Below are 57,671 nucleotides of genomic sequence, written 5' to 3'. Positions count from 1 at the left end.
ATGGGATCGCCGCCAATGCCAATAGCAGTGCTTATGCCAAGGCCTGCCTTTACCACCTGGTCTGCCGCCTCATACGTTAAGGTACCTGATTTTGATACGATGCCAATGCGGCCTTTCTTAAAAATAAAACCGGGCATAATACCCACCTTAGCCTCATCTGCCGTAATTACGCCCGGACAGTTAGGGCCTATCAGCCTCGACGATTTTCCCTGCAGGTAATTTTTTACTTTAACCATATCCTGCACAGGAATGCCTTCTGTTATGCAAACGATCAGTTCAATGCCGGCGTCTGCACTTTCCATAACAGCATCGGCAGCAAAAGCAGGCGGCACGAATATAATGCTCACATTGGCGCCGGTAGCTTTTACAGCATCGGCAACGGTATTAAAAACGGGCCTGTCCAAATGCGTGCTGCCGCCCTTGCCCGGCGTAACACCGCCCACAACCTGCGTTCCATATTCAATCATCTGGCTGGCATGAAAGCTGCCTTCCGTACCTGTGAATCCCTGTACAATTACTTTTGAATTTTTGTTCAGCAATACGCTCATGGTTAATTTATTAAAGTCCGCAAATGTAATAGTTAGTTTTTATTAGTCCATAGTCCACTGTCCATAGTCAACAGAAATAATTAAAATTTGAAGTGTGTCTGGTAATAAAAAGCTGCTGTTGACTGTGGTCTGTCATCTGTGGTCTGTTTTACTCGTCCAGCTTATCCATTTGCAGCTTGCCATTAAAAATACTTTCCATTTCTTTTGCCTGGTAAATATTCTTATTTTCCTTATTGCCTAAAACAATTATGGTAGCGGTATCCTGCACTAATCTTACAAATGAAGTATTGGTGCCATGCCATTTACCGTTGTGATAAATAACCGTGTCTTTATCTTTAATAAATAAACGCCAGGCCAACCCATAGTTATGCATGGAATGCACTTCATTGCTCAATGGCGTAAATGCCATATCCAGCGTTGACTTCTTTAGATAAGTATACTGGTATAAAGCTTTATCCCATGCAAATAAATCCCGCACGGTGCTATATACATTTTTGTCGCCGTACGTGCAATCATACTGATCCATGGGAAAGCCTCTTGATACAGACCAGGTAGGGTTATAATCAGCCGTATCCTTTATAGAAAAGATGTAGGTATCGTGCATGCCCAGTGGCTCAAACAAGGTTTTTTTCATGTAGTCGGGAAACTTTTGCCCCGTTATTTTTTCTACTATTAAAGCCAGCAGTAAAAAATTGGTATTGCAATATTGAAACCTCCTGTCAGGCAAATTCTGAATACGCGGCTTGTGCACAATCATGGCATTCAGCACGTCTTCATTCGTCATTTCCCTGTGCTTGTCCCATATACTGTCCATGAAGTATAGATAGTTGGGCAGGCCGCTGCGATGGCTTAATAAATTTCTTATGGTAATACCTTTATAAGGCAGTTGCGGAAAATATTTCTGCAGGGTATCTTCTAATGAAAGCTTTCCCTCTTCCCACAACTTCAGCACCGCCATGCCCGTAAAGGTTTTTGAAGTGGAAGCGATATGAAAAGGCGTATGCGGTGTTATAGAATCTTTGGTAATAAAATTTCCATAGCCCCGGTATTGCTCAAACAAAACCTGCCCGTTTTTGGCCACGAGTATAGCGCCGTTAAAGCCACTTCTTACCAGCCTTGTTTCATAGAACGCATCAATAGCACTGGTATAAGCAGCAGCTTCTCCAGGGCTTAATGCGGCAAACCCGGCATCGGTTGCAAGGCCAACCGTATCTTTTTTACCGGCATTGCCTTTGGCCGTTCCTGATGAACACCGTATAAAAACAAAACATAAAACAAAAACAAAAAAAAGGGCTAAAATTCGTGTGTGCTGCATGAACCGGCTGCTTTATTGTAATATTTGTTCGCGGTAAATGTAATGCGATAGCGTATTAAAAGTTCAATTCAAATTTTTTTACAACAATATCTTTACACTTATGGTAATTATTTTATTTGATACAAATGCAAAACAAAATTTATACCCGCTTACCCAAGCCAGGGCTGTAGCCGATATACGTTATGGCATTTTTTCCGTAAAAGAACGATGGGAAGTTATAAGCGGTTTGCCGGCGTATATACAGGCGGAAGATTATCTTGCCGGCTTATACGAAGCTGCGCCGGAAGATGAATATTTATATATAGATGCTTCGCTGAAAGATGAAGATGACCTGCGCCCACAAATACTCTCTCTTCAAACCGGTGAAGTTTTAAGGGATGACAACGGCATTATTGCCTGCAGAACAAATACTTTGATTGAAACCGATATACTGAATAAGCCCGGCAAATATTTTACCCGCTTTATTGAAGCGGAAAATGTTGCCAGGCTGCAATATCCCTGGCAATTATTTTTATGGAACGAGGAACAACTGCGTAAAGATTTTTTATTGCTTTTTGCAAGAAGCACGGGGCAGCCTTTGCCGGCAACCATTACAACAAACCAGCCTGAAAATATTATTGTAGAAGAAGGCGCCGTGGTGGAACATTGCATCATCAATGCTTCAACAGGTCCTGTTTATATCGGCAAAAATGCAACAATAATGGAAGGCGCCATGCTGCGTGGCCCCATAGCCCTTTGTGAATGCGCCACCCTAAAAATGGGCGCTAAAATTTATGGTGCTTCTACTATAGGGCCTTACTGCATTGCAGGTGGTGAAATAAAAAACAGCATTTTACAATCCCATAGCAATAAAGCGCATGATGGTTACTTAGGCGATTCGGTTATAGGAAGCTGGTGCAACCTGGGCGCAGGCACCAGCAACAGTAATATTAAAAACACGGCAGGTGCGGTAAATATATTTCATAAAGCCTACGGTATAAACGTAAATGCGGGCAGGAAGTTTGGCGTAATCATGGGCGATTATTCCCGCACCGCCATTCATACTTCCCTTAATACAGGCACCATAATAGGCACCTGCTGCAATGTGTTTGGCGAGGGGCTGATGCCGAGGATTGTTGAAGATTTTACATGGGGCGCACATCAGTCATCCAATTATAAATTTGAGAAAGCCATGGAGCACGTTAATAACTGGAAAGAATTGAAAGGAGAAAAATTATCTTCTGCCGAAATATCTGTGCTAAAGTATATTTTTGACCGCCGGTTGTAAAACTGGCAGGCTGTTCGCACAGCGCGAAGGAGCAAACAGAGGAAGAATACAACTCTGTTAACTCAGAATCTCTGTGCGGAAAAATTTAAACTGCCCTGCGAAGTCTCCGGACCTGAAGTGTTCGAAACCTGCATTAGCGAATCCGCGATCCGTATGATCGCCCATGTGTGTGGAAATAATTGTGCCAGGGGGGATTTTCACACCGTAGGTGTGGTGCGTGTAAACGTTCCGTTCCAAAGGAATTGGTAAAGAAACATTAGGGCAGCATTGTACACACGTTAAGCCTCTGTGAGGCTTTAAGAAAATGGTTTCGAACAGAGCTATGGTCTCCGAACTTTGCAGGGGGTTATGCGTGAAGTCTTCAGACTTTCAAAAATTGATTACAAATAAAATTTAAACCATACAATGAGAAAACAAATTGCAGCCGCCAACTGGAAAATGAACCTGACAGTTGACAAAGCCGAAGCCTTATTAAACGATATTATTGCTGCCAACGTAGAGCTGGGCCAGGACCAATCAGCCGTTTTTGCCGTACCTTTTCCGTACCTGCAACTGGCAAAAAAAGCCATTACCGGAAAAGACAATTATTTTATTGCAGCCGAAAACTGCTACAGTAAAAAATCAGGCGCCTACACCGGCGAGGTTTCTGTTGAAATGCTGCAGTCGCTCGCCATTCAATATGTAGTGCTTGGCCATTCCGAGCGCCGTGAATACTTCCGGGAAAGCAACCAGTTTCTGGCGGAAAAACTAAACATTGCGTTGGAATATAGCATCACGCCCATCTTTTGCTGCGGCGAACCGTTAAGCATTCGCGAAGCAGGCGCACAAAATGGGTTTGTTGCCATGCAGCTTGAAGAATCTTTATTCCACTTTGCTGAAGATGAGATTCAAAAGGTGGTAATTGCTTACGAACCAATATGGGCTATCGGTACCGGCAAAACTGCTACCAGCGAACAGGCACAGGAAATGCATGCACATTTGCGCAAAGTACTGGCCGGCAAATTTGGAAAAGAAGTGGCTGACAACATCAGTATTTTATATGGCGGCAGTGTAAAAGCAAACAATGCAAAAGAAATTTTTTCACAACCAGACGTTGATGGTGGTTTGGTAGGCGGCGCATCACTTATCGCTGATGAATTTATTGCCATCATGAAGAGCCTGAAATAACGTAACCCGATGGGTTTAAAAAAATTACTGGCGCAAGGCATTATCTGGCGCAGCTTTTATTTTTTTTCGGTACTGCTGGTAAATGTTTTTTTATCCCGTTATTTAAGGGCAGGCGCTACGGGCAATCTTTATTTTATCTCCATCATTTTTTCTTTTATGCAGATCGCATTAAGCCTCGGCGGCGAATCGGGCTTAACCTATTTTGCATCGGCCAATATACTCGGGCGCAATAAGCTGCTTACCGTTGCTGCTGCATGGAGCATAGCTGCCGGCGCCATTATGGCGTTGCTGGTGCACCTGTTTTTTTTGATTGCGCATTCTGCAACCGCAGCGGAGGTAAACTGGTATTGCCTGTATGGGTTTGCATTTGTATTTGGCATGTCGCTGGGCAATTATGGCTCGGTTATTTATTACACCAGGGGAAATTATTACCTGCCCAATATCTTATTATCGCTCGTGAATATCCTGTATGTATTTGTCATTCCGGGCAAATCATTTGTTGTACCCGATGAAGGTCAGGTGCAATGGATAACCTTCTTATATTTTGCCACCTTTGCCGTTGGCGGCCTGCTTGTAGTTGTATCATATATCATTCTGTACAGGAAAGAAGATAAACCGGGTTTTCCAAAAGGCGATGCTTTTAGGCAACTACTGAAATATTCATTTACCGCACTTGGCGCCAGCGCTATCTTCTTTTTGGTGTACCGGGTAGATTACCTGTTTGTGCGATACAGCCCTGTTTGCACGCCCGAAGACCTGGGCAATTATATTCAGGTTTCAAAGATCGGGCAGTTAATGCTTACCATTCCGCAGATAATTGCGGTAGTAGTTTTTCCAACAACCGCAAGCGGCGCCAATGATAATAAACTGAACAACGCCCTTATGGTCATGTCAAGGATTTTTTCGCAGTTGTTTTTACTGCTGTTTATTGGCGTTGCCCTATTGGGCAAACCGTTTTTTACAATCGTATTTGGCGAGAGTTTTAATAAGATGCAGTTGCCCATGCTGATTTTGATACCGGGCATTTTTTCGCTGAGCGTGGTAACACTATTATCGGCTTATTTTGCCGGGAAGGGAAAAGTAAAGATCAATCTTTACGCCGCTATTGCCGGGCTGATTATAACCATCATCGGCGATTTTATTTTTGTGCCAAAGTATGGAATCATCGCCGCTGCGCTTGTAAGCACCATCAGTTATATTGCCAATACAGCTTTTGTAATGTGGTTTTATTACCGCGATAATCCTTTGCATTTTTCTGAATTTTTGAAGTGGAGAAGATCGGATTATGACTGGCTGTTTTCTATGCTGAAAGCGGTGAAGCCGGGCCAGCGCATAAAACAATGAATTTTATGCGACGTGCTTTTTGTATAAAAACACTCTTTTAAAGATTTATCTGCGCAATTGCTTTAGTAAGTTGCAGGGATACAAATCAATAATAGCTATCTCGTATTTTGCATTTGCCTCAACAAGAAAACTACTCCATCCAACAACAAATAAATTTTTAGCGAAATGAACAAAATATCAATATTAATTTTAGGGTTGATTGCTTCGTTCTGTTTTGGTTTTGCTTTCAAATCAACAATTATTAAACAAAATAATGCTAACACAACAACCATGAAAAAAGTAACAGGTATTGGCGGCATCTTTTTTAAATGCAAAGACCCCAAAAAAATGAAAGAATGGTATAACACGCATTTAGGCATTAATGCCAATGAATATGGCGCCAGTTTTGAATGGCGCGAAGAGGCTGACCCTTCAAAAAAGGGCACTACACAATGGAGCCCGTTTGCTGAAACAACCAAATATTTTGAGCCTTCAACAAGCGGTTTTATGATAAACTACAGGGTGGAAAATTTAGAAGCGCTTGTGGAGGAACTTAAAAAAGAAAGCGTAACAATCATTGACAAAATTGAGTCTTACGACTACGGCAAATTTGTACATATTCTTGATGCCGAAGGCAACAAGGTTGAACTTTGGGAGCCTGCTGACAGCGAGTAAGTTTTTTCAGAAGCTGTTTAAAATTGATTTCCCTGTTTTTATATTTAAGAAATTTTTGCCCGCAGATTTCGGTGATTTGTGCAGATGCCTGATGAAAAAGGATTTATGATCTACGTTTATCTGCTCAATCTGCGGGAATATATTAATTTCAAAACCCTTGACTGCGTTTAACCTCTTAGGGATTTTTATTGCTGCCATAAAAAACCAACAGCACAAGGGAGTGACACAAGGGACGATGCCACTTGTTCATTTGACGGCAAACAAAAAATTCCTTCCAAACAGCTTATACACACAGCAACCATTTCAAATGAATTAACAAACCCGACATTATCTTTGCCGCTTATGAAGAAGATCAGGAATTTCTGCATTATTGCGCACATTGACCATGGTAAGAGCACGCTGGCAGACCGGTTGCTGGAACATACCAAAACGATCAGTGAAAGGGAAATGATGGCGCAGGTGCTGGACGATATGGACCTGGAACGTGAAAAGGGCATTACGATTAAAAGCCACGCCATTCAAATGCATTATGTTTATAATGGCGAACAATATACTTTCAACCTGATTGATACGCCCGGCCACGTTGACTTTAGTTATGAAGTAAGCCGGGCGCTGGCAGCCTGTGAAGGCGCTTTGCTGCTGGTGGATGCCACGCAGGGCATACAGGCGCAAACCATCAGCAATTTATACCTGGCCATTGAAAACGACCTGGAGATTATACCCATCATCAATAAGATAGATATGGATGGCGCCATGATAGCTGAAGTGAAAGACCAGGTGATGGATTTGATAGGCTGTAAAGAAGAAGATATTTTGCTGGCCAGCGCAAGAAATGGCATTGGCATTCAAGAAATATTAAACGCTATTGTTGAACGTATTCCCGCGCCGGAAGGCAATCCCGAAGCGCCTTTGCAGGCATTGATCTTCGATAGCATGTTCAACAGCTTTCGCGGCATTATTGCTTACTTCCGTGTGTTTAACGGCTCGATAAAAAAAGGCGATAAGATCAAATTCATTTCAACCGATGCAGAATATGAAGCGGATGAAGTGGGCATTTTGAAATTAGGTTTACAACCGGCAAGCGAAGTAAGAACCGGCGATGTGGGTTACATCATCACCGGTATTAAGAATGCCAAGGAGGTTAAGGTGGGCGATACAATAACGCTTTCCGAAAATCCCGGTGAGCCTATTAAAGGTTTTGAAGAAGTGAAGCCGATGGTGTTTGCCGGTATTTATCCTGTGTCAACAGATGATTTTGCAGAGCTGCGTGAATGCATGGACAAGCTTCAACTGAATGATGCTTCATTAACTTATGAAATTGAAACATCACAGGCTTTGGGCTTTGGTTTCCGTTGCGGCTTTTTAGGCTTGCTGCACATGGAAATTATACAGGAACGTTTGGAACGCGAGTTTAACCAAACCGTTATTACAACGGTGCCCAACGTAAGCTTTCATGCATATACCACCAAAGGCGAAAAGCTTATTGTAAACAACCCGGCAGAAATGCCTGATACAACAAAGCTCGATCATATTGACGAGCCTTATATTAAGGCGCAGGTGATTTCGCTGCCGGAATATATCGGCAATATTATGACGCTGTGTTTGGGCAAACGCGGCATCCTCATCAACCAATCTTATTTAACCACCACCCGCGTTGAACTGATTTTTGAAATGCCTTTGACCGAGATTGTATTTGATTTTTATGATAAACTAAAAAGCCAGACCCGTGGCTATGCTTCGTTCGACTATGCTCCCATTGGTTACCGCGAAGCGGATATTGTGAAGATGGACATTCTTTTAAACAGCGATAAAGTGGATGCATTAAGCGCATTGATTCATCGCAGCCGTTCCCAGGATTTCGGCCGCAAGCTTTGCGAAAAATTAAAAGAGTTATTGCCGCGCCAGCAATTCCAGATCGCGATACAAGCGGCCATTGGCGCCAAGATCATTGCCCGCGAAACCATCAGTGCATTCAGAAAAGATGTTACCGCCAAATGTTACGGTGGCGACATAAGCCGTAAGCGCAAGCTACTGGAAAAACAGAAAGAAGGTAAGAAACGTATGCGGCAGATCGGTAACGTGGAAGTGCCGCAGGAAGCATTTTTAGCGGTGCTGAAGCTGGATTAAAAGGCCAAAGACATTCCTTGAATCCAAAAAGGAAAATCTATTGTTGGTTATTTGTTAATTTGTCCAGAGCGGATTTTCAAAAGTTCTTCAGGAAATCCGTGTTTTTCTAAAAATTTTTTAGAGTCATCAGCCTTTTTTACAAAAAAGGGATCATTTCCATAATCACCAACCTTATCGCTTACTTTGGCATTAACTTTCACAGAAGACGGGGTTTTATCAGTATAAGGCTTCATATTGTTATTTTTATTGTGATAAAATTAGAGTTTTTTGCGCAACACTAAAAAGGCATCATAGTTAATATTTTTTTCAAACTTCTTCCACTTATTATCAATAAATCCAAATACAAGCAACGCAGATTCAATTTCACCAAGATTAGCTGCAATCCCCATTTGATATAATCTGGTTCTGGCGTCCGTACTGCCTTTTGCATATACCATAATATCCGGAAACAAAGCAGTAAAATCTAAAACAGCAGAAGCAACAGTAGCCAAAATTTTTTGCTGATCCTGGTTATTGGTTACAACCATATCATCTACCCGGTTTTTTTCTGTATTCCAGTCACCAAATCCAAGATTAAAATAAGTAATGCCTTCTGCATTCCGCGGCGTAAAACGAATTATCTTTTTAATCTTCCCTTTTGGCCCTTCACTAAAAAATTCATAGCTAAGAAAATCAGTGTTGGCAAAATATTCATATCTGTCTAAATACATAAAATAAGTGTTTAGGATAAAAATAAATAATAGGTAAAATTCAGTAAACGCAGCAATTGAAAGGTAAAATGATATTTTTTGGTTGCGAGCCTTGGTATCTTATGGCACAGAATCTTGTACTGTATTTCAATTAAGCTATGTTTTACACTTGCACAGTCTATAACTTTTCATGCTTACTTGCTATTCAATTTTTTTAAGTCAAATGTAAAGAAAAAGCACTAACCCTTTTCACCTGTCATGCTAATCAACCCCTTCCCACCAATTAGAGAAAGTTTGATTTTCATTATCCAGGCCAACCACTTCGCCAATCATTGGCGTGATGATATTAAGTTGATGCGATTTATTGTTTTCTGTAATCAATCGAAGCGGTTCATCCCATGCATGCAAAGCCAAAGCAAACTTACCGGCATGCACAGGCAAGATGCACTTTGCATTTAATTCCTTCGCCGCTTTTATCACTTCATCCGGCAGCAGGTGAATATATTTCCAGCTTTCATTGTACTGGCCGTTTTCAATTATAGCGAGATCAAACGGGCCAAACTTCTTTCCTGTTTCCGCAAAATGCGTATCATAACCACTATCACCTCCGATAAAAATTTTCTTTGTTGGTGATTGCAAAACAAAAGAAAGCCAGAGCGTTTTGTTCCTGATGAAACCGCGCCCTGAAAAATGCCTTGCCGGTATAGAAGAAATTTTAAAACCCGGCAAAGGTTCGGCCGCTTCATTCCAATCCATTTCAGTAATAATTTTATTATCATAACCCCAGCGTTCAAGATGGCTGCCTGTACCAAGGCCGGTTATCACCTGCTTAACTTTTGGCTGGATTCTTTTTACGGTTGTATAATCCAGGTGATCCCAGTGGTCGTGCGTTATAAACAGCAAATCAATTTCGGGCACATCAACCGCCGCGCAAACTTCAGCGCCTTTAAAAGCTTTTACGCTGAAGAAAAAAGGCGAAGCATGCCCACAGAAAACAGGATCAACCAATATGCGTTTACCATCAAGCTGCATGTAATAGGAAGAATGGCCAAACCAAACCAGTACGTTCCTGTTAATATCAATATCGTGCAGGTTTGTTTTCACAGACGGGATTGATGTTTCAGGCTTTCTTCTTTCTTTTTTATCAAGAAAAAATTCCTTTAATACCTTAAGCATGCTTACATCTTCCGTAATGTTTGGTGTATAACTTATATTCTGAAATGATCCTTTTTTATAGTTGGGCGAGGTTTTTATCCGTTCCAGCCTTTTACCTGAAGGCAGCCTGCCAAACTGCGGCAGGCGAAAAACAAAAATTACCGCCGGTATGAAGGTTAAAATAACTGCCAGGAAAAGAAACATGCATATAATTTGCGGCAAAAATACTTTTGTAATATTTACAGTTCATCCATCTTTTTCCGCATCTCTTATAACTTTTTTATACCCTTTGGCTTTTTAGTATTCAGCAAACCTGTTCCTGCAAACAAATGATTAACGATTTTTATTTTTGCTGCTGTTGTGTTGCAATATAGATTTGTTTATGCTTAAAATAGAATTGAGCAAAATGCAGTTTCATGGTTATCATGGCGTGCAGGAAGAAGAAAGTAAAACCGGCGGCAATTTTGAAGTTGATTTGGTTGTATATTTTGAACCGGCTGCTTTACCTGTTCGCTATTTAAACGAAACCATTGATTATACGCAGTTATATGCGCTGGTAAAGCAACGCATGGAAAAACCCACGCGCCTGCTTGAAACGCTTGCCACAGAAATAGCCGGTGAAATTTTTACAGCATTTTCACCGGTAACAGAGTTGGCCGTGAGCATTAAAAAATTAAACCCGCCTATTCCTTTTTTTAACGGCAGCGTTGCCGCCGCTTATGCTGCCAGGCGCAGCGATTTTAAACAGAATATATAAACTTGTTATGCTGAATTTTAAATTAAAAAGATTACCTGCGCTTGTTACCTGCCTGTGTTTATGGTTGCAGCTTCCTGCTCAGGATAATACCGCTTTGCTGCGTGAAGCAAAACAGCTTGAATTGAAATTTGATGAGGCCGGCGCTTTGGAAAAATATAAGCAGGCGGCTGAAGCAGATGCTTCTAATACAAATGCATTAGTGAAATGCGCTGAGCTCAGTTGCAGCATTGGCAACCGGGAAAAAGACGCTGCATCAAAGGCTGGTTATTTTTCAAAGGCATTTGCCTATGCACAAAAAGCATACGCAAATGATTCTGCCAATGCAGATGCCTGTTATGCAATGGCATTGGTGAATTACAGGATGGCTGCCCTGGGCACAGGCAATAAAGAATTAACCGAAAACATTAAGCAAACAAAAATTTTTGCTGATAAGTCGCTGGCGGCAAACAGCAACAATGCAAAGGCAAATTATGTTTTGGGAATGTGGCATTTTGAACTGATACGTTCCGGCTGGTTAAAAAAGAAAGGCGTAAAAGATTTCTATAACAAAATTCCTGACACGCAGGTTGACTCTGCAGCCTGGTTCATGGAAAAAGCACGAAGCATAGACCCTTATTTTGCACAGGATCATCTCGACCTTGCCAAAGTGTATATATACGATCACCAGCCGGCAAAGGCGCTGGAAGTTTTGAATAAGCTTGTAAAGCTGCCTAACCGCATTTACGATGATGCAGCCTATAAGGCAGAAGGAAAACAGTTGCTTGCAAAAAATCAGTAAGGTTAATTATATAAGCGGTTATATAATTTAAAGACTTTATTATGTGCCCGGTTTAAAACCAAATAAAAAATATTTTATGGATATTCAACAATTATTTAATGAGACGGTTGCCGGCAGCAAGCTGTTATCATCAAAGCCTGACAATGAAACATTATTGAAATTATATTCTTTATATAAGCAGGCAACGGAAGGCGATAATGCGAATGCAGCTCCGTCCAATCCGTTTGACATTGTGGCCAAAGCAAAATATAATGCCTGAAAGGAAGAAGCAAAGAGGATGCGATGCAGGAATATGTGAAACTGGTTGGCCAGTTGAAAAGTAGAAAATGTTTATGACTTACCTGTTAAGCTGCCAACCAATTAATTTATCAGCTAATCAGCTATTCACTACTTTATTAACACATCGGCTATGATAAGAAACATTGCAATAGCAGGCGCCGGCACAATGGGCAATGGCATTGCCCATATTTTTGCACAAAATAATTTTGAGGTAAACCTTATTGATATAAGCCCGGAGAAGCTTGAAGAAGCACTGCAAACCATTTCCGGAAACCTTGACAGGCAAATTGCAAAAGGCTTAATTACAGCGGAAGCAAAGCAGCTATCGCTTACGAATATTTCAACATTTACTTCGATAAAGGAAGGCGTAGCAGATGCAGATATTGTGGTAGAAGCTGTAACAGAAAACCCGGAACTTAAATTGAAAATTTTTAAAGAAATAGATGAATATGCGCCCGCTTCGGCTATACTTGCCACGAACACTTCATCTATATCCATTACCAAAATTGCATCGGCTACAAAACGGCCTGAAAAAGTTATCGGCATGCATTTTATGAACCCGGTGCCGGTAATGAAACTGGTTGAAATAATTAATGGTTTTCTCACAGAGCCGGCCGTTACGCAAACGGTAACTGAACTTTCAAAACAATTAGGTAAAGTTCCCTGCGTGGTAAATGATTATCCCGGCTTCATTGCCAACAGGATTTTAATACCTATGATTAATGAAGCTATCTGCAGCTTATATGAAGGTATAGCCGGCGCTGAAGAAATTGATATGATCATGAAACTTGGAATGGCGCATCCAATGGGCCCGCTGCAACTGGCAGATTTTATCGGCCTTGACGTTTGCCTCTCCATTTTGCAGGTTTTGCATGAAGGTTTTGGCAACCCGAAATATGCGCCCTGCCCATTATTGGTAAATATGGTTGCTGCCGGCAGGCTTGGTGTAAAAACAGGCGAAGGTTTTTATATTTATACGCCCGGCAATAACAAACCGGCTGTAAGCAAACGGTTCACGAAATAATTTCGCCCAAGCATGTATGAATTAAAAAGCCGGATATCACTATCCGGCCGGGAAATTTAGTTGTACGAAGCATGAACGTTAAGCATGTTCATGCGCTAACTTTTCCTGATCGCGCAGGGATTTTACTGTGTCATGCGATTTTTTTAGCTCATCTTTCTGGCGTGTGATTAATGCAAAAATATAAGCAGGCAGGCCTTCTGTTTCCAGGGCAGATTTATACGCTTTTTGTGCAGCATCTTCCCCATATTCACAATTGTTCAAAATAGTTTGCCGGCCTTTACCTGTAAACAATGCTTTTACATCCATCCATGCCCGGTAAATTTTACCGCTTACAGTGGTGCCTTCATCCATCTTTACACCAAGCACTTCCACTTCTGTTCCTAAAGCATTCCTCAGGCTGCGGCTTTGATCAATGTATCCAAGAAAAATATCTTTCAGATCTGAATCTTCTTCCTGCAATTCTTTTATTGCTTTTTCATAACCATCCACACGGTCGTTATTAATTTGTATCAGGTCATTCAGCACTTCGGCAATCATTTTATTGTTTTCCATAATTACTTTTTCTATGTCAATAAAAATTTCATGCCATTAATTAATGCCATACTTATTGTTAACAATATTCTTATGAATAAGATGATAATTAAAGCAAGCCTTTTTTTGCTTTTTGCTCCCGCATCATTTCAGGATAACCCATTTTTCCTGATAAGGCTGATACAGCCATTGCAATCCTTTTTGTTCTGGCAGGTTCGGTTTTAGCGCTGTCAATCCATTTGTTGAAATAATTCCTGTGGCTGCCGCTTAATGAATTAAAATGTTCCAGCGCTGCCGGTTCATCACTTAAACAGGCCATAAAATCTTCATTAAATTTCAGGGGCGCCTCATCCGCTTCAAGCATGGCCGTTATTGTTGCGCCTTTGCGTTTGCCTGTTCCTTTGCGCATGGCCGCATTTACCGGCATTATAAAACTGCCGTCGCCCATGGGCATTATGGCAACTCCGCTTATCTTAAAATTATCCAGCTTTCCTTTTACGCGGTATATTTTCCTGCACCCGGGCTTTATTTGCCCGGCTACATCCGGCGGTATTACAAAATATGTCCAGCCGGTTTTCTCGCCCTGTTCATCAAACTTCAATAATGTGGCAGTTATCTTTACCATCGTTATGCTTCAAACGAAAGTTATACTATTTTAAAATAAAAGCAACAATCAAAAATTGCTGCACTTTATATTTCTGCTTCATATCATTATTGCCTGGTTAACCTGGGCTAAAGCCCATTGAGCAAGGGTTTCAGATATATAACCTCAAACCTAAGTCTGAAGGCAGTAAAAGGCAAGTCCATAAAGGGGACTTAGCTCAGGAGAATATTTTAGCCGGGCAATAATGATTTCATATAATCAGTTTCCGCTTTCATCTTCATTCACTTCAATTGCTTCATCTGCTGCATTGGCTATAATTATATTACTCATTTTACGCAGGGGGTTACTGCGGTTTTCATCATAATCGGCGCGGCGTTTAATTATATCAATGCACTCAAATACGGCCGCAAGAAAAGAGGAAGCATCTGCCCGGCCTTTGCCGGCAATATCAAAAGCGGTTCCATGGTCGGGGCTCGTTCTTACAACCGGCATGCCGGCGGTATAATTCACGCCCTCTCCTATTGCCAGCGATTTGAAGGGGATTAAGCCCTGGTCGTGATACATAGCCAATACTGCATCAAACTGCTGGTACTGCGCTCTTGCAAAAAAAGCATCAGCGCTAAACGGCCCAAAAGCGAGTATGCCTTTATCTTTTGCTTCTTTAATGGAAGGTTTGATGATGGTTTGTTCTTCATCACCCACAAGGCCTTCGTCGCCTGCATGTGGGTTCAGGCCCAGCACGGCTATCTTTGGTTTTTCAATGCCAAAATCTCTTTTCAGGCTTTCGTTTATTATAAACAGTTTGCTCAGGATATTCGCTCTTGTAATATGCACTGCAATGTCTTTAACAGGCACGTGCTCCGTAACCAATGCTACCCGCAGGTTAGAAGCCACCATCAGCATAACCACATCATTCAAACCAAAAGCGTGCTTCAGGTAAGGCGTATGGCCGGTGAAATTAAAATCGGCAGACTGTATATTTTTTTTATGCAGCGGCGCCGTAACAAGCCCTTGTATATGCCCTTCTTTTAATGCATTAACGGCCAGTTGCAATGACAGCCTTGCATACCGGCCGCCGGTTTCATTTAACTGCCCGGAAGTAATTGATACTTCCTCATCCCAGCAGTTAAATATGTTTAGCTGCTTATAACTGATCCTCGAAAAATCTTTTACAAACTGGTATGAAAAATTGATTTCGGGCAATGACTTGCGATAAAAATTTATACTCTTATTGCTGGCAAAAACCACAGGCGTGCACTGTTCAAGAATACGGTTATCACCCAGCGATTTAATAATAAGCTCAATACCAATACCATTAATATCGCCACAGGTAAACCCTATCAATGGCTTTTGCTGTTCTGCATTCATAATCACATTATTTGGGGTAAAAATAAATCAATCCCGCATAAGGCAATGCCCGCATTTTTCCGGGCTGTATTTTTTTTACAACAAAAACGCCTGTATTCCAATTCTTTGTGCATCCTGCAGCCTGGGATTCTTTTACTGGCTTGATTGTTGAAACAAGAAATTATTAAACGGGTTGTATGAAACACACTATGAAAACGGGTGCTGCAAAGATATTTTCCCTATTGCTTATTTTTTGCGCCGCTGCTTTATGTTTACCGGCGCAGAATGCATCAGGCAATTTAAAAGATGCGGTACCGGCAAAGCAACCTGCCTGGTATGAACACCCATGGATATGGATAGTAAGCGCTGCCGTAGGCATTTTGATATTAGTAAGCTTGCCGGCAAAAAAATCTAAAACAACAACAACTGAAATGTAATAAACGATTATAGCGGAATGTAATGAAGATGTGGCCTTAAGGTGATGTTTTGCCGCAAAGGCGCCAAGGCATGAAAAATTAAATTTCAAAAACCAGGGTTTATGCGTCTTCAGGCCTTCATGGCATAATTTTTTAAACCTGCTTGTTAAGACACATTTATTTTATTTTGTATCATAAGACCATTTAACCCAGGTGGCGCCCCAGGTAAACCCGCCGCCGAATGCAGCGAGAACTAAATTATCGCCCTTTTTAAGCTGTTTTTCCCATTCCCATAAGCAAAGCGGTATGGTTGCGGCTGTGGTGTTACCATACCGCTGGATATTGATCATCACTTTTTCTTTTGATAGCCCCATACGGTTCGCCGTAGCATCAATAATCCTGAGATTAGCCTGATGCGGCACCAGCCAGGCAACATCATCTGCCCTTAAATTATTGCGCTTCATTATTTCAGCGCTTACATCGGCCATACCTTCCACAGCATGCCTGAACACTGTTTTCCCTTCCTGGTATATGTAATGTTTTTTAGACTGAACGGTTTCAATGCTTGCAGGTTCCCGGCTGCCACCCGCTTTCATGTGCAGGTATTCGGCGCCATTGCCGTCGCTCTTTAAAATGCTGTCTTTAATGCCTGTTTCATCCACGGAAGGCTCCAGTAAAACGGCGCCGGCGCCATCCCCAAAAATGATGCAGGTGGCCCTGTCGGTATAATCAACTATGGCACTCATTTTATCAACTCCCACCACCAAAACCTTTTTGTAACGGCCGCTTTCAATTAATGTGGCCCCGGTGGTAAGCGAATATAAAAACCCGCTGCAGGCAGCGCTCAGGTCAAACCCCCAGGCGTTTGTTGCCCCAATTTTAGCAGCAATAATATTTGCGGTGGAAGGAAAAACCATATCGGGGGTTACGGTGCCCACTATTATGCAATCAATATCAGGCGGGCTCAGGTTTTTTTTTCTGATTATCTCCTGCACTGCGGGCAAAGCCAGGTCGCTGCTTGCTTTGCCGGCGCCTTTTAAAATCCGCCTCTCACTAATGCCTGTTCTTGTTTTTATCCACTCATCATTTGTCTCAACCATTGTTTCCAGCTCCTTATTCGTTAACCTGTACTCCGGAACATAACCGCCTACAGCAGTAATGGCTGCAGTTATTTTACTCATATTTAAACATATTGTGCTTCAAAAGTATTGAAATTATCATTATATGCAGAAGCCGCCATTACTTATATAATGCCTCAAACATGCCTGTTTGTTTGTTTTTGCGAACATTGTTTGCGTGAAAATATTTTCCATTCATGGCTATATAAACACCCGCCGGCAATGTTTGCACAAAAGCCAGTGCACTGCCAAGATTGAATAAACCGTCTGAACTGCCAAATTTGTAGGGGATCATTGCGCCGGTAAGCACAATGGTTTTATTTTTTATTTTTCCTGATAAAACTTTAGCCGTATCGGCCATGGTATCCGTGCCGTGCGTTATAATAATTTTATCTTCTCCTGCTGTTTCACAATGATGGGCAATCAAATCCCGGTCTTCATCCGTCATGCCCAGGCTGTCTATCATCATCAACGTTCTTATATCAACATCAATATTGCTGCGGCCAAGCTTAAGCATTTCAGGCAGGTGCGAATCTTTAAAAAAAAGTTCTCCCGTAAGCTCATTATATTCCTTATCAAATGTGCCTCCTGTAATGAAAATGCGTATTGCCATAATAAAAGTTTTGATAAGTTCACGAGTTCACAGGTTCACGGGTTGAAGTTAACCACGCAGTTTTAATTTTAAACAGCTTATTAAACAAGTGAACTGGTGAACCCGTGAACGCCTGAACTCTTCCTTAATTATTCTTTCCTTTCAACATAGGTACAAAAGAAAAATAATCAAACCATTCTTCATCATAACTGCCATCAGCCTTTTTTGTAAGGCGCAGCATGCGTTGCTTATCGCCTTCATTAACCGGCAATACCATTAAGCCGCCGGTTTTTAACTGCGTTACAAGCTTTGGCGGAATAAAAGGCGCCGCGGCAGTTATGAGTATTTTATCAAACGGCGCATAAGCGGGCAGGCCTTCAAAGCCATCGCCGTAAAAAAATTTTATGTTAGGATATCTGGCTTTGAAGAAGAAGGATTTATTGGTATCGTACAATTTCCGCTGCCTTTCTATTGTATAAACCCAGGCGCCCAGTTCTGCCAGTACGCTTGCCTGGTACACGCTGCCGGTGCCTATCTCCAGAATTTTATCGCCGCGATGTACGTTTAATAACTGTGTTTGATAAGCCACGGTATAAGGCTGGGAAATAGTTTGATCAGCCGCTATGGGAAAAGCCCTGTCTTCATAAGCAATTTTATCGAAAGCAGAATCCAGAAAAAAGTGCCGGGGCACATTGTACATAGCTTCCAGCACCAATTCAGATGTGATGCCCTTTGTGCGTAAAGAATCTATCAGTTTTTTTCTTAGCCCTTTATGCTGGTATGTATCTTCCAGTTTTCGCATGGCTGCAAACCTAAAAAGCTTGCGATAACTTTCAATAAATCCTGCAGAAATTATTACTGGTATTTTAAATTCAGGTTAGTGTCAGGCAACAAATTACCGGTAATTCCGGCCCATAGAATAAAAAGTGTTTTTTTATTGATAAAATATAACGGATACATTATATTACTTAATTAACCCTTTGTGCGATTGAAATATAAAGTTGAGTATTTAGTATGATGAGATGCCCGGTCAAGCCGGGCATGACGTGCAAGTGGTAGTGTTTTACTCTTGCTTCATCAGGTTTGTAAAAAACAATGAGCCTCTTGCCCGTTTTTCCCACGAAAGTGGGAATCTCTTAAGTAGTTTTAAAGCCCTTATTGTTCTATTAATACTTTAATCGTACAACGGGTTCAATTAATATTTGTTTACCGTAGTAAATTAATTATGTTGAACATTTTTTCCTTCCGTTTTTTTTACAACAGCTACCATTATAGGCTCTTTCTCTATTATGATTGCCTGCTTGTAATATTGCTTATAAAAGTCTTTTGTCATTAAATTAACCTGGTAATTATACTTTTTGTTCTTCTTTGCAGGACCATAGAGTTTGCTGATAAGCACATGATCAAAATCTGTATTCGCATAATTATTTAATATGGTGTTATCCACTTTCTTTTCATCTATCCAAATACCATACCGGCTGGGATTTTTAAAGGCTTCAAACTGTTTTGCAGTGGGCGTGATTTTGGAAAATGGTTTTGGAGAAGCAAGAAAATATACAATTTGTTTGTGCTGCTGTTCATCACTCATTTGCTTAAAGATTCCGATTAATCCTTGCTTATCTTCTGCAGTAATATTGTCACCAAAATATCTTAATCCATTTTTCTCCTTTTCGTATTTATTAATTATAGCGGCATATTCATCCAATAATTGCTGTGATACGCCATTTTTTGTAGAACCAATTGTCTTACCCAAAACATAAGGGCGCGAAGTATCCTGGTACTCTGGCTGAATGTCTTCCAACTGTACATTTATAATTTTCATGTTAGCGGTATCTTTCGGCCGGCTTTTTTTTGCCTGGCCGCTTGCCTGCTGGTCTTCCAACTGCACATCAACAATTTTCATTTCCTGCGCAAAACTTTTCTTACTGAAGAAAAATACGGCTGCTGCAATTACTATTGCTGCAAATGATTGCCTGCAAACGGCAGCTACTTTATTTGATTTTGTTTTTGTAAGCATGATCAATCGTTTTTTGGTTATTAAATAGTTGAAATGATTTGCCATACATAAATTGGCTGAACCGGCAGAATGGTTTAAAAGCAATAATTGATAAGCCTGTTTATTATGGCCCGGTGCGGCTGCTTCATCAGCAAGAAACTCGTGGTTAAGCTGGATAGCTTTTTTGTAGAAATATAAAGCAGGATTAAACCAGGCAAATGCAAGCAGCCATTCAATAAATAAAATATCGAATGAATGTTTTTGCTTTATATGTGCAAGCTCGTGCCACAAAATTTCCTCCTGAATCAACCTGCTTTCAAAATCATTCTTATTCAGAAAAATGTACCTTAAAAAACTGTATGGCTCCGTTTTATTTTCAAGCAGTACAAGCGTTGTATTGTTATACGATACATTGGCATTTGATCGTATCGCATACATAATGGCTGCCAGGTTTTTAATAAACCTGAATAAAAAGAAGCAGGTTACTATCAGGTACAACACCAGCCAGTGGTACATCTGAAAAGTATTTTTAAGAGGCGCAGTCTGTTGCGGCAAAATGTAAGCGGGCAGCGCGGTGTTTACGGCCGCAGCTATATGGGTTACGGGAGCGCTGCGGGTATGTATTTTAAAAGTGAGCGCAGGTATTATAAAGCACAATGCCACTGTAAGCAAAAGATAAAACCGCTTAAACCTGTGAAAGGTTTCCCTTTCAAACAATATGCGATACGCCAGCAAAAACAATGCAGCGCACAAGGCCGTTTTTAAAAGATAGGCTGTCATTTCTTCTTTTTTTGAATTTGCGCATCAATAATTTTTTTCAACTCCTGCAATTCTTCAGCAGACATATTGCTCGACGCAGTAAAGAATGAAGCAAACTGCAGGGCAGAATTCCCAAAATAATCCTGGATAATCCCTTTTACGTGCTTTGAGAAATAATCTGCTTTTTTTATTAAAGGATAGTACTGCCTTGAATTGCCAAAAAGCGTATAACCGATAATGGCTTTATCCTGCATGCGTTTTAAAAGCGTTGCAACCGTTGTTGCGGCAGGCTTTGGCTCAGGGTACGCATCAAGAATATCTTTAAAGAAAACTTTTTCCTGCCGCCAGATTATCTCCATCAACTGTTCTTCTTTCTTTGGTAACTTAACATTCTTCATTATATGAATCATTTCTATAAATGTAGAATAATTATTGAAAGAACAAAAATCTTTTACACCTGTATAGATTTTGGGGGCATATTTCAAATTCACCCTGCCCCGCGGCGCAACAAAAGCAGTATACACCACATTGAAAATGAAATCATTAAAATAGGCGTATATATAATTTTCGCAGGCGGGTGGACACCCACCTGCAGAATCCGCTACCGGTCGGCGTATGAAGCAAAAATTTGAAACGCCCTGCGATTCGGGTGCTATAGCTTTATAATTACCCAAAAAAATGTATCTTGCATCCAACAAATAAATAATGAAATTCCTCTCTGCTAATTTAGACCTGCTTAATCACTAACATTCCGGCTGCTGCAACGGGCAATATTTTATGCCCCGTAATCATTTCATTGCTCATTATTCATCACTCATTATTTTATTATGCTTACGGCTGCATTACCCGGGAAAACCGAATATTATTTACAATTGGAAGAAGAATTTGGCGCACATAACTATCATCCCCTGCCTGTAGCTTTAGAGAAAGGCAAAGGCGTTTTTGTGTGGGATGTGGAAGGAAAAAGATATTATGATTTTCTAAGCGGTTATTCTGCCGTTAACCAGGGGCATTGCCATCCACGCATTGTAAAGGCGCTGATTGAGCAGGCACAAAAATTAACGCTTACTTCCCGTGCATTCTACAACAACCTGCTCGGAGAATATGAAAAATTCGTGGCTGAATTATTTGGTTATGACAAATTACTGCCGATGAATACAGGCGTTGAAGCAGTGGAAACAGCCATCAAACTTTGCCGCCGCTGGGGTTATGAGAAGAAAGACATTAAAGATGGCGAAGCAAAAATTATTGTGTGCGCAGATAATTTTCATGGCAGGACTACAACAGTAATTTCTTTCAGTACCGATCCTTTATCCAATTCAAAATTCGGCCCGTTTACGCCCGGGTTTATTGTTATTCCATACAACGATATAAATGCTTTGCAAAAGGCATTGGAAGATAAAACAGTCGCCGGTTTTTTAGTTGAGCCTATACAAGGAGAAGCAGGCGTTGTGGCGCCGGAGGAAGGCTATCTTTCAAAAGCAAAGCAAGTATGCGAAGCCTGTAATGTGTTATTTATTGGCGATGAAATACAAACAGGCCTTGGGCGCACCGGCAAAATGCTTGCCTGCGATCATGAAAATGTAAAGCCGGATATTTTAATTCTTGGCAAAGCTTTAAGCGGCGGCACCATTCCGGTTTCTGCTGTATTGGCCAATGATGAGATCATGCTGAATATAAAACCGGGCGAACATGGTTCTACTTACGGCGGCAACCCTTTGGCATGCGCGGTTGCCCTGGAATCAATAAAAGTATTACAGGAAGAAGGCATGATTGAAAATGCTGCAGCAATGGGAAATTTGCTGCGCAGTGAACTGCAAAAGCTGAACGCTCCTTTTATATCAACTATCCGCGGCAAAGGTTTATTAAATGCTATTGTAATTGAACATGCCAATAAGGATGCTGCCTGGGAACTTTGTCTTCAGCTTAAAGAAAATGGATTACTCGCAAAACCAACGCATGGCGACAAAATACGTTTTGCGCCGCCGCTTGTTATTTCAAAACAACAAATATTGGAATGCATTGATATTATTGACCGTTCATTAAAATGTTTGGGATAATTATAGTATTATATTAACTATAAATTGTTGTATCCTGAGTGAGTTGTGGGTATGTTTCACGAACAATTAAATTTGCCGCATGCATTATGTATCTGCAGAAGGAATAACGAAAAGTTTTGGCGCCGGCGATCTTTTTAAAAACATTTCATTTCATATATCAGAAGGCGATAAAATTGCTTTAATTGCCCGCAATGGTTTTGGCAAAAGCACATTGCTTAACATACTTGCCGGCAAAGAAACGGTTGATGAAGGCGAGGTTTGGATAAATAAAGATGTAACCATTGCTTTATTTGAGCAGGAGCCAAAATTTGATGAAAATAAAACGGTACTTGAAAATATTTTTCATACCAACCATCCCATAATTGCAGCCATAAAAGAATATGAGAATGCGGTGGAATTAAATGATGAAAAAACCTTATCATCTGCATTAACAAAAATGGATGAGCTGAATGCCTGGGAATTTGAAAGCAGCGTAAAACAAATTCTGGGCAAGCTTAACATTCATCATCTTCAGTCAAACATCAGTGAATTAAGCGGCGGGCAAAGAAAACGCATTGCACTGGCGCAAACGCTTATTGATATTGGCTTTGAGCATAAACACACTTTATTGATAATGGATGAGCCAACCAACCATCTCGATATAGAAATGGTTGAATGGCTTGAACATTATTTAAGCCAGCAGCATGTAACCTTATTGCTGGTTACGCACGACCGTTATTTTTTAGATGCCGTATGCAATGAAATATGGGAAATTGATAACGCAAGATTATACACCTACAAAGGCGATTATGAAAATTATTTAGAGAAAAAAGCCGCCCGTATAGAAAACGAACAGGCCAATATTGATAAAGCAAGAAATTTATACCGCCGCGAACTGGAATGGATGCGCAAGCAGCCAAAAGCGCGCACCACAAAATCTAAAAGCCGTATTGATGCTTTTGCAGAAACAGAACAGAAAGCGAAGCAAAAAATGGTTGACGACCAATTGCAACTGCAAATAAAAATGAGCAGGCTCGGCGGTAAAATTGCCGAGATGAAAAAAGTGTATAAATCATATAGCGATAAAATTATCCTCAAAGGCTTTGATTATACATTTAATAAAGGCGAACGCATTGGAATTATTGGTAAGAACGGTGTAGGCAAATCAACATTCATCAACATCCTGCAAGGCATTGAGCAGCCGGACAGCGGTAAAATAAATATCGGCGATACGGTTGTATTCGGTAATTTTTCGCAACAGGGCCTCGTGATAAAAGAAGACATGCGGGTGATTGAATACGTAAAAACCTTTGCAGAAAGCTTTCCATTGGCAAAAGGCGGAAGCTTAAGCGCAGCGCAGTTCTTAGAGCTGTTTTTATTTTCACCGGAAAAACAATACACATTTCTATCATCGTTAAGCGGAGGAGAAAAGAAGCGCCTGCAATTATTAACGATATTATTCCGTAACCCTAATTTCTTAATTCTCGATGAGCCAACCAACGATCTTGACCTGCCCACCTTAAGCGTGCTGGAAAATTTTTTGCTTGATTATCCCGGCTGTGTTTTAATTGTATCGCACGACCGCTATTTTATGGATAAGCTGGTTGGTCATTTATTCGTATTTGAAGGTAATGGTGATATAAAAGATTTTCCGGGTAATTATACGCAGTATAGGCTGGAAGAAAAGAAAGCAGTTGACAGTTTAAAGATGGCAGATGGCAGAAAGAAAAATGAGCCCGCAGCCAACACTCAACCGCCATCTGCGAACCGCAAGCTGAGCTATAAAGAAAAGCGTGAATTTGAATTGCTGGAAAAAGAACTTCCTGCGCTTGAAGCAGAACAAAAAACATTAACGGAAAAATTAGGCGGCAATATTAGCTTTGAAGAAATTACCACGGTAAGCGAAAGGCTGCAGCAAATTAATACCCTGCTTGAAGAAAAAGAAATGCGCTGGCTGGAGTTAAGTGAATTTGCTTCCTGAGATGAAATTATACATCCGTTTTTTGGCAATTGATGTAAATAGGCCTGTATTGTTCATTATTAATTTTGTTCTATGCTAAACAACGATGAAGAAAAGAAAAGACTGATGCCTTATGTATTCGGTATAATAATCGTGGGCGCCATTATAATTATATCTTTAGTTGACTGGATATTCAGGTTATTCTGATCGTTTTATTTTAATGGCATTCTTATTTTATAAAAAAATCATCAATGGAAATTTTAGGGATTGGTTCACGCATAAAGCATCCTTCGTTTGGAACAGGTGTGGTTATTCGTTTAAATAAAAGGAACTACGATGTTTGTTTTGCTGAAGCAGGGATAAAACCTGTTTCAAAAGATTTTGAACTGGAAATTATTGAAAGGATAGAACCGGAATATACTGTAAGTTTCACTGAAGCGGAAGATGCGCTTATAAAAATATTGCGCGAATGGAGCGACGTTACAGAAATAATTCCTTTGGGAGATAAATGGAAAAACGGCCTGATGATTTTAAAACCCGGCGATGCCGCCTTAAAAGAAAAAGAAGTGCCCATTGAAACATTCTTTCATAAGATCGTTATGCTGCGCGACAGGCTGCGTGTAATGGAGCAGCGCATTAACGCTCATAAATTATTATCTGATGAAGACAAAGTTGATCTTCAGCAATACATCACACGTATTTATGGCAGCCTTACCACTTTTAATGTATTGTTTAAACATTCCGGCGATCAGTTTGTGGGCGAGAAAATCCTGTAATTAAAATGCCTTTCAATGAATTAAAAGACCAGCTCCTGTACAATTTTTATTTTGAAAAAATTATAATTCCGCCTGGCTTCGGTTTTTCCATATCTGAAATGAAAGTGCATGGCTGTTTATAAATATTTTTTTTAGTGCTCAAAACAAAAAATTCTAACTTTAGCATGCTGATTATTTGAGAGAAACGCCGGATTTGTTCCCTATTGAAAATTGGTCACGACTATTTAACAGCTTATTTATTGAGGTGAATTTTTCGGTCCTTTCAGCTTTATTCATCACTGATTAATTAACCCATCAATATGCTAACAGTTTTTATTCATTCAAACACCACCAAGGGGTAGCTGAAAACCTTTTAAAAGAGTAAGCGCTAATCTTTAATCACAAAACATTCACATGAAAAAGAATTTTTACACCATTACTATGGCAGTGCTTGGCGGCATGGCCGGCATTAATGGTTTTGGCCAGGCCAATACTACTTTATCTAACCTTGAATCACCCACTTCGGTGAACCAGAGTTTGCTTCCTAAAAGCGCAGCCACCTATAATCTTGGCAATGCTTCAAAGGCCTGGAAAAACCTATATATAAGTACGGGCTTGTATTTAAATGGCACGCTCAGCATACAATCCCCGGGAACAAACAATTTTTTTGCAGGCCCTTCAGCCGGAAATACCACATTAAGTGGAAACAATAATACGGGGCTTGGGTTCAACGCACTGTATTCAATTACTACTGGTAATTGCAACACGGCTACAGGTGTAAGGACTTTATACAAAAACACAACCGGATTTGGCAATACCGCTTACGGGTATTATGCACTTCAAAGCAATGTTTCGGGCAGAACCAATACGGCCTTCGGATACAATGCGCTGTATCTCAATACTACGGGATACAGCAATATAGCCATAGGCGCAAGGGCATTATACAAAAATACCACCGGCAGCCAAAGCATTGCCGTAGGCGATTCTGCGCTGTTTAACCAAACCGGCGGTGACGGGAATAACAGCGCCATAGGCAATAAAGCATTATATGCTAACACTACCGGCGCTAATAATACAGCCAGTGGATTCAATGCACTGTATTCAAATACCACGGGAAATTACAATACGGCCGCAGGCGTAAAAGCATTATACTCAAACACTACCAGTTTTGGCAATACCGCTTACGGGTACTATACACTCGGAAACAATGTTTCCGGGAGCACCAATGCAGCCTTTGGGTACAATGCCCTCCGTTTGAATACTACGGGGCATAGCAATATAGCCATAGGCGCCAGGACGTTATACAAAAACACTACCGGCAGTAACAGCATTGCCATTGGCGATTCCGCCTTATTTAATCAAACCAGCAGCAGCCGGAACACTGCCATTGGCAGCAAGGCGCTGTACACTAATACTACCGGCACCGGTAATACGGCCATAGGGTACCAGGCAGATGTAACATCCAGTGGCCTGACCAATGCTACGGCCATAGGCGCTAATGCACAGGTTGGCGCATCCAACAGCCTGGTGCTGGGCGCTTCGGGTACGAATGTAGGTATTGGTACAAGTACACCATCCACCCCGCTTCATGTGGTTGGCAACCAAACATTGGAAGGTAATTTAACTTTCACAGCCAGCTCTCAATCCATCCAGTTTGCCAACCCCGGCACCGCACCCGCACCTATGATGTATATGTTCTCTTCAGGAACTGTAAATGCTGACCGTATGGTTATTGCACACTCCCCATCTTTTCCTGACTGGGGGTTACAATATTCCGATAACGGCGATCAGTTTGATTTTCTCGGAGCTAGTTCAAGCAGGATGACGGTTAACCTTTCAAGCGGGAATGTAGGCATTGGCGTTACATCGCCTGTTTACAAGCTTGAAGTTTGCGGAACTATACGTGCCAAAGAAGTACGTGTTGAAACCGGATGGTGCGATTACGTGTTTGAAAAAGATTACAAGCTCAGGTCAATTGATGAACTGGAAAAGTATATTAATGACAATAAACATTTACCAGGCATTGCATCTGCAAAAGAAGTTGAATCAGAAGGCCTGAAGGTAGCCGAGATGAATAAGGCCATGATGGAAAAAATTGAAGAGCTTACGCTATATGTTATACAGCTAAGCAAGGAAAACAAGCAACTGCAGGCAGAAATTGATGCCTTGAAAAAATAAGTTTATCCACCAGAAAATAATTTAACATGAAAAACTTTATCCGGTATATAACGGAAAATATCCGGCCGCCTTTATTACTGTTCACAGCCCTGTTTGCCGCAGCAACAGCTTCAGGCCAAAAAAACGCCCCGCTTGGTGCGCAGCCTGAATATAAACCGCCTGCTTACACCTTGCATGCCTGTGGCGTTTATTCATCATCGGCCGGTAAACGGGTACAGGCTATATCTGTAACTTATGGCGGTAACGGGTGCACAACCATCATTACACCAGGCGCTGACACGGTTTATTTTACAGCAAGGGATACTATTGTGCTGCTGCCCGGCTTCAGGGCAGAGGCAGGCGCCAACTTTGTGGCCCGCATTGAACCATTGCAGGAAAGTACCGGCAATACCTCTGATGCCGCTACCGCAAATACATTGGTAAACCAAAGTATAAATGTTACGCCCAACCCGTTTGCCGATGCATTTGTATTAACCATAGAGGCAAAAGCATATAGCAGGGCTGATATAACAATGTATAATTCCTCCGGCATAAAAGTTATACAGCGGCCCGGCGTTAGCCTTAGCAAGGGCAGCAATAACTTAACCTTAGATGGTTCCAAACTTGCATCAGGCGTTTATATGCTCGAGGTGAGCTTAGGCGGTTCAACACTGATAAAGAAGATTATAAAAAGCAATTAGAAGCACGTTTGCTTTCAATAAAAATTTATACAAACAGGCTTCCTGTATTCCGGGAAGCCTGTTCTGTATCAGGGTGCATTAGGTAATGATGTTATCGAAATCCTGCGCATTATTCTTTGCCCGCTCCCACTCTTTTGCCGCAATTACCATTCTTATCTCCCCATAGCTTATGCTGTCGCCTAATTTCTCTTTAATGGGCGTGATGGATGTGCCTTCAAAATTTTCAAGAAGCGGTTCTATTAAAACGAACTTTTCCCTTTCCACCAGTTCATTAATTGATATGATGCCACGCTGAACATAGAAAGCAAGGTGGCCTTCGATCGTTCCAACTGAAAGGTTGCGCAGCTTTGCAATATCGGCAATCTGGTTACCTTCCCTGAACAAAGCATAACTCACATTTTTGGTGTCTTCCTTTATTGTTTCCGATTTTTGCTTGCGTTCCTTTTTTGGCTGCATGCCTGCAACGGATGATGCAAGGTTATGTTCATTGCAATATGCATTAATCACCTCTAAAAAAAGATAACCATATTGCTTTGCCTTAGCCTGCCCAAAGCCTTTTATCTTAACGATCTCCTCCAAATTCTGTGGCAGATATAATGCCATTTCATCAATAGTGGCGCTGTTGGCAACATAATAGATAGGAACATTTTTTTGATCGCATATTTTATTTCGCAACGCCCTTAATTTTTTATGCAATTCAGGATGAGGTGATTCTGTCTTTTGCTCAGACGCCGTTGCATAAGCATTCACATAAAATGAAGGCGCTGCAAAATTCTTTTTATAATGATAATACTGGCTAACAGAAAATTGTTCAATGCAGCATTGCAGCAAATGCCGTTTCTCAGCAAGCAGTATAAAAATTTCTTTCAGCCCATCATTATACACTTTGGCATGTTGCTTACTATCGGTGCTGGCGGGCGATTGCCTCAGTGTTCCCATCAATACTTCGAGCTGTTTTGCAAAATATTCTGCGGCGGAATGCAGCCTCTGCTGAATGCCGTCATTCTCTTCCGGCAAATCACCGGTAATAAAAAGTTTATTCAGTTGCAGCTTAAATTTATCAGCCACCGTTTGCAGTTCTGTTATTGTTTTCTCTATGCCATCAAGCCACAATAACAGTTCCGCATTGTACGCAGCTTTATTATCTTTTACCGTTTTGTTTAATTCTGTGCATTGTTTTATCACTGCAGCAAAATCAAACAAGGCCAGCAGCAAATTTTGCTGGTATATTTTTTTGGATTGATGCAGTTGTTCCTGCAGGTTTTCTTCTGTGGCAGCCTGTTCAGAAAATTCAATTATCCGCTTATCTGTTTGCAAACCCGAAGGTGTAATCTGGCTTTTCAAAACAATGCCGGTTAAAGATGTACAACGGCTTAATGCTACATACACCTGGCCCGGCGCAAAAGCCCGGCCGGCATCAATTACAGCCTTCTCAAACGTTAAGCCCTGGCTTTTATGTATGGTAATTGCCCAGGCCAGCCGTAAAGGATACTGGACGAATTTGCCTATCACATCTTCTTCCAGTTGCTGCGTTTGCTTATCTACAGCATAACGGATGTTTTCCCAGGTTTCTTTGCTCACTTCAATCTCGCCAGCCTCGTCTTTACATTGAACAAAAATGGCATCCTCTTCAATTTTTGTAACCGTGCCTATCTTCCCGTTAAAATATCTTTTTATTTTTTCTTTATCGTTCCTTATAAACATTACCTGCGCGCCAATTTTAAGCTCCAGCTTTTCATCGGCAGGATACGCTTTCTCATTAAACTCGCCCGTTACTTCTGCTTTGAATAAGAAAGCTTTTCGCTTAAGCTTTGCAAGCTCTTCCGCATTGGTACTGTCTGATTTATAATTATGTGTTGTAAGAAAAATATAGCCATCATTACTGCCCAATTCAAACCAGGGATCGTAACGGCTGTTCAGCAAATCCATGCCCGCATCGCTAAGATTATTATGCCGCACCTCATTTAAAAGATGAATGAATTTCTCATCGCTCTGCCTGTATATTTTCTGAAACTCAACATATACCGGTGGAAACTGCCGCATTACCTGGCTGTCAAAAAAATAAGGGCTGCTGTAAAAATCGCGCAGTAAATTCCACTCATTGTCGGGGATGATAGGCGGCAACTGGAACATATCGCCAATAAACAAAACCTGCACACCGCCAAAGGGCTCATTATAACGGTAACGAAAATGCCTTAAAACCGTGTCAATGGCATCGAGCGTGTCACATCGCACCATGCTTATCTCATCAATAATCAATAGTTCCAGTTGCTGCAGCACTTTGCGCTTTTCATTATTCAAACGCATCCTGCCCAACAGGCTATGTTTGTTCACAATACTATCACCTGGCATAAAGCCGCTTGCTTCGGGAATAAATGGCGACAAAGGCAACTGGAAGAAAGAATGAATGGTTGCGCCGCCGGCATTAATGGCAGCCACACCGGTTGGCGCGGTTACAGCAATCTGTTTAATGCAATTTTGCCTGATGTGCTTTAAGAAAGTGGTTTTGCCGGTGCCGGCTTTCCCCGTAAGAAAAATATTGCGGTTGCTTTCGTTCACCAGGCTCTCTGCAAGCTGAAATATTTTATTGTCGCTATCAATAGCCATAAGGCTAATCTGGAATTTTAAAAGTTAATAATGCAGGCTTTATTCAAATCAATACAAATATCCTGTAAAAGGAATAAACTTTGCCGCTTTAAACATAAATCAGCAACATGGCAACTATTTTACTTACCGGCGGCACAGGCATGATCGGCACAGCGCTTCAGCGATTTTTAACCGGCAAAGGTTATTTGGTTATAGTATTGGTGAGGGATAATGCAGCATATTTAAAAGCCAATAATATAACCTGCGCAAAATGGAATGTGGAAAAAGGAGAAGTAGATAAGGAAGCCATTGCTGCCGCAGATTATATTATCCATCTTGCCGGCGCCAATGTTGGTGAAAAGAGGTGGACAAAAAACAGAAAAAGAGAAATAGTAGAAAGCCGTGTTAAAAGCGGGGAGCTGATCGTAAAATCACTCGGCGAAATACCCAATAAAATCAAAGCGGTTATCAGCGTGTCAGCTATTGGCTGGTATGGCCCTGATACAGCCGCTTCAAAACGCAATGGCTTTACAGAAAATGCACCTGCTGATAATGATTTCTTAGGCAATACCTGCAGGCTTTGGGAAGAAAGCATAAAACCTGTTGAAGCATCAGGCAAACGCTTAATTATTACAAGGCTTGGCATTGTATGGAGTAAAGAAGGCGGCGCTTTGGCTGAATTTAAAAAACCGCTTAAAGCCGGTATGGCAGCCATACTGGGCAACGGCAAACAAATGATAAGCTGGATTCATATTGATGATCTATGCAGGCTTTTTTTATTTGCTATTGAACAGGAAAGTATGCGTGGCATTTATAATGCTGTTGCTGACGAAACCATATCAAACAAAATATTTACGTTAACGCTTGCGGGTAAACTGCGTGGCAGGCTTTTTATACCTGTATATGTTCCTGCATTTGCTTTAAAATTAATGATGGGCGAAATGAGCATTGAAGTGTTGAAAAGCACTACGGTAAGCAATAAAAAAATACATGATGCAGGTTTTACTTTCTTATATCCTTCGGTGGAAGCAGCGTTGGAAAATTTAACTACAGGTCGTCTTTCTGAAATTTATTGAATGAAAGAAATACAAACAAGCCTATATACACAAGGCATGTAACAAATAACGTAGTTGGCGGCGGCGCGTTGTTATAAATAATTTTAGAGCCGAATGTTACAGGGATAAGCGTATCACTCGCCTGCAATGGAAAATAGTAGCGAATGGTACCATCGCCACTTAAAAATTTATAATCAACAAGCCCGCCAATCAATTGCTCGAACACAAGCCCGTACAAAAAGAAAACAGCCATTGCCAAACCGCTGCGGCGCATTAAAACGGCCAATATCATAGCAGTAAACAAATAGCAGAGCGTTTGAATAAAGCTGTAGCCGATATACTCAATACCATTAAAGGAAAAAGTTTTGCTGTAGCTGCTTCCAAAATAAACGGCAATCAGAAAACAGCAGGCTGTTGTAATAACTGCAATTATTAACCCGAATAAAATTTTAGCCAAAACAAACTGGCTCCTTGTTAAACCATCAATAATATTCTGGCGATGCGTTTTAAAATTATATTCGTTGGTTATAACCAGTATCATTAACATGCCCGGAAAATATAACAGCCAACTGCTTACCCAGGCAATGGTTTGATACACTGCCGGAAAATCATAAGGGAAAATAGTCACCGGCATATTATTCTTTTTTATTTCGCCCTGTACATTAAATGCAATCTGGTTTATACCGTACAGGCTTATTACATACAGCGCAAGAAATATCCAGAAAGCGCGATAGTGCTTTACTTTAAGCCATTCGAGTTTTAATAAATGCGCCATGGTTTATATTTAGAGGTATGGGGTATGAGGCCTTACATCCTATACCTTTATCCTTACACCTTATTTGTGAGCTCCAGGAATTTAGTTTCAAGGCTTTTTTTCTTTACCTGCAAATGATTCAATGCAATGTTATTTTCAAAACAATATGCATTCACAGCAGCAGCATTTGCATTGCCATTCGCAAAAAATAATTGCAATACATTGTTATGCTTTTTTACAGATGAAAAGCCGCCCATCCGCTGCAATACATTTTCAAGCATCGTTAAATCATCTGAAGCCACTTCAATTATTTCATCAGTTACGAGCGCTTCGTCAACGCTGCCAGCCGTTAAAAGATTGCCATTTTTGATTATCGCTACATGCGTGCAAATCTTTTCCACCTCATCTAATAAATGGCTTGCCATAATAATGGTTTTACCTTCTTCAGCAAGCCGCTTTATCAGCTCTCTTATTTCAGCAATGCCATTCGGGTCAAGGCCATTGGTTGGTTCATCAAAAATCAAAACCTGCGGATCGCCCAATAAACAGGAAGCAATAGCAAGCCTTTGTTTCATGCCCAAAGAGTAAGTATTGAATCTGCTTTGCCTGCGCTGATAAAGATTCACTTTCTGCAGCACATTATCAATTTCATTAAAGCCTTTGCCTTTTATATGGGCGGCAACCCGAAGATTTTTTTCGCCGGATAAATAATGATAAAAATTAGGCGTTTCCAGCAAAGTGCCCACCTGCTTACGCACCGCTGCATCAGCAGGTTCACCCAATAAAGTAAAACTGCCGGATGATGGCTTTAATATATCTAAAATAATTCCGAGCAGGGTTGTTTTACCGCTTCCGTTTGGGCCAAGAATACCATACACGCTGCCTGCCGGCACGCTGAACGAGACATTGTTTAAAGCCGTAATGGTTTTATAATGCTTGGTAACATTGTTTATTTCAAGAACAGGCACAATAAATTTTTACCAAATAAAACTAACCAATTTTGAATAAGCCGCGCTGAAATATATGAAAGGCAAAAAACCAGTATTGTTGCCTGCAGATAGACTGGCTCAGTCTTTTCATACTAAGCCAGTCTATTACTAATGCGAACACAAAAATCACAGAATGAAACCGAGCATGATAATTTTTCTCACACAGGGGAATGTACATGGCGAGGTTCCATGAGACAACTGAAAAACAAATATGCACGCATGAAATTTTAAACGAAATTGCACGCATGAAAAAAATTGCAGTGATTCCTGCACGGTATGCATCAACCCGCTTTCCGGCAAAGCTGATGCAGATGCTTGGCGACAAAACAATTATAAAAACTACTTATGATAATACGGTAGCAACAGGTTTGTTTGATGATGTAATGGTGGTTACCGACAGCGAAATTATTTACAACGAGCTGCAACATGATAACGTTGTAATGAGCAAACAAAACCACGAAAGCGGCAGCGACCGTATTGCAGAAGCCATTGCCGGTATTGATTGTGATGTAATTATAAATGTACAGGGCGATGAGCCGTTTGTTGATGCCGTTATACTTAAAAATTTATTGACGGCCTTTGACGATAAACGTGTAAATGTTGCAAGCGTAATGCATGAATTGTTTGAGCAAAGCGACATTGAAAACCCAAACAATGTAAAAGTGGTGGTTAATAAAAACAATGACGCTTTATACTTCAGCCGGGCGGCAATTCCCTTTGTTAGAGATGCAGGCACAAAGGCAAGGTATTTTAAGCACATTGGCATTTATGTCTACAGGAAAGAGGCTTTGCTGCAGTTTACAACATGGCCGGCAGGCGAACTGGAAAAAATTGAAAAGCTTGAGCAACTGCGTTATCTTGAAAATGGCATTAATATAAGAATGGTGTTAACCGGCCATGCAGGTATTGGTATTGATACGCCGGAAGACCTTGAACTGGCAAAGCAATTTCTAAAGCAACAACAAAATATAAATAACTGATGCAAACACTTACCTGCACATTGATCCAGTCAAAATTATACTGGCAGGATGCTGCTGCCAACAGGCAAATGTTTGCAGAAAAAATAAATGCCATTCAACAAAAAACGGAGGTTGTTATTCTGCCTGAAATGTTTTCAACGGGCTTTAGCATGCAGCCGGAAAAGTTTGCAGAAACGATGGATGGCGATACGGTTGCCTGGATGAAGAAGACAGCGGCTTCAAAAAAGATTATCATTGTTGGCAGCCTGATGATAAAAGCTCCCTCTCTTTTGGAAAGGGCTCAGGGAGAGGCCTTCTATAACCGTTTAATCTGGATGCTGCCGAATGGCGATTATGGTTATTATGATAAGCGCCATTTATTCGCTTATGGCGATGAGCATAAACATTATACAGCAGGCAATAAAAGATTAATTGCATCGGTAAAGGGCTGGAAGATAAACCTGCAGGTTTGCTATGATTTAAGATTCCCTGTCTGGGCGAGGCAATCCCTCCCGCTCCACCTGTGGAGCGGGACCGGGGGTGAGGGTGAATATGATGTGTTGATCTATGTGGCCAACTGGCCCGAGCGCCGCGCCGCTGCATGGAAAACTTTATTGCAGGCAAGGGCGATAGAAAACCAGTGCTATGTTATCGGTGTGAACAGGATTGGCGATGATGGCAATGGCATTTATCATTCGGGCGATAGTATGGTTATTGATCCGTTGGGTGAAATTCTCTATCATAAAAAAGATGAGGAAGATATTTTTACGGTTGAATTAAACAAAAAACATCTTGAATCTGTAAGAACAAAATTGCCGTTTTTAAAAGATGCCGACAGGTTCATTATCACAAATGAATAATCAATGTCGTTTAGTTAAAACTTTATTTTGTAAAATATTCAATAATCATTTTATAGACGCTTATAATTGAATATTGGTTGTTGTGTATTCCTGCCCGTCCGGCAGGCGGAGAATATTGAGCGTTTTTCTTAATTAAACGGCATTGAATGAGTAATATAAAAATATACCTGGCAGAAAGGGTATTTACCGGTTACGGCATGCTACCGCAACATGCTGTTGTTGTAGTAAATGATGTAATTGCAGAGGTAATTCCATTAACAGCTATACCAGCTGATGCTGAGGTTATTGATTACAAAAACGCTTTGATTGCGCCTGCGTTTATTGACATACAATTATATGGCGCTTATAAAAGGTTGCTCTCTGCTTACCCTGATGCGGAAACGGTAAAAGCTATTTATACATACAGCAAAGCAGGCGGTTGTTCGCATTGCATGCCAACCGTGGCTACCCATACTTATGAAACCATTTTTAAATGCGTTGATGCAGTAAGAGCTTATTGGAATGCAGGCGGAGCAGGCGTTTCAGGCCTGCATGTGGAAGGCCCGTGGATAAGTCAGGCCAAACGCGGGGCCCATAATCCCGACTGGATTTTTTCTCCTTCCATCCAGCAGGCAAAAGAATTGTTGGAGCACGGAAAAGAAGTAATAAAAATAATAACGCTTGCACCGGAAGTTGTGAGCAAGGAAGTAATTGAACTTATTCAATCGTACAATATTATTATCTCTGCAGGCCACAGCAATGCAACGTACGAACAGGCCATACAAGCATTCAGTACAATAAAAACGGCAACGCATTTATACAACGCCATGAGTGCTTTCCGGCACCGTGGGCCGGGAATGGCGGGCGCCATATTCGATCATGCATCTGTTAACTGCAGCATTGTGCCTGATGGTTATCATGTAAGCTTTCCTGCGATACGTATCGCTAAAAAAATTATGGGCGAAAGATTATTTGCCATCACCGATGCAGTTACCGAAACGCATGAAGGCTATTACACGCATATAGTAGACGGCAATAAATATGCTGCCAATGGCATTCTCAGCGGCTCTGCATTAACTATGAATAAATGCGTGAAAAATTTTGTTGAGCATTGCAATATTGATATTGAAGAAGCCTTGCGCATGTGCAGCCTTTATCCTGCAAAAATTTTGGGCAAAGAAAATGAACTCGGTATTATTGCAACAGGCAGAAAAGCAAATATGGTGGTATTGAATGATGAACTTTCTGTTGTGGAAACGATATGCATAACGGGTACATAAATTATACGCTGATTGCAATCTTCTTATGTGTTTGGATATATTATTGAAAGGAAGAACAACAGAACAAAAAGCAAAGCTTTCTTCGCAGGCATGAAAAAAATAAGCTTTAAAGTCAGGGCCTTTGAGCCATCGTGGCATTTCTGCTAATCCAGCCTTTCAAAGCAGTCTCCTCTGTACATTTGAAGCTCGTTTATTTATTAAGTTTTATTTTTATTTTGTTGTCGGCTTGGGTAGTGCTGTCCCCGGAGCCTGCCTTCGGGCTGCACCGGAACGCGATGAAATGCTATAGCCGGTCATCCAAAAAGAGTATATCTAAAACAACAATATGCCCAGGAGTATTATTGCAGGAATTGGGATGTATGTGCCCGAGCATGTTTTCACCAACAACGACCTCACCAAATACATGGATACGAGTGATGAATGGATACAGGAACGCACCGGTATTAAAGAACGCCGCTTTGCCCACCGCACACAGGAAACAACAGCCACCATGGGCATAGAAGCCGCAAAGATTGCTATAGAAAGAGCCGGGATTATGCCGCAGGATATTGACTTTATTGTGTTTGCCACACTCTCGCCCGATTATTATTTCCCGGGTTGCGGCGTAATTGTGCAGCGTGAATTAAACATGCCTGAAATTGGTGCGCTTGATGTGCGCAATCAATGCAGCGGCTTTGTATATGCATTAAGCGTGGCCGACCAGTTTATACGCAGCGGCACGTATAAAAATATCCTGGTTATAGGCAGCGAGAAACATTCTTTCGGCCTTGACTTTAATACGCGCAGCCGCAATGTATCGGTTATATTCGGTGATGGCGCCGGCGCCATTGTATTACAACCAACAGAAGATGAAAACCGCGGTATATGCAGCACGCATTTGCACAGCGATGGCAGGAGCGCTGAGATGCTTGCCATGTATAACCCCGGCACACATGCCAACCATTGGCAGGAAGGCCTTGCAGATTTTGATGATGCGGAAATAGGCGACATGTTTGAAAGCCACGCCATGATTGATAAAGTGCAGAACCACCCGTTTATGGATGGCCCGGAAGTGTTTAAAAAAGCGGTGGTAAAATTTCCGGAAGTAATAATGGAAGCGCTTGATAAAAACGGCTATGCGCCACAGGATATTAAACTGCTTATTCCGCACCAGGCTAACCTTCGCATAAGCCAGTTTGTACAACAAAAATTAAAACTGGATGACGGCCAGGTGTATAATAACATTCAGAAGTATGGCAACACAACGGCGGCATCCATTCCAATTGCTTTATGCGAAGCCTGGCAGGAAGGTAAAATACAAAAAGGCGATCTTGTTTGCCTTGCCGCTTTCGGCAGTGGTTTTACCTGGGCCAGCGCATTATTAAAATGGTAAAAGATTGCGCAGCATGCAGTAATGTTTTTCGCAGGCGGAGACGCCCTGCGATCCCGCTATCTTGCTTCCGCCATCTGTACAATGTCTTCTACCTTATAAGCCCCGGCGTCTAATTTCTGTTTTGTTTCGCTGAAAGCCTTTAAGGTTGCTTCAATATCCTCATCTGTATGCGCCGCAGTGGGGATGAGGCGGTAGATGATGTGCCCCTTGGGAATGACAGGATAAACCACTATTGAACAGAATATGCCGTAGTTTTCCCGCAGGTCGGTAACCATGGCCGTGGCTTCGGGCACGCCGCCTTTCATGTAAACCGGTGTAACTACAGAGTCCGTTTTACCAATATCAAAGCCTTTTTCCTTTAAGCCGGTTTGAAGTTTTAATGCATTCTTCCACAGCCTTTCTTTTAATTCGGGCATGGAGCGCAGCATTGCCAGCCTTTTTAAATTGCCTATTACAAAAGGCATGGGCAGGCTCTTTGCGAATATTTGCGAGCGTATATTATAACGTATAAAGTCTATTATTTCTGCCGGGCCTGCCATAAAAGCGCCAATGGAAGCCATTGATTTGGCAAAGGTGGAAAAGTAAAGGTCAATCCCATCCTGGCACCCCTGTTCTTCACCCGCGCCGGCGCCTGTTTTCCCCAGCGTGCCAAAGCCGTGTGCATCATCAACCAATAACCTGAACGGGTATGTATCTTTTAAGGCAACAACTTCTTTTAATTTTCCCTGGTCGCCGGCCATGCCAAATACACCTTCTGTAATTACCAGTATGCCGCCCTGCCCTTGTTTTTCAATTAAAGCAGCGGCACGCTGCAATTGCTTTTCGCAATCATTCACATCATTATGGCGAAAAACATAGCGGTGGCCGGGGTGCAGGCGCAGGCCGTCAATAATGCAGGCATGCGATTCTGCATCATACACCACCACATCATGCCGGCCGCAAAGCGTATCAATAGCGCTCATGATGCCCTGGTAGCCATAGTTTAAGAGAATGGCATCTTCTTTATGCTCAAACTCGGCCAGTTCTCTCTCCAGTTGTTCATGGTAAATGCTGTTGCCGCTCATCATCCGGGCGCCCATTGGGCAGGCAAGACCAAATCTGGCAGTGGCATCCGTGTCTGCGTTACGCACGTCAGGATGATTGGCCAGGCCCAGGTAATTATTTAAGCTCCAAACAATTACTTCTTTGCCGCGGAACTGCATCCGATTGCCAATTTCACCTTCCAGCTTGGGAAAAGTATAATATCCGTGTGAGCGTTTGCGATGCTCACCTATAGGGCCGTAGTTTTTAATAAGCCTTTCAAATATATCTGCCATTATAGATTGTTTTCAATTTGATCAAAGCAACAGTTTAAAAAAACTGTGCAAAGGTAAAGGATTGAGCCTTATAAGAAACCAGACCCCGGCACGACGTTTTAATAAAATGTGAAAAAATGCACGTTGCCGCTCTCTGCTATTTCAGGCAGCAGGAAACAACAGGCCAAACCCTCCTGTGTAAAGAGCAGGCTCAAACCAGTTTGAAGTTACATTTGCAAAAATGCCTTAACAATGAAACGCCCATGTAAAATGTATTTTTCACACAGGAGAATGCCTGCCGGCGAGGCAGGTACATCAGGGCGTTCCATGAGGCCATTAAAAAAACAAACCTGCACGAATGAAACTGAAACCAGCCGCCGCCTTGTTTTTCCTGCTTGTTATAGCCGCCTGCAACAATAAGCCTGCCGGCGATAAAACGGAAGCGCCCAAAACCGGCGATAGTAAAAATCCTGACTCGTTCAACGCAGTATTCGACAGCATGCTTACCGCTTACGACAGCCTGCGCACTGCTTTCATTAACTGGGATACCGTTGCTGCCGATAAATATGCCGCCGCTTTGCAACTGTGTTTAATAAGCGTTCCGTATGAGCAATTGCATGAGGAAGATGCAGCCACCAGGGCAACCAGCATTGCCCAAAATGCCGCCGATGCGCTGCAAACTTTAATAAATATTGATTCCATCAACAATAAGCGCCGCTTTTTTTATACGGCTTCTGAAAGTATTTATCACCTTGTAAAGACTACGGGTTACGATAAAACCGTTATTTATCATATAAAATGCCCCATGGCTTTTGATGGCAACCGGGAAGGCTGGTGGATATCAAAAGTTAATACAATAGATAATCCTTATCTGGGCAAATTTCATCCCACATACAAAAGCGCCATGCTGGAATGTGGCATTATTGAAGATTCAATTAATAATATGCAATGAAGTATGTGCCGGGTACATTCATTCTTATCTTGCTTATTCATGCTTCGCAGCTTTTTGCGCAGCAAAAATTTACATGGAAAGGATATGTGAAAGATTCTCTCACCGGCGAAACCCTTATTAACGCCAGCATACTGATAAATAATGAAACCCGTGGCGTAAGCACCAATCAGTACGGTTATTTTTCCCTCACTTTACCGGCCGGTAATTACACACTCCTCTTTTCTTATGTTGGTTATTCGCCTAAAATTATCAATGCAGCGTTTAATAAAAATATATCGGGCGATATATTGCTGCTGCCTGCCGCTGCCACCATGCAGGATGTGGTGGTAACTGCGGCTACGCAGAAAAGGCTCAGCAATGTTAAGAGCGCACAGATGGGGCAGGTGGATTTAAGCATCAATACGGTAAAATCCCTGCCTTCTTTTATGGGCGAAACCGACATTCTTAAAACATTGCAGCTTTTGCCCGGCGTGCGCAATGCCGGCGAAGGCAACAGTGGCTTTTATGTACGTGGTGGCGGCCCCGACCAAAACTTAATATTGCTGGATGAAGCCGTTGTTTACAACAGCGGCCACCTGTTTGGCTTTTTTTCTGTGTTTAATTCCGATGCAGTAAAGAACCTTACCTTAATTAAGGGGGGCATGCCCGCACAATATGGCGGGCGCCTGTCGTCTGTAATTGATATTGCCATGAAAGAAGGCAATGTAAATAAAACCCAGGTGGACGCAGGCCTCGGCCTCATTGCTTCAAGGTTGTCTGTGCAGGGGCCCATTATTAAAAACAAGGCTTCTTACATTATTTCTGCCAGGAGAACCTATATTGATGCGCTCATGAAGCCATTCATTAAAAAAAGCAGCAGTTTCTATGGATCGGGTTATTATTTCTATGATCTGAATGCCAAGGTGAACTATAAAATTTCTAACAACGACCATCTTTATCTGAGCGGTTATTTCGGAAGGGATAAATTTATATTCAATAATGCCCGCCATTCCTTCAGCACCTCCATTCCATGGGGCAATTCAACCGCCACTTTTCGCTGGAACCACAGCTTCAGCAAGAAAGTATTTTCCAATCTTTCTCTTATTTACAATGATTACAAGTTTGATTTCACGGGCCGGCAAGATGATTTTACAATAGGCTATTCTTCCGGCATTAAAGACCGGGGCGCCAAGCTGGATGTGGATTATTTTACTTCCACATCGCACAAAATAAAATTTGGCGGCCAATACACGTACCATGTATTCTATCCCGGCGTGGCAAGCGGCTACCAGGATTCCGTTATTTTTACGCCGGCCAACACGCAAAAAAAGTATGCTTATGAGTATGGCATTTATGTACAGGATGACTGGGACGTCTCAAAACACATTAAAATAAATTATGGCCTGCGATTCAGCGCTTTTCAGCAGGCAGGCCCCTATACCATTTATAAAACGGACGCCGATGGCAATAAACTCGACAGTACCGTTTTTCATTTTGGCCAGATTATAAAGACTTATGGCGGGTTTGAGCCGAGGATCACCATCCGTTACGGGCTTAATAACAACAGCTCCATAAAAGCTTCGGTAACGCGGAACCTCCAATACATACATCTTGTAAACAATGCCGGCACCACACTGCCAACAGATATCTGGGTGCCTTCCACTTACCGGGTGCAGCCGCAGGACGGCATTTTATATGCTGCCGGCTATTTCAGGAATTTTGCAGGCAATATGTTTGAAACATCTCTGGAGCTTTATTACAAAACCATGAAGCACCAGATAGAATATGAGGAAGGATATACCCCCAGTTTAGAAGACCCGGAGAAGAGCTTCGTGTTTGGAAAAGGCTGGAGCTATGGCAGCGAGCTTTTTATTAATAAAGTAAAGGGAAAGCTCACCGGGTGGCTGGGTTATACGCTGTCCTGGACGTGGCGCCGTTTCCCGGCATTGAATAATGGCAATAAATATCCCGGTAAATATGACCGCCGCCACGATCTTTCCCTGGTTGGCATGTATGAATTATCTCCCAGATGGAAGCTTTCTTCCACTTTTATTTTTGGCACCGGCAATGCCATTTCCCTGCCCGAGCGTTTTTATTTTATTAACGGCACGCTCACGCAGGAATACAGCTCCATTAACGCCTACCGCATGAAACCTTACCACCGCCTCGACCTGGGCGCCACTTATACGCCCAAACCTAAGAAACCAAGGAAATATATAAGCAGTTGGGTATTCAGCATATACAATGTGTACAGCCGCCAGAACCCGTATTTTTATTATTTTAACCAGGATGGCTCTCTTGCAGACGGCAATTTAAAAATAACTGCCAAACAGGTTTCCCTGTTCCCTATTATTCCAGCCGTTACCTGGAATGTGCACTTCTGATAAGCGTATTGGTATGCTACCGCTAAATTTTAAGAAGGTTTTGCAATTAAAACAAATTTTTCTGGCAAATTATATTACCTTTGCCGACTTATGTTTTTTGGAACATCGAACCGTCTTTCACTTTTCATATTTACATCATTGCAAAAACATTCATGTTATTCATTATAGCTGGGATAATGTTATGCTGCACAAGTGTTGCGACGCAACCGTGATGCCATGAAATGCCAAAGCCGGTAACCCAAATTCAAAAAACAAATAATCAGAAAAATTGAAATTTCAATATGGCTATCAAAAAAGAAAATCGTCCCAAAGCCAATTTTTCAAAAATAACTATTGGCCTTGCCTCTCCCGATAGTATTTTGGAACGCAGCTTTGGTGAAGTTCTAAAACCTGAAACGATCAATTACCGCACCTACAAGCCAGAGCGCGACGGTTTGTTTTGCGAGCGCATTTTCGGTCCTGTAAAAGATTACGAATGCGCCTGCGGCAAGTATAAGCGGATCAGGTATAAAGGCATTGTTTGCGACCGTTGCGGCGTAGAGGTAACTGAAAAAAAGGTACGCCGTGAAAGAATGGGGCATATTAAGCTGGTAGTACCGGTGGTGCACATCTGGTACTTCAAAAGCCTTCCCAACAAGATCGGCTATTTATTGGGCGTAAGCTCTAAAAAGCTGGAAACCATTGTGTATTATGAAAGGTATGCCGTTATTCAGCCGGGTATTCGGGAAGATAAAGGGTTGCAAACGGGCGACCTTTTAACGGAAGAAGAATACCTTGATATTATTGATAACCTTCCAAAGGATAATCAATACCTGCCGGATGAAGATCCGCAGAAATTCATCGCCAAGATGGGTGCAGAAGCCGTGCATGACCTGCTGGCCCGCATCAACCTGGATGAGCTCAGCTATACTTTAAGAAATGCTGCGGCCAACGAAACTTCACAGCAACGTAAAGCCGATGCCTTAAAACGCCTGAGTGTGGTGGAAGCCTTCCGCGATGCCAGCACCAGGATCAGTAACCACCCTGAATGGATGGTAATGCAATACATACCGGTTATTCCGCCGGAATTAAGGCCATTGGTTCCCCTGGATGGCGGCCGTTTTGCCTCTTCTGACCTGAATGATCTTTACCGCCGTGTTATCATTCGTAACAACCGCCTGAAGCGTTTGCTGGAAATTAAAGCGCCTGAAGTGATCTTACGCAATGAAAAACGTATGCTGCAGGAAGCGGTTGACAGTTTATTCGATAACAGCCGTAAATCCAATGCGGTGAAAGCTGAAGGCGGCCGTGCTTTGAAATCTTTAAGCGATGTGCTGAAAGGTAAACAGGGTCGTTTCCGCCAGAACCTGCTGGGTAAACGTGTTGACTATTCCGGCCGTTCTGTTATCGTGGTTGGCCCTGAGCTGAAAATGCACGAGTGCGGTTTGCCAAAAGATATGGCTGCAGAATTGTTTAAGCCATTTATCATCAGGAAATTAATTGAAAGAGGTATCGTAAAAACAGTAAAATCTGCCAAGAAATTAGTTGACAGAAAAGATGCTGTTGTTTGGGATATTCTCGAAAATATATTGAAAGGGCACCCGGTTATGCTTAACCGCGCCCCCACGCTGCACCGTTTATCCATCCAGGCGTTCCAGCCTAAACTGGTAGAAGGTAAAGCTATACAATTGCACCCGTTGGTAACCACAGCGTTCAACGCTGACTTTGATGGTGACCAGATGGCGGTGCACGTTCCGCTGAGCAATGCAGCCATTCTGGAAGCGCAGTTATTAATGTTGTCTTCGCACAACATTCTTAACCCGCAAAATGGCACGCCAATCACGCTTCCTTCACAAGACATGGTATTGGGCCTTTACTACATTACAAAGGGCAAAAAAGGCACGCCGGAAGAACCTGTAAAGGGCGAAGGCAAATCTTTCTACAGCCTGGAAGAAGTAATGATAGCTTACAATGAAGGCAAGGTTGATTTGCATGCGCATATTAAAGTGCGTGCAGATGTGCGTGAGAAGAGCGGTGAAATAGTGAAGAAACTAATTGAAACAACCGTTGGCCGCGTCATGTTCAACCAGTTTGTACCGCAAAAAGTAGGTTACATTAACGCATTGCTTACGAAGAAAAACCTTCGGGAGATTATCGGCGATATCATCAAGATCACTGACGTTCCGCAGTCGGCTAAGTTTTTGGATGATATTAAAACCCTTGGTTTCCGCATGGCCTTCCGCGGTGGCTTAAGCTTCAGCGTAAACGATTTGATTGTTCCTGATGTAAGGAATGAAATGATTGAGAATGCAAAATCTGAAGTGGAAGACATACGCGAAAGCTATAACATGGGCCTCATCACCAATAATGAAAGGTATAACCAGGTTATTGACATCTGGGGCCGTGTGGATATGCGCATCACAGAATCTTTGATTCATGAAATGGCGCGTGATAAGCACGGTTTCAATTCCGTTTACATGATGCTTGACTCCGGCGCCCGTGGTTCTAAAACACAGGTAAAGCAGTTGGTGGGCATTCGCGGGCTGATGGCAAAGCCAAGAAAAAGCGGTTCAAGCGGTTCCGAAGTAATCGAAAACCCGATCCTCTCTAACTTTAAAGGCGGGCTGAATGTGTTGGATTACTTTATCTCTACGCACGGCGCCCGTAAAGGTTTGGCCGATACCGCCCTGAAAACAGCGGATGCCGGTTACTTAACCCGCCGTTTGGTTGACGTGGCGCAGGATGTGGTGATATCTGAAGAAGATTGCGGCACCTTGCGTGGCATTGCCACTTCTGCATTAAAAGATAATGAAGACATCATTGAATCTTTGGCTGACCGCATACAGGGCCGTACTTCATTGCATGATGTTTACGATCCGCATACAGATGAGCTGATTATTAAAGCTGGCGAAGAAATTTCCCAGGATGTTGCCAAACAAATTGATGAATCGGGCATTGAAAGCGTGGAAATACGTTCTGTATTAACCTGCGAAAGCAAACGCGGAGTATGCGTGAAATGCTATGGTAAAAACCTGGCTACCGGCTACCTCGCACAGCGTGGTGATGCCGTAGGTATCATTGCCGCCCAGTCAATCGGGGAGCCTGGCACACAGCTTACTTTGCGTACCTTCCACGTAGGTGGTGTTGCAGGCGGCGCTTCCATTGAATCTGCATTAACTGCCAAATTTGATGGTACCATACACTTCGACGGTTTGCGCACTGTTCAGGCAGTAAACAATGAAGGCAATAAAATTCATGTTGTAATCGGCCGTACCGGCGAGGTTCGTATCATGGATCTGAAAAACGATCGTCTCCTTATCACCAATAATATTCCTTACGGTTCTGTGCTTGCTGTAAAAGACGGGCAGGCAGTGAAGAAAGGCGATACTATATGTACATGGGATCCGTTCAACAACGTTGTTGTTGCCGAAATACCCGGTACAGTTAAGTTTGAGAACGTATTGGAAGGCATTACCTACCGCGAAGAAGCCGATGAACAAACAGGCCATCGCGATAAAGTGGTTATAGAAACAAAAGATAAAACCAAGATACCTTCAATAATAGTAGAAGGCGCCAAAGACACAAAATCGTACAACCTGCCTGTAGGCAGCCGTTTGATCCTTGAGGAAGGCGATGCGGTAGCTGCGGGCGATGTAATTGTAAAAATCCCGAGAACACTCCGCAAATCAGGCGATATAACCGGGGGCCTTCCCCGTGTAACGGAATTGTTTGAAGCAAGAAACCCAAGCAATCCTGCTATTGTTTCTGAAATTGACGGGGTGGTTACTTTTGGCAATGTAAAGCGTGGTAACCGCGAGATCATTGTTGAAGCAAGGGACGGTATCATAAAAAAATACCTCGTTCCGCTTACAAGGCAGATATTGGTTCAGGATGGCGACTTCGTAAAAGCAGGAACGCCGTTGAGTGACGGCCAGGTAGCGCCTGCCGACATTCTTGCCATTAAAGGGCCTTTTGCCGTTCAGGAATACGTGGTAAATGAAATTCAGGAAGTTTACCGCCTGCAGGGCGTGCGCATAAACGACAAGCACATTGAAGTGATCGTGCGCCAGATGATGAAGAAAATTGAAATTGTGGATGCCGGCGACAGCAAATTCCTGGAGGAAGACCTGGAAGACAGGTTTGATTTTATTGAAGAAAACGACCGCCTGTTTGAAAAGAAAGTGGTTACAGAACCAGGCGAAAGCGCCAGGCTGCGTTCCGGCCAGATTATCTCACTGCGTGAGTTAAGGGAAGAAAACTCTGTTTTGCGCCGCGCTGATAAAAAGCTGGTTGAAGTAAGGGATGCAGAACCTGCCACCGCAAGACCGGTTCTTCTGGGTATTACCAAAGCTTCGCTGGGCGTGCAAAGCTGGATTTCAGCCGCATCATTCCAGGAAACAACCAAGGTACTAAGCTCTGCCGCCATAAACGGCAAGAGCGATGATATGCTCGGCTTGAAAGAAAACGTAATTACCGGCCACTTAATTCCTGCGGGCAGTGGCTTGCGTGAGTTTGAAAATATGATTGTAGGCAGCAGGGAAGAATATGAATTGCTTACCACCACACGTGAAGCCATGAATTTTGACGATGAAGAGTAGTTTTTAAAAACAATAAAACAAAAAGCAGGGAGCGAAAGTTTCCTGCTTTTTTATTTTAGTCCAGTCAGAAAGGATTAAAGGATTTGAATGCAATTCCAAAATGTCATCTATCAGAATGGCCATCAAAGGGTGTATCGCACGGAGGGCACAAAGCCAACAGAGGCGATTATCTCTCTGTTATCTCCTTTGCTCTGTGCGCTATGCTATTACTGCACTTTTCTCAGCAAAACAATATAAGTGGGAAAATGATCACTGTAGCCACCGCGAAAAACATTGCCATCCCATGTGCGCATCGGGTAGCCTTTATACTTACCCGTATTTTCAACCATAAATTCTTTATTGAAAATATGCGGCTGGTAAAAGAAATAACCTTCCTGGTTTTTATCAAGCCAGGCATAGCTTATAATGATCTGGTCAAACAAGCCCCATGCATCCTGGTAGGCCAGCGTGCCAATTCCTTTTTTATATAAATCAATCCAGGGATTATATAAACCGCCCGGTTTTACATCTTCCATTTTTCCTTTAGCGCCAAGAATTTTGGTAACACTTGCATTTATGGGGTCATCATTCAGATCACCCATAACAATGATCTTCGCATTGGGCTTATACTTTTCAATCGAATCAATAAAACGCTTATTAACCTGCGCAGCAGCAAAACGCCCGGAAGCGCTGCGTTGCTCGCCTCCTACCCTGCTTGGCCAGTGATTAACAAATACATAAACCGTGTCGCCATTTAAAACACCTTTCACCCATAAAATATCTCTTGTAAAAGCGCTTGTTTTGGCGCCCTCCGGCAAGGGCACAAATAATTTTTTACTGCTGATAACGGTGAAATATGCAGGGTTATATAAAAGCGCAACATCTACACCGCGAATATCCCTTGAATCATAATGCACCATACCATAATTGCGTTCTTTTAATAAGGGATGATGAATAAGATCGTTCAATACCGTATCATTTTCAATTTCTGCAACGCCGATAAAAGCAATGCCATCAGGATTGATATCCGTACCTATCTGCGAGATAACCGTTGCAAGGTGCTGCACCTTTTCCTGATATACTTTACCGTTATAGTTTTTAACGCCGGCAGGCAAAAAATCTTCATCATTTGTGTTTGGGTTATCAACTGTATCGTAAAAATTTTCAAGATTATAAAAAGCAATAATGGCCGGCGTATATTGCTGTTTTTGTGAGAATAAATTTACAGCAAATAGCAGCGCGCTTAATAACAGGGTGGTTTTCATTGCCGGAAAAAATATTTTGCTATGCTTAAATGTAAAGCTTTCAGGCCAATAACTTATTAAACCTTCAATGAAAAAACTTTACGGTGAAAAGTTCCGGCAGCCATAATGTATGGCTGCCTATGAATGCAGCCGGTTAAAAAGTCTCAAAATCATACTTTCCGCAACAAACCGGCCATTAAATTATTTCCTGTTTTAAAAGTAAACCGTTAAATTAGTTGTCCTTAATTAACTAGCCCTATGCAAACATCATTGCTAACTGCAGTTTTTCTTGCCATCGCGCTATATGGTTTTTGCCAGCAAAATACCATCGAAAACAATATTACAAACCCAAACACAGAAACAGATTCATCCTTTATAGGCGAATGGAAAGATAATGCTGCCGATAATATCCCAATCATTACGCTTGATGATAATGACCTGGGTGAGGCCAGCGCTCAGAACATATCATCTTTGCTCACCGCCGGCCACGACCCATTTTATAATGCGGCTACATTCAATTTCAGCGTGGCAAGGTTTCGCATACGCGGCTACAATGCCGATAATTCGGCCACGTATATAAATGGCGTTCCAATGGATAACCTTGATAACGGCTATACCCCTTATGGTTTATGGGGAGGATTGAATGATGTGTTCCGCAACCGCGACATCAACTTCGGCATACGCTACAACACATTTGCTTTTGGCGATATAGGTAATTCAACCCATATTGATGTGCGCGCCAGCAAGCAAAGAACGCAAACCGGCATAGGTTATGCCTTGTCAAACAGAAGCTATGACCACCGCATCATTTTTACACACAGCACGGGATTGAATAAACAAGGCTGGGCATTTACAGTTTCAGGAAGCTGGCGCTATGCGGATGAAGGCTATGCGCCCGGCACTTATTTTAATGGCTATAGCTGGTTTGCTGCGGTTGATAAAAAATTAGGCCAAAAACAAATATTATCGTTTGTTGCTTTTGCTGCTCCCACAGAAAGTGGCAGGCAAAGCGCTTCTACACAGGAAATGACCGGCATTGCAGGCACGCATTATTATAACCCATTGTGGGGTTATCAAAACGGCAGGAAAAGAAATGCCGGTATCAGCCAATCAAACCAACCGGTTATTTTGCTTACACACGATTTTCGCATCACCAACAAAACAAATATTACAACTTCACTTGGCTATATATCCGGCAAACGCTTGTATTCAGCGCTTGACTGGTATAATGCGCCCGACCCCCGGCCTGATTATTACCGCTACCTGCCTTCTTATTATAAGGATGATGCTTACCAGCAGCAACAGGTATATGATAACCTGAAAAATAATGAGGCGGCAAGGCAGATAAACTGGGACAATTTATACAACATTAACCGTTATAATACTGCGGCCATTAATAATGCAAACGGCGTTGAAGGCAATACGGTAACCGGCAACCGTTCCTATTACATACTGGGAGAAAGGGTAACCAATAGCAGGCGCATTATCTTCAATTCCGTTTTAAATGCGCACATAAGCGATCATATTGATTTTACGGCAGGTGAAAGCTATCAGTCAACCAACAACAATTATTTCCAGCGCATAAAAGATTTACTGGGCGGCAGTTTCTGGGTTGATGTAAACCAGTTTGCACAAAGGGAATTTCCGACGGATAATACTGCTTATCAAAACGATTTAAACCATCCCAGCCGTATTGTAAAAACGGGTGGTAAATATGGTTACGATTACAATATTAAAACTGATAAGATAGCTGCCTGGTCGCAATTCGTTTTCAGGTTTCCGCATATTGATTTCTTTATTGCCGGCGAAGGTTCGCAAACCATTTTCAGAAGAATTGGTAATGTTAGGAATGGTTTGTTCCCGAATAACTCTTATGGAAAATCTGCACCCAATCTTTTTTACAATTATGCTGTTAAAGGTGGAATCACGTATAAAATCAATGGAAGGAATTATTTATCCATAAGCAGCGCTTTGCTAACCCGGGCGCCTTATTTTGAAGATGCTTACGTTTCACCAAGAACAAGGGATTTTGTGCAGGATAGCTTGCGCAGTGAAAATATTCAAACGCTTGAAGGCGGCTATATTTTAAACGCACCCAAGCTTAAAATTCATTTAATTGGGTATTACACACAAATGAAGCACGCTTTTAATGTGCTTACTTTTTATCACGACGAATACCGGGATTTTGTAAACTATGCTTTAAGCCACATTGATAAATTATATTTTGGAGGAGAGTTTGGATTTGAAGCGAATATTGCCCGCAATATAACGATTAGCGGCGCCGCTGCCGTGGGAAGATATTATTACAACAGCCGCCAGCAGGCCATAACAACAGTTGATAATACAGCAACCATCTTAAATAAAGAAACAGTTTATTCGAATAATTACCGCATCCCATCAACGCCACAGAATGCTTATAGCTTTACCGTTACGTATCGTTCTCCAAAATTCTGGATCATCAGCTTAACCGGCAATTATTTTGATTATATGTGGCTTGATTTTAATCCCGTGCGCAGAACGGCATTAGCAACCGAAAATTTAGACCCCAAAAGTGATCTGTTTCATGCAGTGATTGATCAGCAACGTTTAGATGCACAATATACTATTGATGTATTTGCAGGTTATTCGTGGAAGATACCACACACCTACATTGGTTCAGGTTTTCATAAGAAACCACTGTATCTGGCTATGTATGCAGGCATCAGCAATATGCTCAACAACAGGGATATTATTTCAGGTGGCTATGAACAATTGCGTTACGATTACACAACATCAGACATCAATAAATTTCCGCCCAAATATTATTACGCTTATGGATTAAATTATTTCGCAAGTATTGCCTTACGTTTTTAAACCGCCTAAAACACTTCGTATGAAAACATCAGCCTTGATTATCTGTTCCGCCTTTGCCTTTGCAATTATTTCCTGCAACAAGAAATTTGATGAACCGCCGGCTTACCTGCCGCCTGATCTTACACCCACATTAACGATTGCCCAATTGAAAGCTATGCATACAACCGGCAGTTATGAAACCATTTCAACAGATGATATAATTGAAGGCATTGTTATTGCCAATGATTCGTCCGGCAATTTTTATAAGCAGATCATTATTGAAGACTCAACAGCGGGCATTGCCATCAATATTGATGATTATAATCTATACACTTCCTATCCGGTTGGCAGAAATGTTTATGTAAAATTGAATGGCCTTATATTATACGATGATAACAGGCTTATTGAAATTGGCGCAGGCAAAGATGCCAGCAACAATATAAGCGCCATTGCCGCGCCGTTAAAAAACCAATACGTAATTAAAGGCGCCAATAATATTCCCGCAACGCCAAAGATGGTTGATATAGGCGACTTGAACGACAGCTATCAAAACATGCTGATACAATTAACGAATATGGAGTTTGATGAAGCCGATACCAGTAAAACGTATGCCGATACTTCCGCCTCGCATAATGCTGTAAATTTTGTATTGAAGAATTGCAGCAATAAAAGCATCACGCTGCGCAGCAGCGGCTTTGCAAATTTTGCAGGCGCCAATGTTCCTAACGGTAATGGAGCCATCACCTGCATTTATTCTGTTTACAATACAGGCAAACAGATTTTTATACGCGATACAGGCGATGTACAGTTTAACGGCATACGCTGCAACGGCGGGCCTGCCGTTGAAACATCTATCGCCAATATCCGCAGCATGTATAAAGGCAGCGATATAAAGCTTGGCGCCTATAAAATTGGCGGTGTTGTAATATCAGATGCGGTTAATAAAAATATTGCCAATGGCAATGTGGTCTTGCAGGATGGCAATGCAGGTATTTCCGTTTACTTTGGCGGAACAATAACTTATAACACCGGCGATTCAATTGTATTGGATATAACCGGCGATTCCTTACAAAACTATAATGGCTCGCTTGAAATAAAAACGGCATCAGGCACTATAAAGCCAACGCCGGTTGCAACAGGAAGAACGGTTATCCCGCAGCAGCTTTCCATTGCACAAATCAATTCAAACTTATCAGATATTGAATTTACTTTAATAAAGATCAGCAACGCAACAGCCAGTGGCGGCGCAACCTATTCAGGCAGCAGAACATTAACAGATGCTTCCGGCAACATTACTTTATATACTGCTGCATCTGCCAGCTTTGCAAATGATAATTTGCCCACAGAAGAAAGCGACTGGATTGGCTTTGCAAAATTTTTCGGCAGTACGAAAGAGTTTACCATACGCAATACAACCGATGTAACAACAAGCGGCAGCAATAACGATAGCGATGGCATTGAATTAACAACATCGCCGGCCAATATAAACTTTGATAATATAGCAGCAGGATTACCACAGGGTGTGTTTGTAAAAACGGCTGCTTCATCCACATTCATCGGCGCTGATGGTGTTTACAGCGGCAACCAGGCTTCCTGGAGTAATACTTCATCCGGCTTTAAAAATTATGCAAGCGCAACAGGCTTAGATGCCGCAAGCAGTTCTGCAGATCAGAATGCTTCCATCAACAGGGCATTGGGTGTTAAGCAAACCAGCGCAACCGGCTTTGACCCGGGCGCCGCCTTTGTATTTGAAATAAACAATACAACGGGCAAGACAAATTTTGTATTTAGTTTTTTATTGCAATCCCTGGCAGACGGCGTTGGCCGCACTACAACCTGGCAGGTTGATTATGCTTTGGGCGATAACCCCGACACATTCATTCCTGTAACAACATCGCCATCAGCTATAATAACAGGTTCAACTTTCAGCAATACATCTGTAACTGCAAATTTTGGAAGCGCATTGAATGATAAAAATTCTAAAGTATGGATTCGTATTGTTACGCTAAGCGCTACAACCGGCAGTGGCAGCAGGGCTTCTACCGGTATTGATGACGTGGAAATAAAATGGAACTGATTAAACCTGATTTACAATAGCATTAATTTAATTGAAATTGTTATTCTTATATAGTTCCTGCAGATAGTGCGGAATATCAAAGGTAAAATCCGGCAATTTATTCAGCAGCAGCCTTTATCAAGACTGGCTCAGTCTCAAAAGACTGAGCCAGTCTATACAATCCTGTATGAATTGTATGGCGGCTTTCCAAAGTTTTCTTCGGTCAGACCGCTTCGCGGGCCGACCAGCCAGGTGTTTAAAAATACTCTGCATCATCCGGCATCATTTTTATTTTGCCGGTACTTTCATATTTACGATACTTATCAGAAATATCTTTTGATTGTTTCTGATGATTGATGTATAAATCACCCTCCTTCCATTCAATGGTATATCCCTTCTTCTGCAGCAAGCGCGTCTGTAAAATCTTTCATTTGCTGCAGCTTTGCTTTTGCCTTTTCAATGCTTTCTTTTGCATTGGCCATTGCCACATCAATCTGCTTTTGCAATTTTTCACCGTTAAACTGCGATTTAAATTCTTCACTTTTAAATTTCTCCTGCAAAGCCTGTATATCATGCTGCACTTTGGAAAAATCTGCCTTTGCAATTTGTGCTCTTGCTTTTTCAATGGAAACATCCGCATCCTGCTGAACCTTATCCCAATCTATTTTATTGATGCTTTCCTGCACCTGCTTTTGTATGGCTTCAGCATCAACAGAAGCCATTGCGTTGGCAACCTCTTTATCAACATTCACCTTTATCTCGTTCATTTGCTTGTTAAGCTTTGCCATGTTTTTATTAAGCGCTTCTACCTCCTTATCAAAATCCTTTGTTTTGCTTCCAGGCAATGTATCGGTTTTATTAATTGTTTCATCCATTTTCCTGTTAGCATAATTATACATGCAGGGATTTTCCCAGGAACAAAGCAGCAAAGCTGTTGCAGGCAGCACGAATAATCTCATTCTAAAAGTTTGCAGGAATGTCTTTTTAATATTTGTGTGGCTTTAATTAACGAAATATTTCGTACATCAAACGTACGAATATAATCGTATAATGTTAGAGCAACTCTTTTCTTTAAGAAAACTTAAACAAATGAAGCAGGCAGCAGAATGTTTATTCGGAAAGATTTGCCGCAGGCATTAAAACATGAGCATCAAAAACCTGCTCAAAATTTTTAACCAGTTTTTCTTTTATTTCATTCATATCAATTGCATAACCAAGTTCTTTTTGTATGGAAGTAACCTGCTTATCCTGTATGCCGCAAGGTGTAATAAAATTGAAATACTTCAGGTCAACATTTACATTCAGCGCAAAGCCATGCATGGTTATCCACCGGCTGCATCGAATGCCCATCGCACAAATTTTTCTTTCCTTTCCCTTAATTGCTGCATCCAGCCAAACGCCGGTTTCACCTGCGCTTCGCTCGCCTTTCAAACCATATTCACCAATAGTTAAAATAATTACTTCTTCCAGGCTGCGTAAATACCAGCCGAGATCGGTTTTATAATTATCAAGGTCTAAAATAGGGTAACCAACCAATTGCTCCGGCCCGTGAAAAGTTATATCGCCGCCCCTGTTGATATGAAAATATTCAATGCCTTTGGCTTCCAGCATTTTCTCAGTTATCAGCAGGTTTTTTTCTTTACCGTTCTTGCCCAATGTATAAACCGGGTTGTGTTCAACAAATAATAAATAATCAGGCTGGCTTAGGCTTTCCTGCTTTGCTTTTATTTTTTGCTGAAGCAATGCTTCCTGGTAATCCCAGGTTAGTTTATAAGAGCGATGCCCTAGGTCCTGCAAAATAATTTCACGCATGCTGCAAAATTACAATAAGTAGCCGGGCAACTTACTTTTGCAGCCATGAACAATGATGAAGAGATCATAAAAGAAGAACCGGCAGATGAATTATATGAGCGCAAAACCTTTAAGGTGGATGCCGGCCAGGAACCTTTGCGCATTGATAAATGGGTGCAGCAGCGCATTGAAAATGCCAGCCGCAATAAAGTGCAGCAGGCGATTGATGCTGCCTTTTTAACTGTAAACGGCAAGCCTGTAAAAAGTAATTATAAAGTAAAACCAGGCGATGATATTCTTTTAATGAGCCTGGTAAACCCTGAATATACGGAAGTTAAGGCTGAAAATATTCCGTTAAATATTGTATATGAAGATAAAGATGTGATGGTTATAAATAAGCCACCCAATATGGTTGTTCATCCGGGCGTTGGTAATTATACAGGCACCTTACTAAACGGCGTTGCCTATCATTTGCTTCAGCAAGAACCGGATTTAACAGAAGATAGCCTGCCAAGATATGGCCTTGTTCACCGCATAGATAAAAATACAACCGGGTTGATTGTACTTGCCAAAACAGCAGAAGCTGCTGCGCATTTGGCCAAACAGTTTTTTAACCATACGGTTTCGCGAAAATATATTGCCGTTGTATGGGGGAATGTAGAAAAAGATGAAGGTACGATTGTAGCACATGTTGGCCGGCATTTGCGTTATCGTAAAATGTTTGATGCTTACCCGGAAGGCGATCATGGTAAGCATGCCATTACGCATTATAAAATAATTGAGCGGTTTAATTATGTAACTGAAGTTGAGTGCAGGCTGGAAACAGGTCGCACACACCAGATTCGTGTGCACATGAAATATATCGGCCATACTTTATTTAATGATGTGGAATATGGCGGCGATAAGATTTTAAAAGGAACAATCTATACAAAGTATAAACAGTTTGTAGAGAATTGTTTTGAGGTTTGTCCGCGTGTTGCTTTGCACGCTGCCACGCTGGGCTTTGTTCATCCCAGAACAAATAAGGAATTATTTTTTGAAGCGCCTTTGCCTGATGATATGCGGCTGCTGATTGAGAAATGGAGAAGCTACGCCGGTAACAAAAGCTTACACTGAAATTTTTGTTGAGCCGATTTTTTTAGCAATATCCTGTAAAGCAAAATTAAGCGTATTCACATCTTCCGGTTTCAATTTACCTGGTTTGCCGTTTACAAAATTTCCATTGATTCGTGCATATAACCATTGGCTTGTCTTGTTAAAATAATTTTTCGCAATGTAAGACAGTGAAACAATTTCTGAAACTTCGGCTAATTGCAGCTTTAGTGATGTTTCCTGAATAAATTCATCCAGGTGCATTGTAAGCTCATTCATTTCTTTTCTGATAAACTTATCAATAACGACCTTATCCTTTTGAGAAGGAAAATTCTTTTTAATAATGGCCAGTTGCTTATCAAAACTTTTACCAGGCTTACCAATATATTTTTTTAATTTTTCAAGTTCCGTTTTCAGTTCCATAATTCAATTTTACTTTTTAAATAAATGCTGCAGATTGGTTATGGTTAGCTTAATTACTTTTACCTTTTTGTTTTTCAATCGCATCTTTAATTTTTTGCAGCGTGCTTAATCTGTCAAGCAGAAAATTTATTTCCTTTTCATAACTCCTTCCGGTGAATTCCGTCATTTTATTAAGCTGATTTATGGTATGCTTTACCTGCGCTATTTCAAGAATTACGCTCTTTAAAATCTCATTCATCTGCTTAGGCTGACAAAGCGAAATTACATTTTTGTAATTAAACTATTCCGGAATTTTTAAAAATATCCGGTATATAACTGCTGTCTTTACCCGATGATAACCGTTTGTTAGCGCAGGAGTGGCAAAAGTATAATAATGGCTGATGCTCTGTTCTGTGCTTAAATTTTACCTGCCTATCGTTTTATTATTGATGTGTGACAGAAATTGCTGGCGGTAGGTCTCGCCCAGCATAATATCTGCCTTTATGTTTTTCAATACAATTTTATTGCCTTCTGACATCGGGGATGCAGGAAGCAAAAATTTTCTGATCAAGAATAAACAGGGAGAAGATATCTCAGCTACTTCTCATTCAGCCGCTTCAAATATTCATAAATATCTTTCCAGTTGGTGGTTTCAAGCGCCAATGCTGTTGCACGCAGCACTTCAACGGTGTCGGTTATTTCTTTCATGCCAAGGCCTTCATTGCGGTGTATCCAGATGCATTTGCAGCCGAGGTTTTTGGCTAACTGCACATCGGTTATCCTGTCGCCAATCACCAGAGAGTTCGGCACATCATAGCCGGGATCATCCAGGTAATGCTTCACCAGACCGATACGTGGTTTGCGGTTGGGCGATTTTTCATGCTTAAAAGATGGATCGAAATATACGGCGCTGAAATTGATGTTTTCATTTTCAAAAGCCTTCATTATAAAATCCTGTATAGGCTGAAAATGGCTGTATGGGAATGAAGGCGTGCCCAGCCCGTCCTGGTTGCTTACAATTACCAGTTCATAGTCGAGTTCCGTTGCAATCAGGTTAAGGTATTTAAATACATGCGGAAAAAATTCAAGTTTATCCCAACTGTCAATGTTGCCGCCTTTGGGTTCAATAATCAATGTGCCATCGCGGTCAATAAATAAAAGTTTCTTTGCCATAG

At 41.7% G+C, this 57,671-nt stretch carries 50 protein-coding genes (1 of these 50 running past the window's edge); 26 read left to right on the top strand and 24 right to left on the bottom strand.

The window, feature by feature from the left end; translation table 11 throughout:
* Both sucD and QM629_RS01225 read right to left on the bottom strand, forming a co-directional pair.
* A protein-coding gene (sucD, locus tag QM629_RS01230; protein WP_415156364.1) for a succinate--CoA ligase subunit alpha crosses the window boundary here: on the bottom strand, positions 1-548 show its 5' portion. The gene continues 322 nt to the left of window position 1, outside the view; the window shows 548 of its 870 coding nt (coding positions 1-548); it begins with the start codon at positions 546-548; its stop codon lies off the left edge, out of view.
* A gap of 148 nt (positions 549-696) precedes the next feature.
* Positions 697-1,863, bottom strand: a complete 1,167-nt coding sequence (locus QM629_RS01225; RefSeq protein WP_415156362.1) for a serine hydrolase domain-containing protein — start codon at positions 1,861-1,863, stop codon at positions 697-699.
* Positions 1,864-1,963: 100 nt separating this feature from the next.
* Here QM629_RS01225 and QM629_RS01220 point away from each other — a divergent pair, with 100 nt between their 5' ends.
* The 5 genes from QM629_RS01220 to lepA all read left to right on the top strand — a co-directional run bounded on the left by QM629_RS01220 (position 1,964) and on the right by lepA (position 8,422).
* Positions 1,964-3,130, top strand: a complete 1,167-nt coding sequence (locus QM629_RS01220; RefSeq protein ID WP_415156360.1) for a putative sugar nucleotidyl transferase — start codon at positions 1,964-1,966, stop codon at positions 3,128-3,130.
* A gap of 405 nt (positions 3,131-3,535) precedes the next feature.
* The gene (gene tpiA / locus QM629_RS01215; RefSeq protein WP_415156358.1) at positions 3,536-4,297 is read left to right on the top strand and encodes a triose-phosphate isomerase; all 762 of its coding nucleotides are present in this window, start codon (positions 3,536-3,538) and stop codon (positions 4,295-4,297) included.
* A 9-nt stretch (positions 4,298-4,306) separates the two neighbouring features.
* A complete protein-coding gene (locus tag QM629_RS01210) occupies positions 4,307-5,641 on the top strand; it encodes a polysaccharide biosynthesis C-terminal domain-containing protein (RefSeq protein ID WP_415156356.1) in 1,335 nt (444 codons plus the stop codon).
* A 165-nt stretch (positions 5,642-5,806) separates the two neighbouring features.
* Positions 5,807-6,295: a VOC family protein gene (locus QM629_RS01205; protein WP_415156354.1), complete on the top strand. Its 489-nt coding sequence runs from the start codon at positions 5,807-5,809 to the stop codon at positions 6,293-6,295.
* A 342-nt stretch (positions 6,296-6,637) separates the two neighbouring features.
* Positions 6,638-8,422 carry a translation elongation factor 4 gene (gene lepA / locus QM629_RS01200; protein WP_415156352.1) on the top strand — a complete coding sequence of 595 codons (1,785 nt, stop codon included), beginning with the start codon at positions 6,638-6,640 and terminating at the stop codon, positions 8,420-8,422.
* A 47-nt stretch (positions 8,423-8,469) separates the two neighbouring features.
* On the opposite strand, the gene QM629_RS01195 is transcribed toward lepA, so the two are convergent.
* From QM629_RS01195 to QM629_RS01185, 3 genes are all read right to left on the bottom strand, one after another.
* Positions 8,470-8,655 carry a hypothetical protein gene (locus QM629_RS01195; RefSeq protein ID WP_415156350.1) on the bottom strand — a complete coding sequence of 62 codons (186 nt, stop codon included), beginning with the start codon at positions 8,653-8,655 and terminating at the stop codon, positions 8,470-8,472.
* Between the two features lie 24 nt (positions 8,656-8,679).
* Complete coding sequence (locus QM629_RS01190) at positions 8,680-9,132, bottom strand: DUF6934 family protein (RefSeq protein WP_415156348.1); 453 nt, start codon at positions 9,130-9,132, stop codon at positions 8,680-8,682.
* A gap of 240 nt (positions 9,133-9,372) precedes the next feature.
* Entirely contained in the window at positions 9,373-10,470 is a 1,098-nt protein-coding gene (locus QM629_RS01185; RefSeq protein ID WP_415156346.1) for an MBL fold metallo-hydrolase, read from the bottom strand.
* Positions 10,471-10,648: 178 nt separating this feature from the next.
* Between QM629_RS01185 and folB the strand changes: the two genes are divergently transcribed.
* From folB to QM629_RS01165, 4 genes are all read left to right on the top strand, one after another.
* On the top strand, positions 10,649-11,023 hold the full coding sequence (gene folB, locus QM629_RS01180; protein WP_415156344.1) for a dihydroneopterin aldolase: 375 nt from the start codon (positions 10,649-10,651) through the stop codon (positions 11,021-11,023).
* Between the two features lie 7 nt (positions 11,024-11,030).
* On the top strand, positions 11,031-11,801 hold the full coding sequence (locus tag QM629_RS01175) for a hypothetical protein (RefSeq protein ID WP_415156342.1): 771 nt from the start codon (positions 11,031-11,033) through the stop codon (positions 11,799-11,801).
* Between the two features lie 76 nt (positions 11,802-11,877).
* Complete coding sequence (locus tag QM629_RS01170; protein ID WP_415156340.1) at positions 11,878-12,060, top strand: acyl-CoA-binding protein; 183 nt, start codon at positions 11,878-11,880, stop codon at positions 12,058-12,060.
* A gap of 150 nt (positions 12,061-12,210) precedes the next feature.
* Positions 12,211-13,104 carry a 3-hydroxyacyl-CoA dehydrogenase family protein gene (locus tag QM629_RS01165; protein WP_415156338.1) on the top strand — a complete coding sequence of 298 codons (894 nt, stop codon included), beginning with the start codon at positions 12,211-12,213 and terminating at the stop codon, positions 13,102-13,104.
* A 78-nt stretch (positions 13,105-13,182) separates the two neighbouring features.
* Here the strand turns inward: QM629_RS01165 and QM629_RS01160 are convergent, their stop codons facing one another.
* The 3 genes from QM629_RS01160 to pdxA all read right to left on the bottom strand — a co-directional run bounded on the left by QM629_RS01160 (position 13,183) and on the right by pdxA (position 15,607).
* Complete coding sequence (locus tag QM629_RS01160) at positions 13,183-13,656, bottom strand: PA2169 family four-helix-bundle protein (protein ID WP_415156336.1); 474 nt, start codon at positions 13,654-13,656, stop codon at positions 13,183-13,185.
* A gap of 88 nt (positions 13,657-13,744) precedes the next feature.
* Entirely contained in the window at positions 13,745-14,260 is a 516-nt protein-coding gene (locus tag QM629_RS01155) for a YdeI/OmpD-associated family protein (RefSeq protein ID WP_415156334.1), read from the bottom strand.
* A 237-nt stretch (positions 14,261-14,497) separates the two neighbouring features.
* On the bottom strand, positions 14,498-15,607 hold the full coding sequence (gene pdxA / locus QM629_RS01150; protein ID WP_415156332.1) for a 4-hydroxythreonine-4-phosphate dehydrogenase PdxA: 1,110 nt from the start codon (positions 15,605-15,607) through the stop codon (positions 14,498-14,500).
* Between the two features lie 176 nt (positions 15,608-15,783).
* On the opposite strand from pdxA, the gene QM629_RS01145 reads away from it, so the two are divergent.
* On the top strand, positions 15,784-16,023 hold the full coding sequence (locus QM629_RS01145; RefSeq protein ID WP_415156330.1) for a hypothetical protein: 240 nt from the start codon (positions 15,784-15,786) through the stop codon (positions 16,021-16,023).
* 161 nt (positions 16,024-16,184) lie between these two features.
* Here the strand turns inward: QM629_RS01145 and QM629_RS01140 are convergent, their stop codons facing one another.
* From QM629_RS01140 to QM629_RS01120, 5 genes are all read right to left on the bottom strand, one after another.
* Positions 16,185-17,183: a beta-ketoacyl-ACP synthase III gene (locus QM629_RS01140; protein WP_415156328.1), complete on the bottom strand. Its 999-nt coding sequence runs from the start codon at positions 17,181-17,183 to the stop codon at positions 16,185-16,187.
* 58 nt (positions 17,184-17,241) lie between these two features.
* The gene (locus QM629_RS01135; RefSeq protein ID WP_415156326.1) at positions 17,242-17,733 is read right to left on the bottom strand and encodes an asparaginase domain-containing protein; all 492 of its coding nucleotides are present in this window, start codon (positions 17,731-17,733) and stop codon (positions 17,242-17,244) included.
* A gap of 124 nt (positions 17,734-17,857) precedes the next feature.
* A complete protein-coding gene (locus QM629_RS01130; RefSeq protein WP_415156324.1) occupies positions 17,858-18,514 on the bottom strand; it encodes a protein-L-isoaspartate(D-aspartate) O-methyltransferase in 657 nt (218 codons plus the stop codon).
* A 417-nt stretch (positions 18,515-18,931) separates the two neighbouring features.
* Positions 18,932-20,488, bottom strand: coding sequence for a M56 family metallopeptidase (locus QM629_RS01125; protein WP_415156322.1), 1,557 nt, complete (start codon positions 20,486-20,488; stop codon positions 18,932-18,934).
* Positions 20,485-20,865, bottom strand: coding sequence for a BlaI/MecI/CopY family transcriptional regulator (locus QM629_RS01120; RefSeq protein ID WP_415156320.1), 381 nt, complete (start codon positions 20,863-20,865; stop codon positions 20,485-20,487). Before QM629_RS01120 ends, QM629_RS01125 begins: the two co-directional genes overlap by 4 nt.
* 429 nt (positions 20,866-21,294) lie before the next feature.
* Between QM629_RS01120 and rocD the strand changes: the two genes are divergently transcribed.
* The 5 genes from rocD to QM629_RS01095 all read left to right on the top strand — a co-directional run bounded on the left by rocD (position 21,295) and on the right by QM629_RS01095 (position 28,079).
* Positions 21,295-22,527 (top strand): ornithine--oxo-acid transaminase, encoded by a 1,233-nt coding sequence (gene rocD, locus QM629_RS01115; RefSeq protein ID WP_415156318.1) that lies wholly within the window; start codon positions 21,295-21,297, stop codon positions 22,525-22,527.
* A 79-nt stretch (positions 22,528-22,606) separates the two neighbouring features.
* Positions 22,607-24,487, top strand: a complete 1,881-nt coding sequence (locus QM629_RS01110) for an ABC-F family ATP-binding cassette domain-containing protein (RefSeq protein ID WP_415156316.1) — start codon at positions 22,607-22,609, stop codon at positions 24,485-24,487.
* Positions 24,488-24,717: 230 nt separating this feature from the next.
* Positions 24,718-25,242: a hypothetical protein gene (locus tag QM629_RS01105; protein WP_415156314.1), complete on the top strand. Its 525-nt coding sequence runs from the start codon at positions 24,718-24,720 to the stop codon at positions 25,240-25,242.
* Between the two features lie 393 nt (positions 25,243-25,635).
* Positions 25,636-27,399 carry a hypothetical protein gene (locus tag QM629_RS01100; RefSeq protein WP_415156312.1) on the top strand — a complete coding sequence of 588 codons (1,764 nt, stop codon included), beginning with the start codon at positions 25,636-25,638 and terminating at the stop codon, positions 27,397-27,399.
* A 26-nt stretch (positions 27,400-27,425) separates the two neighbouring features.
* A complete protein-coding gene (locus QM629_RS01095; RefSeq protein WP_415156310.1) occupies positions 27,426-28,079 on the top strand; it encodes a T9SS type A sorting domain-containing protein in 654 nt (217 codons plus the stop codon).
* 78 nt (positions 28,080-28,157) lie between these two features.
* Here QM629_RS01095 and QM629_RS01090 read toward each other — a convergent pair whose 3' ends face one another.
* Complete coding sequence (locus QM629_RS01090) at positions 28,158-30,686, bottom strand: helix-turn-helix domain-containing protein (protein ID WP_415156308.1); 2,529 nt, start codon at positions 30,684-30,686, stop codon at positions 28,158-28,160.
* A 107-nt stretch (positions 30,687-30,793) separates the two neighbouring features.
* On the opposite strand from QM629_RS01090, the gene QM629_RS01085 reads away from it, so the two are divergent.
* On the top strand, positions 30,794-31,741 hold the full coding sequence (locus QM629_RS01085; RefSeq protein WP_415156306.1) for a TIGR01777 family oxidoreductase: 948 nt from the start codon (positions 30,794-30,796) through the stop codon (positions 31,739-31,741).
* Here QM629_RS01085 and QM629_RS01080 read toward each other — a convergent pair.
* Positions 31,713-32,495: an ABC transporter permease gene (locus QM629_RS01080; protein WP_415156304.1), complete on the bottom strand. Its 783-nt coding sequence runs from the start codon at positions 32,493-32,495 to the stop codon at positions 31,713-31,715. The genes QM629_RS01085 and QM629_RS01080 overlap by 29 nt on opposite strands.
* A gap of 53 nt (positions 32,496-32,548) precedes the next feature.
* Complete coding sequence (locus QM629_RS01075) at positions 32,549-33,442, bottom strand: ABC transporter ATP-binding protein (protein ID WP_415156302.1); 894 nt, start codon at positions 33,440-33,442, stop codon at positions 32,549-32,551.
* 266 nt (positions 33,443-33,708) lie between these two features.
* Here QM629_RS01075 and kdsB point away from each other — a divergent pair, with 266 nt between their 5' ends.
* The 4 genes from kdsB to QM629_RS01055 all read left to right on the top strand — a co-directional run bounded on the left by kdsB (position 33,709) and on the right by QM629_RS01055 (position 37,913).
* Positions 33,709-34,443, top strand: coding sequence for a 3-deoxy-manno-octulosonate cytidylyltransferase (gene kdsB / locus QM629_RS01070; protein ID WP_415156300.1), 735 nt, complete (start codon positions 33,709-33,711; stop codon positions 34,441-34,443).
* Complete coding sequence (locus QM629_RS01065) at positions 34,443-35,282, top strand: amidohydrolase (RefSeq protein WP_415156298.1); 840 nt, start codon at positions 34,443-34,445, stop codon at positions 35,280-35,282. Before kdsB ends, QM629_RS01065 begins: the two co-directional genes overlap by 1 nt.
* Before the next feature lie 146 nt (positions 35,283-35,428).
* Positions 35,429-36,541 (top strand): N-acetylglucosamine-6-phosphate deacetylase, encoded by a 1,113-nt coding sequence (nagA, locus tag QM629_RS01060; RefSeq protein WP_415156296.1) that lies wholly within the window; start codon positions 35,429-35,431, stop codon positions 36,539-36,541.
* A gap of 325 nt (positions 36,542-36,866) precedes the next feature.
* The gene (locus QM629_RS01055) at positions 36,867-37,913 is read left to right on the top strand and encodes a 3-oxoacyl-ACP synthase III family protein (protein ID WP_415156294.1); all 1,047 of its coding nucleotides are present in this window, start codon (positions 36,867-36,869) and stop codon (positions 37,911-37,913) included.
* Positions 37,914-37,969: 56 nt separating this feature from the next.
* On the opposite strand, the gene QM629_RS01050 is transcribed toward QM629_RS01055, so the two are convergent.
* Entirely contained in the window at positions 37,970-39,229 is a 1,260-nt protein-coding gene (locus QM629_RS01050) for an aminotransferase class I/II-fold pyridoxal phosphate-dependent enzyme (protein WP_415156292.1), read from the bottom strand.
* Between the two features lie 337 nt (positions 39,230-39,566).
* Between QM629_RS01050 and QM629_RS01045 the strand changes: the two genes are divergently transcribed.
* The 3 genes from QM629_RS01045 (at position 39,567) to rpoC (ending at position 47,100) form a co-directional block, all read left to right on the top strand.
* On the top strand, positions 39,567-40,160 hold the full coding sequence (locus QM629_RS01045; protein ID WP_415156290.1) for a DUF3347 domain-containing protein: 594 nt from the start codon (positions 39,567-39,569) through the stop codon (positions 40,158-40,160).
* Complete coding sequence (locus QM629_RS01040) at positions 40,157-42,523, top strand: TonB-dependent receptor (protein ID WP_415156288.1); 2,367 nt, start codon at positions 40,157-40,159, stop codon at positions 42,521-42,523. Before QM629_RS01045 ends, QM629_RS01040 begins: the two co-directional genes overlap by 4 nt.
* A gap of 281 nt (positions 42,524-42,804) precedes the next feature.
* A complete protein-coding gene (rpoC, locus tag QM629_RS01035; protein WP_415156286.1) occupies positions 42,805-47,100 on the top strand; it encodes a DNA-directed RNA polymerase subunit beta' in 4,296 nt (1,431 codons plus the stop codon).
* A gap of 206 nt (positions 47,101-47,306) precedes the next feature.
* Here the strand turns inward: rpoC and QM629_RS01030 are convergent, their stop codons facing one another.
* Positions 47,307-48,344 carry an endonuclease/exonuclease/phosphatase gene (locus tag QM629_RS01030; protein WP_415156284.1) on the bottom strand — a complete coding sequence of 346 codons (1,038 nt, stop codon included), beginning with the start codon at positions 48,342-48,344 and terminating at the stop codon, positions 47,307-47,309.
* Positions 48,345-48,581: 237 nt separating this feature from the next.
* Here QM629_RS01030 and QM629_RS01025 point away from each other — a divergent pair, with 237 nt between their 5' ends.
* Positions 48,582-51,176 (top strand): TonB-dependent receptor, encoded by a 2,595-nt coding sequence (locus QM629_RS01025; RefSeq protein WP_415156282.1) that lies wholly within the window; start codon positions 48,582-48,584, stop codon positions 51,174-51,176.
* A 19-nt stretch (positions 51,177-51,195) separates the two neighbouring features.
* Positions 51,196-53,232, top strand: coding sequence for a DUF5689 domain-containing protein (locus QM629_RS01020; RefSeq protein ID WP_415156280.1), 2,037 nt, complete (start codon positions 51,196-51,198; stop codon positions 53,230-53,232).
* Positions 53,233-53,467: 235 nt separating this feature from the next.
* Here QM629_RS01020 and QM629_RS01015 read toward each other — a convergent pair whose 3' ends face one another.
* The 3 genes from QM629_RS01015 to lipB all read right to left on the bottom strand — a co-directional run bounded on the left by QM629_RS01015 (position 53,468) and on the right by lipB (position 55,023).
* Entirely contained in the window at positions 53,468-53,620 is a 153-nt protein-coding gene (locus QM629_RS01015) for a hypothetical protein (RefSeq protein ID WP_415156278.1), read from the bottom strand.
* Positions 53,592-54,170, bottom strand: coding sequence for a hypothetical protein (locus tag QM629_RS01010; RefSeq protein WP_415156276.1), 579 nt, complete (start codon positions 54,168-54,170; stop codon positions 53,592-53,594). Before QM629_RS01010 ends, QM629_RS01015 begins: the two co-directional genes overlap by 29 nt.
* Before the next feature lie 151 nt (positions 54,171-54,321).
* Positions 54,322-55,023, bottom strand: coding sequence for a lipoyl(octanoyl) transferase LipB (gene lipB / locus QM629_RS01005; protein WP_415156274.1), 702 nt, complete (start codon positions 55,021-55,023; stop codon positions 54,322-54,324).
* Between the two features lie 45 nt (positions 55,024-55,068).
* On the opposite strand from lipB, the gene QM629_RS01000 reads away from it, so the two are divergent.
* Positions 55,069-56,118: an RluA family pseudouridine synthase gene (locus tag QM629_RS01000; RefSeq protein ID WP_415156272.1), complete on the top strand. Its 1,050-nt coding sequence runs from the start codon at positions 55,069-55,071 to the stop codon at positions 56,116-56,118.
* Here the strand turns inward: QM629_RS01000 and QM629_RS00995 are convergent.
* The 3 genes from QM629_RS00995 to hisB all read right to left on the bottom strand — a co-directional run.
* The gene (locus tag QM629_RS00995; RefSeq protein WP_415156270.1) at positions 56,110-56,517 is read right to left on the bottom strand and encodes a DUF5053 domain-containing protein; all 408 of its coding nucleotides are present in this window, start codon (positions 56,515-56,517) and stop codon (positions 56,110-56,112) included. The two genes, QM629_RS01000 and QM629_RS00995, sit on opposite strands and share 9 nt — an antisense overlap.
* 49 nt (positions 56,518-56,566) lie before the next feature.
* Entirely contained in the window at positions 56,567-56,755 is a 189-nt protein-coding gene (locus QM629_RS00990; RefSeq protein ID WP_415156268.1) for a hypothetical protein, read from the bottom strand.
* 338 nt (positions 56,756-57,093) lie between these two features.
* The coding region (gene hisB / locus QM629_RS00985) for a histidinol-phosphatase (RefSeq protein WP_415156266.1) at positions 57,094-57,671 on the bottom strand (578 nt) is incomplete at its 5' end.

Origin of the sequence: Parafilimonas sp., from assembly GCF_047606085.1 — a bacterium.
Classification (GTDB): Bacteria; Bacteroidota; Bacteroidia; order Chitinophagales; family Chitinophagaceae; genus Parafilimonas.
Note: the sequence above shows the minus strand (reverse complement) of the source record. Positions and strands in the feature narration are given on the sequence as shown.

Bases quoted from the DNA above. Each gene is read 5' to 3' on its own strand.
- QM629_RS01225 (WP_415156362.1), bottom strand. From the start codon at position 1,863: ATGCAGCACACACGAATTTTAGCCCTTTTTTTTGTTTTTGTTTTATGT.
- QM629_RS01220 (WP_415156360.1), top strand. From the start codon at position 1,964: ATGGTAATTATTTTATTTGATACAAATGCAAAACAAAATTTATACCCG.
- tpiA (WP_415156358.1), top strand. From the start codon at position 3,536: ATGAGAAAACAAATTGCAGCCGCCAACTGGAAAATGAACCTGACAGTT.
- QM629_RS01210 (WP_415156356.1), top strand. From the start codon at position 4,307: ATGGGTTTAAAAAAATTACTGGCGCAAGGCATTATCTGGCGCAGCTTT.
- QM629_RS01205 (WP_415156354.1), top strand. From the start codon at position 5,807: ATGAACAAAATATCAATATTAATTTTAGGGTTGATTGCTTCGTTCTGT.
- lepA (WP_415156352.1), top strand. From the start codon at position 6,638: ATGAAGAAGATCAGGAATTTCTGCATTATTGCGCACATTGACCATGGT.
- QM629_RS01195 (WP_415156350.1), bottom strand. From the start codon at position 8,655: ATGAAGCCTTATACTGATAAAACCCCGTCTTCTGTGAAAGTTAATGCC.
- QM629_RS01190 (WP_415156348.1), bottom strand. From the start codon at position 9,132: ATGTATTTAGACAGATATGAATATTTTGCCAACACTGATTTTCTTAGC.
- QM629_RS01185 (WP_415156346.1), bottom strand. From the start codon at position 10,470: ATGTTTCTTTTCCTGGCAGTTATTTTAACCTTCATACCGGCGGTAATT.
- folB (WP_415156344.1), top strand. From the start codon at position 10,649: ATGCTTAAAATAGAATTGAGCAAAATGCAGTTTCATGGTTATCATGGC.
- QM629_RS01175 (WP_415156342.1), top strand. From the start codon at position 11,031: ATGCTGAATTTTAAATTAAAAAGATTACCTGCGCTTGTTACCTGCCTG.
- QM629_RS01170 (WP_415156340.1), top strand. From the start codon at position 11,878: ATGGATATTCAACAATTATTTAATGAGACGGTTGCCGGCAGCAAGCTG.
- QM629_RS01165 (WP_415156338.1), top strand. From the start codon at position 12,211: ATGATAAGAAACATTGCAATAGCAGGCGCCGGCACAATGGGCAATGGC.
- QM629_RS01160 (WP_415156336.1), bottom strand. From the start codon at position 13,656: ATGGAAAACAATAAAATGATTGCCGAAGTGCTGAATGACCTGATACAA.
- QM629_RS01155 (WP_415156334.1), bottom strand. From the start codon at position 14,260: ATGGTAAAGATAACTGCCACATTATTGAAGTTTGATGAACAGGGCGAG.
- pdxA (WP_415156332.1), bottom strand. From the start codon at position 15,607: ATGAATGCAGAACAGCAAAAGCCATTGATAGGGTTTACCTGTGGCGAT.
- QM629_RS01145 (WP_415156330.1), top strand. From the start codon at position 15,784: ATGAAACACACTATGAAAACGGGTGCTGCAAAGATATTTTCCCTATTG.
- QM629_RS01140 (WP_415156328.1), bottom strand. From the start codon at position 17,183: ATGAGTAAAATAACTGCAGCCATTACTGCTGTAGGCGGTTATGTTCCG.
- QM629_RS01135 (WP_415156326.1), bottom strand. From the start codon at position 17,733: ATGGCAATACGCATTTTCATTACAGGAGGCACATTTGATAAGGAATAT.
- QM629_RS01130 (WP_415156324.1), bottom strand. From the start codon at position 18,514: ATGCGAAAACTGGAAGATACATACCAGCATAAAGGGCTAAGAAAAAAA.
- QM629_RS01125 (WP_415156322.1), bottom strand. From the start codon at position 20,488: ATGACAGCCTATCTTTTAAAAACGGCCTTGTGCGCTGCATTGTTTTTG.
- QM629_RS01120 (WP_415156320.1), bottom strand. From the start codon at position 20,865: ATGAAGAATGTTAAGTTACCAAAGAAAGAAGAACAGTTGATGGAGATA.
- rocD (WP_415156318.1), top strand. From the start codon at position 21,295: ATGCTTACGGCTGCATTACCCGGGAAAACCGAATATTATTTACAATTG.
- QM629_RS01110 (WP_415156316.1), top strand. From the start codon at position 22,607: ATGCATTATGTATCTGCAGAAGGAATAACGAAAAGTTTTGGCGCCGGC.
- QM629_RS01105 (WP_415156314.1), top strand. From the start codon at position 24,718: ATGGAAATTTTAGGGATTGGTTCACGCATAAAGCATCCTTCGTTTGGA.
- QM629_RS01100 (WP_415156312.1), top strand. From the start codon at position 25,636: ATGAAAAAGAATTTTTACACCATTACTATGGCAGTGCTTGGCGGCATG.
- QM629_RS01095 (WP_415156310.1), top strand. From the start codon at position 27,426: ATGAAAAACTTTATCCGGTATATAACGGAAAATATCCGGCCGCCTTTA.
- QM629_RS01090 (WP_415156308.1), bottom strand. From the start codon at position 30,686: ATGGCTATTGATAGCGACAATAAAATATTTCAGCTTGCAGAGAGCCTG.
- QM629_RS01085 (WP_415156306.1), top strand. From the start codon at position 30,794: ATGGCAACTATTTTACTTACCGGCGGCACAGGCATGATCGGCACAGCG.
- QM629_RS01080 (WP_415156304.1), bottom strand. From the start codon at position 32,495: ATGGCGCATTTATTAAAACTCGAATGGCTTAAAGTAAAGCACTATCGC.
- kdsB (WP_415156300.1), top strand. From the start codon at position 33,709: ATGAAAAAAATTGCAGTGATTCCTGCACGGTATGCATCAACCCGCTTT.
- QM629_RS01065 (WP_415156298.1), top strand. From the start codon at position 34,443: ATGCAAACACTTACCTGCACATTGATCCAGTCAAAATTATACTGGCAG.
- nagA (WP_415156296.1), top strand. From the start codon at position 35,429: ATGAGTAATATAAAAATATACCTGGCAGAAAGGGTATTTACCGGTTAC.
- QM629_RS01055 (WP_415156294.1), top strand. From the start codon at position 36,867: ATGCCCAGGAGTATTATTGCAGGAATTGGGATGTATGTGCCCGAGCAT.
- QM629_RS01050 (WP_415156292.1), bottom strand. From the start codon at position 39,229: ATGGCAGATATATTTGAAAGGCTTATTAAAAACTACGGCCCTATAGGT.
- QM629_RS01045 (WP_415156290.1), top strand. From the start codon at position 39,567: ATGAAACTGAAACCAGCCGCCGCCTTGTTTTTCCTGCTTGTTATAGCC.
- QM629_RS01040 (WP_415156288.1), top strand. From the start codon at position 40,157: ATGAAGTATGTGCCGGGTACATTCATTCTTATCTTGCTTATTCATGCT.
- rpoC (WP_415156286.1), top strand. From the start codon at position 42,805: ATGGCTATCAAAAAAGAAAATCGTCCCAAAGCCAATTTTTCAAAAATA.
- QM629_RS01030 (WP_415156284.1), bottom strand. From the start codon at position 48,344: ATGAAAACCACCCTGTTATTAAGCGCGCTGCTATTTGCTGTAAATTTA.
- QM629_RS01025 (WP_415156282.1), top strand. From the start codon at position 48,582: ATGCAAACATCATTGCTAACTGCAGTTTTTCTTGCCATCGCGCTATAT.
- QM629_RS01020 (WP_415156280.1), top strand. From the start codon at position 51,196: ATGAAAACATCAGCCTTGATTATCTGTTCCGCCTTTGCCTTTGCAATT.
- QM629_RS01010 (WP_415156276.1), bottom strand. From the start codon at position 54,170: ATGAGATTATTCGTGCTGCCTGCAACAGCTTTGCTGCTTTGTTCCTGG.
- lipB (WP_415156274.1), bottom strand. From the start codon at position 55,023: ATGCGTGAAATTATTTTGCAGGACCTAGGGCATCGCTCTTATAAACTA.
- QM629_RS01000 (WP_415156272.1), top strand. From the start codon at position 55,069: ATGAACAATGATGAAGAGATCATAAAAGAAGAACCGGCAGATGAATTA.
- QM629_RS00995 (WP_415156270.1), bottom strand. From the start codon at position 56,517: ATGGAACTGAAAACGGAACTTGAAAAATTAAAAAAATATATTGGTAAG.
- QM629_RS00990 (WP_415156268.1), bottom strand. From the start codon at position 56,755: ATGAATGAGATTTTAAAGAGCGTAATTCTTGAAATAGCGCAGGTAAAG.